Origin of the sequence: Dyadobacter sp. CY343 (assembly GCF_021390335.1) — a bacterium.
Classification (GTDB): Bacteria; Bacteroidota; Bacteroidia; order Cytophagales; family Spirosomataceae; genus Dyadobacter.
Genome location: NZ_JAJUXK010000004.1, coordinates 1 through 57,671, shown reverse-complemented (window position 1 = coordinate 57,671; position 57,671 = coordinate 1). Strand labels below are relative to the sequence as shown.

Below are 57,671 nucleotides of genomic sequence, written 5' to 3'. Positions count from 1 at the left end.
AACGCACTGATATCCAGCTCGGATATCTTGTTTTCGCCATAGTAATATAATTTCGACCCGAAATTCGCTGAGTTAACGGGCGCGTTGTATTTTGCTACCGGCTTGCTGTCAGTTCTGTTCAAAACGATTGTTTCATCGCTATTGCCCAGGAATAGGTATGCCTCATTTTCAAGATAGCTCTTGTAAAGTGTTGTGATATCCACTTTTTCTGAAGTCTGGAAATCATTGTCAAACCGGATCAGCTCATTTTTTTCGGTAAAGACGTGAAAATGGTCCTGGTCGTAGCTCAAACGCACAAATGCACTGTCCTTTTTCATGAATACCTGATCGCTGACAAAGCTCCGCATTTTAAAATCCTCATCGACACGGGAAGCAAACCGCTGGGTCAGTCCCTCATCTGAAAACCGGTAAATATCGACTTTATCCTTGTATAGCAGGTACATCTGGTCTTCCTGGATCAGGAAATCGGAGATATAGTTTTTCCGTTCAAACCACTCTTTGTGAAACAGTTGCTTTCCGTTAAATGCATCAAAGGCCGCCACGTACGGTTTACCTAATGCAGCCGGGCGACCGTATTTCATAGCGTAGCCGGTATTGATCATGTAAATGGTATTCCCTTTTCTGAAAATATGCGATTTGCTGGTAGTCTTTTCGTTCAGGTCCGTATCCCAAAGCCGCTCGCCAGCCAGCGTTTGACAGCTGATCTTATTTTTGGCAGCATAATAAAGTACCTGCTCCTCCATCAGAACGTTCGAGGATATGTTCAGGAAAACATCCGACAATGTACCGGAAGGAACCAGCATACCGCCCATTGCGCCCAGCGCGACGCCTCCGAGCACCAGCATTCTAACTTTCCCCATATCCGTTTTTTTTGAATGCGAAACCCGGTTCATATCCCAGCCCTGGCCGGTCGCCGGATTGAGGGTATGCAGGCCCGATGCGACGATCATGAGTGTGGAATCGTTGAGCCAGTTAGTATTCTCCCAGCCATACTCTGACGCAAACGTCCGCCGCCAGAGCGACTGGCCGTTTTGTAGGTTTATACCATGCAAAACATCGCTTTCGGCTGGTTCTAAATTATAGCACAACGCCAGATTGAGTTCCGGGAATGCTTTGAAAACCGTACTTTCTCTCCACCACACAGGCTTCCCGGTTTCAGAATGAAGCTTTTGTAACTTTTTTCTGCTTTGCTCAAAAATAACATCGTCAATCTGCATGAGATAGTTGGCCCCATACTTGAATTTTCGTTGCCATTTGCTCTGCCCCGTTTCCGGATCAATAACCATCACTTCTCCTGAGCCTTTCCATACATTGGTCTCGGGGTTCTTATTGCGGAGCTGAACCGTCATAGAATTGTTTCTAGCGGTGGGGTAAAACCCGAATACCGGCATGTCAAATACATATTCCTTTGCTGAAATGGGCGTATTAGTCCTCAAATCCATCCCGGCCTCGCGGGTAGAAATTTTAACTTGATTCGGGGATTGGGCAAACGATGAGGTGAATGTAAATAGAAAAATAAGCGGCAGTAAAGCTCTGTTCATTTCGAGGAAACTGGTGATATGAGAGTGATAGTTAATGGTATGCGGATGTTTCACCGCCCAATTTGCCGCTTAAAGAACGCCCAGGTCTCTTCAAACATGTCAAAATCAGTCACAAATTCGTGCTTTCCGTTGATGATTTTAAGCAGGGTTACTTCGGGCTTACCTTTTCGCTGGTAGGTGTATTTCTCGACGGTGATATTGTTGGTTTTATCGGCATCGGGAAGCATTGATTTTGTAGGCTCTCCGCTGTAACCGTCCAGCTTTGCCCAGTATTGAAATGATTGATCGGTTGCGCGTACAGTGCCCAGCGTTACGCCTGATGTTTTCACTTCGCCGCCATTGTAAGGATTCGTTTCGTCTGCGGTACCATTGGTGATCATAACCGGCAGCGGCACATTCATAGGCGTGCAATCCATATTCTCTTCGGTAGGCATATTGGCGACGATCGCCGAAATCGCCTTGATTTTACCAGGCATTGTCAGGGCGAGTTTGTACGACATATGTCCGCCACCAGAAAAGCCCGTCGCGAAAACGTGTGCTTTATTGATCTTATATTTATCAGAAAAGAAATCGATCATTGCTGAGAAAAAAGCTTCTTCATTCACATTTTCTTTGTTGGCGACGGCCGTGGAAGCTTTGCGGCATTCGTTCCAATATCTTTTATAGCCAGCAGGATATACCAAAACCAGATTTTCAGCTTCGGCTTTCGCTTGCAACTTCGCCGCCCGAGGCGCAAACCCCAGCGGCTCGCCGCCGGAACCGTGCATCAAAAAGATCAGGCTCGCGCCAGGCTTTATCTTGACAGATTTGTCGTAAACGAAAACACGGTAACGATTTTCAATTAGCAGAGAATCAGAGACTAACTGGGCTTTTGCGGCAATTGTAGAAAGGGTAAGTAATGTGGCAAGGATTGGCTTCAGCATTTTGAAATGGAATTTGATGGAGTTTCTTAGTATTTGTTTAAGCGTTTTGTCATGTGCCCCCGGCCCCTAAAGGGGAGAAAGCGTTTCTCTTGCTAGCAACCCCGCAGGAAAGTCCCCTTCCAGGGGATTTAGGGGTAAATCAGTTCCCCCGGCCCCTAAAGGGGAGAAAGCGTTTCTCTTGCTAGCAACCCCGCAGGAAAGTCCCCTCCCAGGGGATTTAGGGGTAAAACAAGCATTGGCACGTTCCCCTGGCCCCTAAAGGGGAGCACGTCTTTGTGAAAGAACCCAAGCAAGTCCCCTCCCAGGGGATTTAGGGGTAGGGGCACCTCACGCGCCTTCCAATGCCGCAATATCAAACTTCGACATTTGCATAAAAGCCTCTATTACCCGCGGCGCTTTTTCAGGGTCGGACATCAGTTTCGGGAGAACCGCCGGTACCACTTGCCACGACATACCAAACTTATCGTCGAGCCAGCCGCATTTGTTATAAACCCCGCCTGCACCCAGAGTCTCCCAGTAATAGTCGATTTCCTCCTGCGTATCGCATTCAACTACAAAAGAAGTAGCAGGCGAAAATTGATATTGCGGCCCGCCATTTAGCCCCATAAATTTGAAACCATTCAGCTCGAATGTGACTACCATTGGATTTTCAGACGTGATTTTGGAGCTTTTAAAAATCGAGCAATAATAGTCTGCGGCCTCTTTGGCATTTCCATCGAACCAAAGGCAAGGATAAAGTGGCTTGATCATTTTTTTTAAGGTTTAGCTATGTCAAAGCAATGCAGAATAATGGGTTTCAAATTAGCAAAAAGGCATTTCATTTTTTCCTTAACCTGCTTTTTTCTTTATTGATCAACCTAAATCAATCACTCATAAATTCATACAGGCATTATGAAATTACCTCAGCTCTTTTTCTTTTTTATTATTTCAAATGTTGCATTTGCCCAGCAGAAGCCGGATTCATCATTTACTAAATACTATAATCTGGTAAAGGGAAGTGAATTCTCCGGTCAAAAGCGCATTGAGCTACAATCCGACATTGATACAACCTGGAACCGCTGGAAAGAGCGTGGTTACAGCTTTGGATTCGTACCTTCCAAGACCCCGATGTACACTACTGTTAATGGCATTTTGAGCACGCCCTATATGATCCAGGTGCGGGGAAATGCGGAGGAGCGGAACAAGAAACGCTGGGGGTACCATGTTTTTGAGGGTTATGCCAAAGATGACAAATCGCGGATTACGATGCTCGTCAACAAGCATGTTGAAATGGAAAAGCCGGTTGCAGAACTATACTATTATTCAACCGTTTACAACCACGACGAAACAGTCTATAACTGGTTCAAAATCGGCTCCGATGTGCGTCAGCATTCATTCATGTTCGGCCGCGACAAAGCATTATTCTACGGTTCACTGAAACTGACTAATGCATTGACCCTGGGCTCGATCGGAAAAACAGACATTTCAACCACAAAACCCGAAGGCGACGACGAGCAAAACGCTGAAAAAGACGCTAAATACGTAAACTACAAAGAACTAAAAAACGGCGGCGACGGTACCATTTTCTACGACAAAGACCGCGATATCGTGGTGATCAGGATCAAAGGGAAATGGATGAAAGTAGCCGTGGAAGCGCTGCCGGAAGGAGTGGAGTATGGGTTTTGAAACCGTTGGCTAAAGCATTTAGCATATCTCACCGAGCGACATCATGTTTATGGATTCAAAGTGGATCGTGAAGCAAACCCTGATTTAATTGGAGCCTGGCCATTTGGTAGATCAGGAAGGTGGGAGCTGTTCCAGCCGAACACCAATTATGGGGCATTTTTGTTAAACCTGAAATGATTGGTTAAATTTCAACTAACACTTCTGAAAAATATGGCTACTTCAACAATAGTAAAAAAAGAGAATTCTTCGAGTAAGAACCTCGGAAAAAGGGAGGCATCGCAGTCAGGCGAAACCATCCCTAAACCATTATCACGGAAAGCTCAGGAAATGAAAATTTTCCTAGAACACAATCCAATCCCCAAGGAATTTCTCAAATCCTGAACCACATTAAGCAAGGGAATATCGCATTACCCGGCCTGTCTTTCCTCCAAATAAGCTTCCAGCTGATCGAACGTCCCGCCGAAACCTTGCTCCATACTATCCATAATTGAAAAATACGTCTCTTCCTGAGCAGGCGTAGCGTTAAGCGGATGCCCCTGGATTGTCAGCGTGGTGATTCCGTCATTTTCTTCCAGTGTGATTTTGTTAAATACTTCCAGCGGAAAATCCATCGGGAAAGGGGAGGTGATGATATTGCCTTCTGCGTCGGCGAAGGAATTAATGAATTCGAGCAGGTCGGCGCGCTGGATGTTTTTGTATTGAAACAAACCCCACATCACGTGCCCGTTTCCATCCATTTTGTAATGCGTACTGCCGCCCGGACGAAAATCAAAACGCTCGACCGACAATTGGCTGCCCGCCGGTCCCCACCATGCTGCAAATGCTTCCGGAGTCGCAAATGCGTCGAAAACCAGTGTTTTAGGCGCTTTAAACTCCCGCACAATTTTCAAACCCGCTTTTTTGTCTGCTTGCTTTTCCATGTTTTTGATTGTTTGATTGATTTGTATTTGACTATTCGTTTTCCGGATTTTTAGACTGAATTTTAGTTAGGTAACTATCCAGTGAATCCAGTTTTTCCTTCCAGAATTGCTTGTACTGATCCACCCAGGTTGCCACTTCACTCAAGCTTTCCAGCTTCGCTTCGCAAAACCGCTCCCGACCTTCCTGCCTCACCACCACCATTCCGCATTCTGTCAGAATTTTAATATGCTGAGAAATGGCGGGCCGGCTGATCTGAAAATTGTCAGCGATCGCATTGAGGTTCATAGGTTTCTGCACGATCAGGTTGATAATCTGTCGCCGTGTAGGATCCGCTATGGCCTGAAAAACATCCCTTCTTGCTTCAATAGACATAATATGTAAGTAAATGCTTACACAAATATATATGTAAGTATTTGCTTACGCAAGTTTTTTAAAATTTGGAGTGTTATTTAAGTTTGATCAGAGGGTGGTTCAAACCATTCACAGAGTTATTAACGATCTTGTATTTGGACAGACTCTTCAGGAGTTGGGTCAAAGTCTTGAAGCCGTAGGTTCGGGAGTCGAAGCTTGGGTCTATTTTTCGGAGGGAGGATCCTACTTTCGAAATGAGCGCTTCTTCTTCCTCGTTGGTCGATATTTCGAATGCTTTATCGATCACGCTGATGTCTATTTTGGGGAATTTCTGCTTTTCGGCGGGCTTTCTGACGCCTTTCCGAATCTGTTCCTGCGGTGTTACATCTACTTTTTTGATCTCAGGCTCTTCTGTTGCAGTATCCAGTTCAGCAATAAGGTTTTCGCTGAAAGTGAAAATCTCGCAGGAATTCACGAATGCCAGCGGAGTTGTTTTTCTGCCGATCCCCATTACAAACAAACCTTCCTCGCGGATCCTTTTAGCCAATCCGGTATAATCGCTGTCGCTGGAAACAATGCAAAACCCGTCGACGCTTTTGCTGTGCAGGATATCCATCGCGTCAATGATGAGCGAGCTGTCGGTTGAGTTTTTGCCGGTTGTGTAGGAAAATTTTTGTATCGGGCTGATTGAATGGTTGTTGACCGTATCTTTCCAGCTGTTCATGTGCGAAGTAGTCCAGTCGCCGTAAATCCGCCGGATCGTGGCTTTCCCATATTTGGAAACCTCTTCCAGCATTTCCTTCATAAACTTCGCCTGGGCATTGTCGCCATCGATCAATACCGCAATATTAAATTTAGTCTCGCTCATTTCCCAAATAATTATACCGCCCCACAAGGTAAGGTGTTTTAGTAAATATCGTGGAAACGTTCACACAAGATTCACATTTGGTGCTTGAAAAGTGATCCGAAACTTGCGTTATTGTCGAGATCATTTTCACTCTCAAATAATAAAATCATGAGCACTTTGCAGCTAAGAGATGGGGCCACCATGTTTTACAAAGACTGGGGTACCGGACAACCTATTGTATTTCACCACGGCTGGCCACTTTCCGGCGATGACTGGGACACTCAAATGATGTTTTTCCTCCAAAAAGGCTTCCGCGTTATCGCCCACGATCGTCGCGGGCACGGACGTTCTTCCCAAACTTTTGAAGGCCATGAAATGGATACTTACGCTGCCGATGTAGCCGAACTCGTTGCGCATCTGGATCTTAAAGATGCCATACACGTCGGTCACTCTACGGGTGGGGGCGAAGTGATACGCTATGTGAACAAACATGGAAAAGGCAGGGTGGCAAAAGCGGTGCTGGTGAGTGCTGTTACGCCGATTATGGTGCAGACAGATAACAATCCGGACGGTGTGCCGATAAGCGTTTTTGATGAAATCCGCGAGATGACCGCCACGCAAAGACCGCAGTATTTCAAGGACTTCTCAGAGGCATTTTACGGTTACAACCGCGAAGGCGCTGTTGAAAAGCAGGGAATTCGCGACAACTGGTGGCGCCAGGGCATGATGGGAAGCATTCTTGCCCATTATGAATGTATAAAGGCATTTTCTGCAACAGATTTTACCGAAGATCTTCAAAATGTTGATATCCCGGTATTGGTGCTGCACGGAGAAGACGACCAGATCGTGCCTTATGAGCTCACTGGAGTGAAGGCAGCTAAGCTTTTGAAAAACGGCAAATTGATCACATATCCAGGTTTCCCACACGGAATGCCGACTACTGAAGCCGAAACGATTAATAAAGATATTCTGGCTTTCATTCAGGAATAAGACGACCGGCGCTGCATAGTTGTCAGGAAATAAAATGGCCGGGCTGAAATTTTTCTGCCCGGCCATTTTGGTTTGCTAACGCGATAGTCCAGCTATACGTATGCTGATAACCGTAAGCCCGGTTTGTGGCTCCGTTACATTGCAAAGGGGCTGCTTAAATCTATTTAACCACCTCGCTCACCAAAATGACAGGCGTAACGTTAGTATAATTTGCGAAATCTGCGCGGATGGCATCCCGGTTTGGAGCAATTGCCGCTTGATACTCACTCAAGCTTTTTACATAGAATGTTCCAATCGCCATAAACGGTAATGGTTGATTGGGAATACCGCTAGAAAGCCCTTTTTCAATCGTGTATTTTACCAGATTTGACCCTAGATAACCCGCCACCATCGGCATATGCTTCGTTTCGTAATACTCCATATTGAACGTTTTACCTTCGGCAAACGGATACATTACACATATCTTGATCAGGCCTTTTTCATCCACAGTAATGTCCTGTTTTTTTGATTTTTCAAGATTTTTTTCCCGGCTAAATGCAACAAAGCAGGTTAAAAGCAAAAACGACAAAATGAGTTTAGTTCTCATGGCTGGACATCTTTGAGTTAGAAAATTTAATTGTTCCGAAATATAGATAATATATTACATGATCATGAGCATTGCTTACTCAATGCTGTATTTCGGAATTTACGGGATCAAATTCTCCGATCTCAGCCTTTTAAACAAATCAAAAAACGAATCACGCGTATCCTGATAACCTGTAAAACCCAATTTGCGGCTTTTGGACATGTCGGTCATAACCTCCAAGGGGCGGCCCAGATCAAGGTCCGTATGCCAGGCGGAAGCAAGGCGGTTGATATCGGATTCTTTCAAATTGTATTTGGCGGCAATCTCTTTCCATGCCGGAGCGTCGTTTGCCATTTCTTTTTCTAATGGACGAATTTCCCCTCCAAAACCAGCAGGCTCAATTGCAAACCAGTCTGCTATTTGCTTCCAAAGCCATTTCCAGCGGAAAAGGTCGCCATTCGCAACATTGAATGCTTCATTATGCGCAGCTTCGGTGGTGGCAGCCCAGATCATGTGTTCAGCCAGCAGTTTCGCATCGGTGACGTCTGATAATCCGTTCCATTGCTCGGCTGATCCGGGAAATTGGAATGGCCTGCCGGTTTCTTTACAAATGCTTGCGTAAACTGCCAGTGTCGTGCCAATGTTCATCAGATTACCAATCGCTTTTCCCACCACGGAATGCGGCCTGTGAATGCTCCATGTAAAACCGTCACGCTCAGCGGCAGCATACACTTCGTCTTCCTGGGCATAGTAAAAGTTTTCCAGATCGAGCCGGGGATGTTCTTCGCGGACAGGCGTTTCGGGCAAAGTGCCTGCCTTTGCATAAGCCTCAAACGGCCCCAAATAATGTTTAAGCCCCGTTACCAACGCAACATGCTGGACGGATTTCCGTGCAGAAAGGCTGTCCAATAAATTCCTGACCATTGCGCTGTTGACGCGGATATTTTCCGCTTCCGTATCATTTCGCATCCAACTTGTAAAGAAAACGTGGGTAGGCGCTACCTCCGCCAATTTCGCTGCCAGATCAGCGGGATTGAGCAGGTCTGCCGCAATGGGTTTCAGACCTTCAATTTCTGTATTTGGATTACGGGAAAGGCCATAAGTGATCCAGCCTTTTTCAATCAGTTTTTCTGCGAGGTTGCTTCCGGTGATGCCGGTTGCGCCTACTACTAATGCAATATTTGTCATGTGCTTGGGAATTTCTCAATGCTTGATTTAATGTTACAAAATTACCACACCCGGAAGCGACTGACATTGACCTGCGTCAAGTAATGCAGTTGATCTAAATCAAGCATTCCTATCTTTGCCGGCGTAAATGTGATTAGTTATGATTGAAGTACTTTTTCAGCACATCCAGGAAAAGGTCTTGCTTTCGGACCTGGATAAGGAGGCGATTAAGGCCTTTTTTATTTCCAAAAAACTGAGAAAACGCCAGTATTTATTGCAGGAAGGCGACGTGTGCAAGCATCTGACTTTTATAGCGAAAGGACTGCTGCGGACTTACAATGTGGATGACAAGGGCGACGAGCACATGAGCGTTTTCGGCTGGGAAGGCTGGTGGCTATCCGATTTCAACAGCTTTTTGTCGGGCGAGCCGGCCGTTTTCAACATTGATGCTATTGAAGATTCGGAGTTACTGCTGATCTCGCGGGAAAATTATGAAGCATTAACGCTCGCCGTCCCGATCATGGACCGTTATTTCCGCATCCTTTACCAAAATAGCATTGTCACTAAGGAACGTCGGCTAATGAGCTCCATCACACATTCGGCCGAAGAAAAATACGTGAAGCTAGCAGAATCAAACCCCAAAATGATCGAACGCGTCCCCCAAAACCTGATCGCCTCCTACCTCGGCATCGCCCCCGAAACGCTAAGCCGGATCAAGAAAAACCTGGCTTTAAGAAAGTAATCTGCCCTAAATATTGAAGAAAATGACCATTACATCACATACAAAAAACGAAATCCAAATCGCCGAAGTCACTTCCGACAAACTGATCATTGAAACCGCCGAAGATGGACTCGACCTACTGGGCAATCTCTATTACCAGGGGTTTGACAGCATCATCATACACGAAGAAAACCTCACACCAACATTCTTCGACCTGAAAACGGGCATAGCCGGGGAGATACTTCAAAAATTCTCAAACTATCGGATGCGGCTGGCCATTGTGGGTGATTTTGAAAAATATGCCGGTAAAAGCATTCAGGATTTCATTTCCGAAAGTAATAGGATCGGGAGGATTAACTTTTTGGGAAGCGTTGAGGAGGCGTTGGATAGGCTTTTGAAAGTTGGTTAGCAGACGCGGATTTACTCACAGAATATCTGCCCATATGTTTTTGAGGCCGCGGCTGGAAGTCACTCTTCCAGCCTTTACGAATTCGGTGAACGTCAAGGAATAAATGAGGAGTTAAATCTCAGCCTCGATCATCCAAATGTGTCCAAAAGGGTCCCTGATCTTACCTTGGCGGTAGCCGTAGTCATAGTCCTGAGCGGGCGATACAACTTCGCCGCCAGCGGCACTTGCCCGATCCATTACTGTGTCCACATTGGGAACAAAAAGACCGATCGTTACCGTCGTACCGTTATGACATTTCGGACTAAAAAAGCCGGAATCAGCGGTTTCTTCATGTAGATGGAAAATGGCACTATCAACCGCCAATTCAGAAACGTGTATGCTATTGTCGCCGTTGCAAACTCGCCGGAGTTCAACTGGTTTGAACATAATTCTTACTCACCTATCTGCATGCTTCTGGTAAATCCAATGTTCGGATGGATTAAAAGGGTTGATTTTATGTGCGCCAAAGAAATTACAGAATGTCTGCCAATACCATCCTACAAGGCGCCCAAAAAACCAAAGAAATCGGAGTACGCAAAACCCTCGGCGCCGGCATCGGAAGCATTATCTGGCTCTTCGGCAAACAATTCGCCCAGCTGCTACTAATCGCCTTCATCATCGCCGCTCCAATTGGCTGATGGTTGATGGACAAATACTTAGCCGATTTTCAATATCATATTGATCTTAATGCGACGATCTTCATTGCCGCGATTGGGATAACTTTTTTGATTGCGATTGCGACGGTGGGTTACAGGTCGATGAAGGCGTTGATGAATCCGGTGAAGGCGTTGAAGTCGGAGTGAGACGAACGAACTAGTGATAATGCTCCTTAATTATTGCTTGCGTTCATAATTTCTAGTATCTCATCGTCTTGAAAATTTAAAATTCCATTTTCTGAGTTCTGAAAGAAGTATTCAGAGTACTCATTTACAAGCATTCGTTCAGCGATATTTTTGGCGGTTGGATAGACTATTCGCTCTGGTTTGGTTGCAGTTGCAATGAGGAAATCATAATTGTCGAGCTCGTCAGGCCAACTAAATTTAAGTATTCCTTCTTTACTTATTATGCATTCTTCGTTACCGACCTTATAATGTTCTGGGTTGAACCCTTTGGTGTAAGACTTGCGCCAAAATGCTGCCAAATTGTTCGCTTCATCGTATTTGGGGGATATTTCATTCAGGATAACGGGGTTTACAGACATCGCCAATGCTCCCCAGGCCCAGTTAAATACATTTTCGTCTAGGTCAACTTTGTTACGTTCAGCTTTCATTAGCTCGCTTGTGTGTACCCTGAGCATTCTTAGATCTACTGGGTTGTTAGCAAATGGAACCAAAATACCAGTACCTTTTAGTTCAGGCCGATTGCATTCATCAGAGAAAACCATCGAAAATGTGCAGCATCTTCCCCTCGAAACTCTTCCGTACCGGATTGGTGCAGGCACCTTAATTTGGCCAGCTTGATTTAAAAAATCATTTCGCCAACGAATTCTATTTCCGTTCTCTCTGTCCCAAATTAGGGAACCAATTATAAGAACTCCCCCACTTAACATAATCTCATTATTTAAATTGAAATTGATTCTTTATCATTTGAGCAAAACTCTGAGGCTCTCTACGGAAGTCTTAATTGTCTTATCATTTTTTAGATTATCCAGTCTACCCTTGAAACTATCTATGCTAGTTAAAAGATCTCGGACCGCAGGAGAAGTGACGATAGGTCTAACAATGTCAATCATTTCCCTGAACTTTTTTTGACACAATTGAAATTGCAATTTACTAGATATAACAGTATCATTAAATGACAATACAGCCATGTTAGCAAGTCTTGAATCTAAATTAGATAGTAGATCCTTATAAATTGGCTGTGCAGCAACTGTCACTCCGTTGCCATTCGTGAGGAATACTTCCACTAGCGAAAGAACATATTTCTTGCCAAGTGCCTTTGGAACCTTAGGAGGCTCTCCCAAGATCCTATTAAGCTGTTTGGCGAATGATGGTTCATTGTAAAAATTATTAAATCCATGATGGGCTGACAATAGATTATTGATTGCTGTTTCAATTTCAACAACCCTAAGATCATCTGGTATGTATCCTTCGGCATTAACTAGTTGTAAAAATTCTCTGGCTAATTTCTTCTCATGCTGATAATTGTTTGCTACGAAATTTCCATATTTCAAGCCAAAAGTATTCTTTGAATCTTCATCGACTCTACCCCAGGCAAGTGGCAACAGTTTATTGATATTTTGAAGTGTTTGGCTATCAGTGTCGGGCTTTGTGTAAATCCCGAAAAATCCAGAAACAAGGTTGTTTATTTGCTCTTGTGTTAGATTGGTAAAAAAAACTGCTATCTCTTGTGCATCCTGATCCAAAATGGTGGACGATTTGATACCAGTTAGTAGTTGTTTTATCTGTATCGTTATATTTGAAATGGGTAATGAAATGACCTCCTTAACACAAGTTTCAAGCCAGGATATGAGTTGCAGACCTGTTATTTCACTCTGATTGGGGTGTGCAGCACTTGCCCAATTTCTCATGTAATTTATATATTCGAGATGTTTAAATCCTAGTTCGGAAATCAAACCAATTTCCTTCGCGCCTTTAATAAGATCATAATCGTCTACCTTATTCAGATCTTCTTCGTCCCTTAAGCGTTTTCTTCGTTCTCCTGTGACGGCATTGTCGTAAAAATACTCAAGATCATATTGAACAACTCTTTTCCTTATTTGGAGAATTGTCTCGTCCCATAAGTAGTTTAGCGCTGCATCAAACAAGCCGGATGCGACTGCCGCAATAAATTTTGACAAGTATAGAGATTGCTCCTTCTCTTTGATATTAATTTGTTCAATCACGCCGTCTAAATTTCTGAACACATTTAGGCGTTCGGGAACATTCACAAAAATGCCATCTGACGGTAGGTTATGCTGAGATAAAAAGTTCACTAATCCGTTCTCAAAGTCGCGTAACTGAATGTCGTAATTTTTAGCTTGTGATATTCTTAATTTATCATTACTTTCTTCCATGTTAATTATATAAGTAAAAAATAGAGGAACTTGGTTGACTTTCTATTTCGCGAGCGAGGCCTTCAAGATTAATGTAGATTTTAGCGATTGTTTCGCTTTATCTTTATTTTTAACAATTCATTAGCCTCATTGATTTCTTGCATCCGTCTTTTCATGAGATTTTCAGTTAGCGCATCAGAAAAGGATTGTTTATCGGGATGATATGCAAGTGCTTGCGTGGCCAATGCTTTTCGAATATCCTTTGCAGAGTATCCTTCACTTAGGGAAAGAATTTCTTCTTCTGATGCATCCATTCGATAATTATGAATTTCATCTACTCCAATTTCTTTGTTATAGTTAAGATTATTTCCATGAATTCTATTTGGAGCGGATATCTGAATTTTTATTCGCTGAGGAATTGAAAACTTGATCGCAACAGTTTCTCCGTTTTTAGCTCGCCAAATAAGTTTTCGGGAAGTTGCATCGTATCCTAGATCGACGTCTCCAACGATGCAATCCAAAAAATTCGATCCAATGTACTCATCTAAGTTAGTAGACCGGATACTGGCAGATCTTTTTCCTCGCGAGGCGATTACGGAATCCAAATCAATGGCTTCGAACTTGCTAGCGGTAAAGTTCAAAATAAATGCTGCTTCTCGCCAAGTAGTCAATTTAATGGCTTGTTTTAGTAGATTAGGGTCATCTCGCCAGTCAATTTTAGATTGGAATAGTATTGATTTTTTTTCAATTCTATTCCCTACTTTAAGGGACAATTCAAAGAGCCCATCTGCACCAAGTACATTTTCAGTAGCGCCTGGTCCGCGTCCTCTAAATTTAACGTAGTTTATACCCCAAGTCCAGGTTCCAGGAATTTCTGCGATACTTCTTTCAACAAAAACATGCTGATTTTTTATTCTTAGGGAAGCTCCTAAATCTCCTGTTAATGTATCCTCTTCCTCACTGGCCGAGATAAATCCATCTAGGGCTAAGTCACATCGTTCTGAGAGATGTTCTCGAATACTCAATTTTACTTCTTCTGGAATGTATAGGTTTCTTCGTGCCATATAATTTTACCTGTCTTCGCGTCAGGTGTTACAAAGGAATTAGAGGGTGAAGGAGAAAACAGTAAGTCCTAAGCTATTTCAACGAGTATGATAAGTCAATTCTTAGGAATATAGATATGGTAGAGCATGACACTTGGAGGGTTAAATTTTTCTCCAAAAAACCCAATTTATTTATCAAACGGAAGTAATTCTATTAATTACTTATTAAGCGGTAAATACTTCACATTCACTCAAAATTTTTGTCCCCTTGGTAAAAAATCTCCCTCTACCCCAATTTGCATTTCTCCAAATTTCTTCCGAACCTTCGAACTCCTATAAACAAGTGTCCATTATGAGAAATCTCGAAAGTTTTTCCCTGCTAAGGTGTGGGATCGGCGAAAGTCCCCCGAACGCTGACACTGGCGTTAGGACACCTAAGGCAGGGGATTTTAAATCATCCTAAAACTTAGTGTCACTATGCAAACACAACCAAATTCCGACGAATCCCTGGATTCGAGGCACCTGGCTTACGGCCGGGAAGTCGCAGAGTTGCTCAGTCAGAGTAACACAACCACCTGGGTCAATGACCTTTGGGACATTTACAGTGGCTACATGGTAGCGCAGCACGAGCTCGGCCATAACCTCCGCGCGAGCGAGATTTTTGCTTCCTTCAAAGAGCTGGTATTTTTCTTCCAGCGGATCGGGGAAATGAAAAAGTAGGAGGGGATTTAATCATTTTATCTTGAAAACGAAGCCAGGCAATCCGCAAAGATCGCCTGGCTTTTATTTTTACTAGTCAGCCACTACGTGAAGTTCCCATTCAAAAAGCCGCAGAGCGGCAAAACATCGGTAGACGCCGGTGAAGAGTAGGATGCAAAAATCCCGTAGGGATGTAACGTTCTCTTTGCTGTTACATGCCTAACGGCATTGGCGACATCTCAGTTTGCGCGCTGGGGTACTCTTACCGATGTTTTATGCCTGACGGCATTTTTTTGTCCTGTGTTTTTGCTTGACTTCATTCTGCATTACTGCCTTTCCAGTTGCTTGTCAATCTCTAAGGCTGCACTGATCAGCGCTAAATGTGTGAATGCTTGCGGAAAGTTGCCCAGGTGTTCAGCCTTATGCCCGATCTGCTCACTGAACAGGCCCAGGTGATTGGCGTAACCGATCATTTTTTCGAAACTATCAAGCGCTTTCGCCACTTCCCCGCTCTTGGCCAGGGACTCAATGTACCAAAACGAGCACATATTAAATGTACCTTCTTCCCCTTCCAGTCCGTCGAATGAGGTTTCGCCATTTTTGTAGCGGTACAAAAGTACGTCCACGCCCAGTTGTTCTTCCACGACTTTCAAAGTCGACAACCAGCGCGGTTCGTGGGGGGAGATAAAATGCATGAGCGACATCAGTAAGACGCTGGCGTCAACGGTTTTGGCGCCTTTATGCTGTACCCAGGCACCGATTTCATCGTCCCAGAAATTTTCATAAATATCCGTGTAAATATCGTCACGCACTTTTTTCCAGTCATTTTCGGGAAAAGGAAATGAACGGTGCAGGCCAATTTTGATCGCGCGGTCCATGGCCACCCAGCACATCAGCCGGCTGTGCAGAAAATGTTTTTCCGTATTCCGGATTTCCCAAATTCCGTGATCGGCGGTTTTCCATTTCTTGGTCACCACATTCACCTGTTTCACAATGGTTTCCCAAAATTCAAAAGTGATCGGCGAATGCTGCTTGTTATAAATGTAAATGGTGTCGATCAGCTCCCCGTAAATATCAAGCTGATACTGTCCCTGCGCGCCGTTCCCGATCCTGACAGGTTTCGAATTTTGAAAACCACTTAAATTTTCCAGCTCCTTTTCCTCCATATCATGCCCGCCGTCGATGGTGTACATCAGGTAAAGCTTATCTTCCTGACAGCGGTCGTGGATCCATTCCAGAAATGCCGTGGCTTCATCGGTATACCCGAGCCGGAGAAACGCGTACATCGTAAACGCCGCATCCCTGATCCACATAAACCGATAATCCCAGTTCCGCTCGCCGCCGATCTCCTCGGGTAAGCTGAACGTAGGAGCCGCGACCATAGAACCCTTCTCCCGCGAAGTGAGCAGTTTGAGCGTGATCGCGGAGCGGTTTACCGTGCTGGTCCAGCGACCTTTATAAGTTGTTTTTTTAGACCAGTTCCGCCAAAAGTCTACTGTTTCCTGGTAAGTTTTTTCCTTATAAGCCTCAATCGGATTCTCACCCTCGACCTGATTTTTACCACATTCCAAAACCAGGTAAGCCGTTTTGCCCTGTTTCAGTGTAAACTCGGCATAACCTGCATTTTTTTTGATCTGCAAAGGAACATCGGAGATCAGGCGCATTACCGTTCCGTCTTCATCATCTGCATTAAAATAAACGCATTCGTCACGCAGCTCAGTGGTATGAGAGGCACTTGCATAATCAAAAGCTGGCTCACAACTCGCCTGAAAAGTGATATTCCCCCGAACAGTTTTGACCTGCCGCACAATCGCATTGGACTTGTCCATTTGGTCGTTCACCGGCATATAGTCGGTTACTTCCGCAATGCCTTCTTCCGAAAAAAACCGGGTGAGCAAAACTGCCGTAGCCGGAAGGTAAAGCTGCTTGGTATTGTACCCATCCATTTGTGGAAAAATAGCAAAGCTGCCGCCGGTTTTATTATCCAATAATTTTGCAAAAACGCTCGGCGAATCGAAGGCAGGATAACACATAAAATCGATAGAGCCTTGTACGGAAACAAGCGCAACGGTTTTCAGATTTCCAATCAATCCATAATCCTCAATCCGCGCATGTTCAGGGTTCTTTTTGGGCATTTGGCTTATTGTAAGTGTAAAAAAGCCAAGTGTCTAAATTATCACGCCAGTGAGATTTTAACCTTTCACCATGATTACACTTGTTACAGATTTGTCTTTCAAGCCAAGCCATTTTTGTCGCTCTTCATCATTTCCATAAGCCTGTAAACCAGCCTCACTTTCGAAGCTGACCAAATGAATTTCATAAGGAGGATCAAGTTCGCCGGCAATGAAATGACTAGCATGAGGCCTGATCCGCATCAACAACTTGCCGCCATGCCGTTCCAGCAAAGGCAAAACCCGCGCCTCAAACTCATGAAACAGCTCCTCCATTCCATCAAGGACATAAACGAATTGAGTTATCTGGATCATGGTTGGTTGGTGTTAGGTGTTAGGTGTTAGCTGTTAGCTTTTGGCTGTCAGCTCTAATACAAATTCACGCAAAAATCAACAAAAACCCAAGTCACAAAAATTCCAATTAAAGCACAATCCCTCCAACCCCAGCCCAAGTCGCGTAGCGACGTAATATCATTAGTGCGAAATTTTCCGGAAGGTTAGATTGATCCTCGCATTCATCGGTTTGGTCGATTTCGCAACGCGGTGTTCCCAGAATCTTTGCAAATCGCCTTTCATCAGCAGCAAAGAACCATTTTCCAGTTCGAGCGAATATTGTTGACGGTGATCTTTCTTGTTCCGGAAATCAAAATTCCGCGCTTGTCCGAAGCTTACCGAAGCGATTTCTGTGGCCATACCAGGGATCGTATCCTTGTCGCTATGCCAGGCGACGGAGTCTTTTTCGTTTCGGTAATAATTGAGCAGTACCCCATTGAAATTCATACCCGTAAATGCTTCCACCCGTGTTTTGATCTCCCATAGTTCTTCTGTCCACGCAATAGGTGGCCGTTTGTCTCCTTTTACCATCGGCCGATCTCCAAACCATGCTGAAAGTCGCGGAGTGAGTACTTCTTTTTCATACATCACCACTTTCGTTTGCTGCCAGGGAATGGACAGTACGAAAATTTTCAAATAAAGGTCGCTGGATTTTTTATCGAAAAAGTCCGGCACGTAATCCATTAAGTGTTGCGGAAGCGAAAGGTGCTCCCTATCGTTGAATAATTTAAACTGTTCCATCTCCCCGTTCCTTTTTGTAGTAACTACTTTTTCCTGATCCGCCTGATGTCGTTGGCCTTTGAAAGTCTTTTGATACTCCCTGCATTCGGCAGGTTTTCCGGCATGGTACCACCCAGTTCCTGGATCGTCTGCCGCACTTTCGCCCCTACTTCAAAATGCGTTTGATTCGCTTTTTGCTTACCTGTAATTTTTTCTCTCCGCAACTTATCGTCCGTTTGTGTGGTGCGGAAAAGGTTTGCGGCAAGTTCGGAGCTTCCCATGTGATCGAGAATGTGCTGACTTTTTTTAAGCTCCTTCCTTTCATGTATTGCTTTTGCATCCAGTCCGCCGTACAATCCCATATAACCGTGGTTTTGGAAAATGGCATAATCAATTGGTTCAACAACACCGGCAATGCGGGCAGCGTCGGCAAGCAACAGATTATGCCTTGTTACCTCGCCTCGTAAGAACAGCCGCTTTTCATTTTCTCCTGGAAGATTGTTGAATTCCTCCATCTGTTGGATTTCCTGTAAGCGTGTTTGTACTGCAAAGTACGTTTGGCCCAGCGCGACAACCTCCTTGGAGGGATCGGCATTCTGAACGATCAGGTAGCAGGCGTAGCGAGAAAGTTTCGTATTATCACTTTTCCGTTTTGCGCCTTTGCCTAGCTCGATCATTTCGTGCAAATGAACGAAATGATCTGAAACGCTCTGTTCGCTGTTTTTACATGCTTCTTTCGCTTTTTCAATTACCGGTTTGAAGTTTCGATACTCGATATATTCTAGGATTTTTGCCAGATCCCGGGCGCTCCAATACTCGTTTCCGTTCTCGTCGGATTTCCTGATTTCTTTAAAAAGTGACGGTTTTTGGTCTGTCGTCATAGTGCTTTCTTTTTAGGTGTATAGAATAATTTTATCGAGCTCAAACTTCAAAAAAAGATTGCACTAATGCAAGCAATTTGATATTATTGTAATCAATTTATTGATATTAAAAGTATCATTAAATATATAATATATTCATCTACAATTAGTTAACTTTTTAAATGACTTAAAATATGCTCTCGCGCTTCGCTAACATATGGTTCCGGCATTTGGCGACCGATTGGGAAACAATCAGGCGGCCTGAGCTGAAAGACAGTCAGTTTGTACTGGTTGCGCCGGATCGGAACAGGATGGTGGTAAAAGCAGCGAGCCAACAGGCGCAGGAGAATGGAATTGAGCACGGAATGGTGGTGGCTGATGCGAGAGCGCTATTTCCGGACCTGGAAGTGATCAACGAAAATCCTGAGGAAATAGCGACGCTTTTAACAAGTCTTGCGGAATGGTGCATTCGCTATTCGCCGATCGTGGCAGTTGATCCGCCCGATGGTCTGATTCTTAACATTACCGGCTGCACCCATTTATGGAACGGCGAGGAGAGTTACCTGGCGGAAATAGTCGCTAAACTTGCTAAGTTGGGGTACCAGGTTCGGGCGGGTATTGCGGACACGATCGGGGCGGCTTGGGCGGTAGCACATTTCGGAGCGAATTTGTCGATAGTACCTCCTGATCATCAGGCGAATGCATTGCTCAACCTGCCGCCCGCTGCATTGCGGATTGAACCCGCGATCATTGAAAAGCTGCAAAAACTGGGTTTATATCAGATCCGCAATTTTATCAATATGCCCCGTTCTGTGCTCAGGAGGCGTTTTGGGCAGCAGCTGTTAGATAGGCTGGATCAGTCGACGGGGCATACACTGGAAATCATAGAGCCATTTCAACCGCTCGTACCCTATCAGGAAAGGCTCCCCTGCATGGAGCCGATCGTTACTGCAACGGGGATCGCAATTGCATTGAAAATTCTTCTGAAAAAGCTTTGTTTACGCTTTTTGAAGGAAGGTAAAGGTTTAAGAAAGGCAATATTTAAAGGTTATCGTGTAGATGGAAAAATTGTACAGATTGAAATAGTAACAAGCAGCCCCTCTAATCACAGAGAGCACCTTTTCAAACTTTTTGAACTCAAAATCCAGACAATAAAACCAGGACTGGGTATTGAACTGTTTGTGATGGAAGCTACTGAGGTAGAGGACGTTGATCCGGTTCAGGAGTCGATCTGGAACTTTGCCGGGGAAAATGACCGGGTTACCTTAATGGAGTTGCTGGACAGGCTTGCGGGTAGGGCAGGAATGCAGGTAATTCACCGCTTTTTACCAGCTGAACATTACTGGCCGGAAAGGTCGGTTAGTGAGGCGGCTTCTTTGAAAGATGTGCTGTTAACTGACTGGCGCACAGATCGTGTCCGCCCGGTACAGTTACTGGCATTGCCCGAAAAAGTGTTTGTATCGGCGCTGTTGCCCGATTATCCACCCATACTCTTTAACTACAAAGGCAAGGTGCACATGATCAGAAAAGCAGATGGACCTGAGCGGATAGAAAGTGAATGGTGGCTTGAAGAAGGCGAGCATCGGGACTATTATTGCGTTGAAGATCAGGAAGGTGCGCGTTACTGGATCTTCCGGCTAGGGCACTATGACGAGCAAAAGCGGATTTGGTTCATTCACGGTTTTTTTGTCTGATGTATACCGAGCTACAAGTCACGAGTAATTTCAGCTTCCTGCGGGGAGGCTCGCACCCGGAAGAACTGGTTGCGCAGGCTTTTGAATACAAGTATAAAAAAATCGCGATCACCGATCGTAATACGCTGGCTGGTGTAGTTCGGGCATTTGCTGCTGCCAAAAAATTGAAAGGGATCAAAATTATTCCCGCCTGCCGGCTCGACTTGCTCGACGGACCCAGTTTGCTGGCTTACCCGACTAACAAAAGTGCCTATTCCCGACTTTCTGCATTGCTAACGGAAGGAAATATACGTACTGAGAAAGGGCAATGTCATTTGTATAGAAAAGATGTGTATCAATATGCAAAGGGAATCAAATTCATCGTGGCACCACCTGCTACTTTGAACGAGCAGTTTGACTTTGAACCGGAGTTCAGAAGAGCATTAAAAGACTACAAAAAGAATCTTGGCAATGAATTGTATATCGCCGCCACGCGGACTTACCAGGGCGACGATACTAAGAGAATGTACCGGATTTCACAGTTAGCAGAGGAATTTTCGATTCCAATGGTGGCTACCAATGATGTATACTATCACCATCCGCAACGCAGGGAATTGCAGGACGTACTGACTTGCATCCGCGAAAAATGTACCATATATAATGCAGGTTTTAAGTTGTATCAAAATGGCGAGCGGTTTTTAAAGGACGAAGAAGAAATGCAGCGGCTCTTCGCATGGTACCCCGACGCCATTAAACGAACCCAGGAAATAGCAGATGCCTGCCGCTTTTCACTCGATTCACTCCAATATGTTTATCCCGAAGAGATCACAAATGTAGGCCGCTCGCCGCTGGAAGAACTGGCGCATTTAACGTGGCAGGGGGCAAATGAACGCTATCCCGAAGGTATTCCAGAGAAGGTCAGAACTGCGATCGAGCATGAAATGGTTTTCATTAAAGAAATGGACTATGCGCCTTATTTTCTTACTGTTTACGATATTGTCAGGTTTGCCAAAGAACAGAAAATACTGTGTCAGGGGAGGGGATCGGCGGCTAATTCTACGATTTGCTATTGTCTGGGCATTACTTCGGTGAACCCAATGGAAATCGATCTGCTTTTTGAACGCTTTATTTCTTCGGCCAGAAATGAGCCGCCGGATATTGACGTGGATTTTGAACATGAGCGGCGGGAGGAAGTGATTCAGTATATATATCAAAAATACGGCAGGGACCGCGCCGGAATTGTGGCAACGGTCACGCAGGTACACCAGCGCGGGGCGATTAGGGATGTGGCGAAAGTAATGGGCATGTCGCTCGATGCGATTAACAGACTTTCCAGTTCCATCTGGGAGTTTACAAATGAATGGTTTGAAGGAAAACGTGTGGCCGAACAGGGCTTTAATCCAAAAGATCCGCATTTGCTCAAAATCCTTGATCTCACCAAACAATATATGGGCTTCCCGCGTCAACTAGGCCAGCATACCGGCGGGTTTGTGATCACACAAGGCAAATTGTCAGATCTATGCCCGATTTTGAATGCAAGAATGGAAGACCGGACCTGCATTGAATGGAACAAGGACGATATTGATACACTTGGGTTTTTGAAAATCGATGTGCTCGCCCTGGGAATGCTCACCTGTATTCGCAAGGCATTTGATTTGGCCAAACAACATTATAATAGAGAATATACACTGGCGAATGTTCCGCAAGATGATACGCGAGTGTACGATATGATTTGTAAGGCAGATACCATCGGAGTTTTTCAGATCGAAAGCCGCGCCCAGCAATCGATGCTGCCGAGATTGAAGCCGCGCATATTTTACGACTTGGTTATTGAAGTTGCAATTGTGCGTCCAGGACCGATTCAGGGAGATATGGTGCATCCTTATTTGCGCCGCAGAAATGGGGAAGAACCAGTTGAATACCCTACTCCCGAACTGGAAGAGATATTGAAAAGAACACTGGGAGTACCTCTTTTTCAGGAGCAGGCAATGAAGATCGCAATTGTTGCGGCCGGTTTTACACCTACTGAAGCCGATGAGCTGAGGCGGAGTATGGCGACTTTCAAAGTAAAAGGAATGGTAGAACGGTTTGAGAAAAAGCTGGTCGAAGGGATGACGGCAAGAGGCTATACCGAAGAATTTGCCAGACGGATTTTCAAACAACTCGAAGGTTTCGGCAGCTATGGTTTTCCTGAAAGTCACGCAGCCAGTTTTGCATTGCTCGTTTACGTTTCCTGTTATCTCAAATGTCACTATCCCGATGTTTTCGCTACCGCACTCTTGAACAGTATGCCAATGGGATTTTACCAACCCGCCCAGATCATCATCGACGCCCGGAAACACGATGTGGAAGTGCGGCCGGTGGATATAAATCACTCTCAATGGGATAATCTTTTAGAAGAAAAAACAGGGAAGTACTGTCCGATCCGGCTGGGTTTCAGGCAGGTAAAAGGAATGCGGGAAGATGATATTCAGGCATTAATTGCGGGTAGAAAAAAACCGTACACCAGCGTACACCACCTGCGCGAAGCGGGCGTGTCGCAGGCTGCGTTGGAGCGACTTGCCGATGCGGATGCATTCAGGTCTATGGGGCTGGACAGGCGGCAGGCGCTCTGGGAGGTGACTGCATTGAGCGACCGGCCTATTGGTTTATTTGAAGGCCAACCATCGCCCAGCGCCACCGAGCCTCAGGTTCAGTTGCCATTTATGACCGCTTCTGAGCACGTGGTGCAGGATTATGCGTCTACTTCGCTGTCTTTAAAAGCGCATCCTGTCAGTTTTGTGCGGGAAAAATTAAAGGAGCGCGGCATTTATTCCACCAACGATCTGGAACTGATCGGGAACAACCGGCCGGTAAAAGTGGCGGGGCTGGTACTCGTGCGGCAGCGACCGGGCACGGCGGGGGGCGTTTGTTTTATTACCATTGAAGACGAAACGGGCTATGCAAACCTGGTGGTTTTTGAAAAGCTTTTTGAAACATACAGGAAGGAAGTGCTGCGGGCGAAGCTCTTAATGGTAGAAGGCCGGCTGCAAAGAGAAGGGGATGTTACCCACGTAATTGTTCAGAAATGTTATGATTTGTCTGTTTTACTTAAAAAACTCACTGCCATTGAAACCGAAAATCCGGATATACTTACCCTTTCCCGCGCTGATGAAAAAGATGAATACGTTTCTCAGGCGATCAATAAGCGAACGCAGGTGAGGAAGGATGTACAAACAGAAATTTTTCCTTCCGGCAGGAATTTTCGATGAAGCATATTATTTTAGCAGTTATGAGGATGACTCCAACACTCTAATAGCACTTCCATCGTCTCCCGACGAGCTTCCTTTTTAGAAAAGGTCAGCATTGTATTGCCTGTATTTTTCTTCAAATGATCCGAGAACACCGCCACTGCGCACTGTTTTCCGATCCCGTTTATCTATACAATTATGGAAGGACCATTTAATAATAAGCAAATAACTGACTTTATCAATAATGGCTTTGTAAGGCTGGACAATGCTTTTTCAGCAGATATTGCCGCTACGGCCAGGGATATTTTATGGAAAGACCTGGGTTGTGATACCCACGACCGCTCCACCTGGACCAGGCCGGTAATCAGGCTGGGTATGTATGCGCAGGAACCATTTCGCAAATCGGCCAACACGGGAATACTTATCAGCGCATTTGACCAGCTGGTTGGTGCTGATAAATGGCTTCCGCAATTGAGTATGGGCACCTTTCCGGTCAGGTTCCCTTCCAATGAACCGCCGGGTGACGACGGCTGGCACGTGGATGCAAGCTTCGCGGGCGACAATCCAGGCAATTTTTTTGACTGGCGTATAAACCTGTTTTCAAAAGGGAGAGGTTTGCTGATGTTGTTCCTGTATTCCGATGTGGCCGAAAACGATGCACCTACCCGCATCCGAATAGGGTCACATTTAGATGTCGCCCGGGTGTTAGAGCCCGAGGGCGATCGCGGACTCACTTTCATGGAAGTAGCTTCCAGGCTGGATTCCTTGCCGGCGCGGGAGGAAGTACTCGCAACGGGCGCGGCTGGTACCGTTTACCTATGCCACCCTTTTCTTGTTCACGCCGCGCAGCGGCATCAGGGTACCAATCCCAAATTCATGGCGCAGCCTCCGCTGGTATTGAAAAGTCAGCTCACGATTTCCGGAACGACAGCAAATTATTCGCCTGTTGAGCAAGCAATCCGCCTAGCACTCGGCTACTAAGCCAGACCAATTTGTAGTTTTAAAAGCCGGACTAACAATCAGTCCGGCTTTTCGCTTAATACTGGTTTGGGTAGAACCAGCGGTTGCATTAGTTTTGACTATCAGCTCTCTTTGCCTTCCTTATTATTTGCTTTCATGAAACGATATTTACTCCTGATAACCCTGCTCGCTGTTGATTTGATTGCTTGTGCGCAGACTAACCCAAAAATTTCCTTTTTAGCATTCTCAGAACAACTCAGTGATCAGCCAGACTCGGTCCGGTTTGAAAAGCTGAATGATTACAGCTATGATATGGTCGACCTGGGGCGGTTTGGACATGTGGATAGCGCAATCGTTGAAATGATCAAACTGGCGCAGGACGACCATAAGCCGATCTGGGAGGGGCGGACCTATATGTTAATGGCCTATATGGACCAAACGCAAAGCAATTCGATGTCGGCAGTTGAGAATTATCAGAAGGCGCAGGTGATATTCCAGGCGCAGGGAAATGTGAAAAGGGAGATCAGGTCACTGCAAAGAATTGGGGGTATTTATATTCACATCAAAGATCTGAAACTGGCGGAACATTATTTCCGAAGGGCCTTGAAGCTCGCACAGGATAATAACCTTGAAGACGAAGCCGCGAACCTTTATACGGATTTCGCGACGGTGGAGGATATACGAAAAAATTACAACGGGGCTCTCGCATATAATAGCAAGGCAATTCAGATATATAAAAAACTGGATCTGGACTACTCTTCAACCCTTTTTAACAGGGGTATTATTTTAAAAAATGCAGGCAGGTACCGCGAATCTTACGATACCTACATGCAGTCGCTCGATTTTGCCAAAAAGCAGTCGGATCAGTTCATGGAAAAAATGGTATACATCAATTTACCAAACACGCTACTGCTAATGGGCAAGCCGGATGAAGCCGAACAATATGTAAACAAGGCGGTCGAAATGGCGAAAACGAGCCCGCAGCGGATAAATGATTATATGTACATCTACGAGCTGCTGACCAGTATTTATGAGAAAAAAGGTAATTACCAGCAAGCTTTTGACTACCAGAAAAAGTGGATCGTGTACCGTGACAGCGTATTTAATTCAGATAAAAGCCGGCAGCTGATCGAAGCGGAAACACGTTTTCAGTCCAAAGAAAACCAGCAGCGGATAGAGCGACTGGACGAGGAAAATCTGGAAAAGAAGCGCCAGTTGTGGTGGCTTTACGGTGGTGTGTCGCTCTTAATGTTGCTTCTGGGCCTTGCATTGTGGCAATACAGTATTATTCAGCGCGGGAATAAGCAGCTGGGGAAAACCAATGCTACACTGTCGGAAGCAAATAAGCAGATCAGCACTCAATCCACACAACTTAAAGAACTGATGCAGGAATTGCACCACCGCGTGAAGAATAACCTGGCGATCGTTTCGAGCCTGTTGTCCTTGCAGGCGAGCAGGCTGGAAGACGAAAAGGCGGTTCAGGCAGTGATGGAAGGACAACAGCGCGTGGAAGCGATGTCGCTGATCCACCAGCAGTTATATCAAACTGCGAATGTTACAGGAGTTAGTATGCAGCAATATATCAGCGATCTCGCGAAGGGATTAATGCTGTCTTTTGGGTATGATGAGGAATTTGATCTGAAAAGTAATATTGAGCCCATCGTGGTTGACCTGAAAATGGCCGTGCCGCTGGGCCTGATCGTCAATGAGCTCATTACCAATGCATTTAAACATGCTTATAAAGGTATTTCTGCACCACAGCTGAGTATCAGGCTCTGGCAGGAAGATCAGATCTACCTTGAAATCAAAGACAACGGAACCGGGATTGATATGGCGAGTTGGCAAAAACCGAGCGAACCCTCTTTCGGGAAGCGCCTGATTGCTTCACTGACCAGACAAATCAACGGGAAGCTTGATATTGTTTCCACCAATGGATCCTGCTTTTTGCTGAGCTTTCCGTCTGATACCATGTTAGTTAGCTGAGGGAGCACCTAAACAGTTATTTCGAATTCCACACAAATAATAACCACACAATCGCTTCTGGCACGGATTTTATTCCATCAGTTACATATCATCAATAATAAAAACCTTAACAACATGAAATCATCAGCAAAAAACCATCAGGACCTATTCGACGACCTAAGTTCATTCGAAGAAAGTACTAACCCATTTCAGCGTAACAGTTCCTCCGCTTCTATGCAAAAGGCAGGTAAAAGGCCACGCATTATGAAGCCGCTATATTCAGTTCGTTTGTCATAATTGCATTCAATATTGTTCCCGGCCGGAGCAGAAAAACGATCTGATGATTGTAACTTATGGAACCAAAAAATGCCATTTTGTTCGGAGCCAGCGGCTTCATCGGATCTTTTCTTCTGGAAGAACTTCTGAATGATCCCACATACCAGCAAGTAACTATTGTAGTTCGTAAAGATCTTGGTGTAACTCACACCAAACTCAAAACGCTGATCGGAGATTTCAATTCGCTGCCCGCAATGCGGTCGGATTTAATTGGCGACGACGTTTTCATTGCGCTGGGTACAACCCGGAAGAATACCCCTGACGAAAAGATCTATTATCAGGTTGATCACGATTATCCCGTGCGCGCAGCAAAGCTGGCCAAACAGAACGGAGCAAAATCAGTCTTTGTAGTCACTGCAATAGGCGCCAATGCAAATTCATCTGTATTTTACGTCCGGACGAAGGGAGAGACTGAGCGGGATATTATCGCGCTTAATATGGACCATACCTATATTTTCAGGCCATCGATGATCATGGGAAACCGGAAGGAAAGCCGCCCGATGGAAAAAACTTTCATGAGCATATTCTCTGTTATTAACCCGCTTTTAGTGGGGCCGATGAAGAAATTCAAAGGAATTGAAGGTGCCGACGTAGCGCGTGCTATGCTGATCGCTGCTAAAAATCCGAAAGAGAAAGTGAAGATTTACGAATGGCAGGAAATGAATAGCTTACTAACTTCAAGCTAATATATTTCCGAATATTTACTAAAAAAGCCCCCGTGCATATTCGCAGGAGGCTTTTTCGCATTCTATCTAATTCCCAAAATTTACTCAAATACTAATAACTGAACCGTTGCGCCGCTGGTAGTTCCGAAACGTGCCCGATCTTGCCCTGACGGAAATCACGGTACAGGTCTTTGATCTCGTCTTCCCGGTCTGCAATAAACGGCCCGTATGAAACAATAGGATGATTTTGTGGCTCTGCGGCGTACAATACCACTTTTCCACCCGAACTTCCGCCTGCAAGTACCAGCTCACTTTCCCCCACTTCGGTCGACTTGCTGAGCCAGCCGATCTGGTTTTCGGTTAAAGTTTCCCGCGCGTCACCCACCTCCACACTTCCTTCTACCACATAAAGAAATGCATTGTAGGAAGCATTCAACTGCTGCCGCGTTTCTGCGCCGGGTTGCAAATGAATTTCTGCGACGATCAGCGGCGTGTGATTTTGTATCGGCGATTTCATGCCAGCCAACTCCCCACTGTATAGTCTGATTTCCAGTCCGTTATCAACGATTTTCGGAACACTTCCCAGTGCAATATCCTGCACCCTCGGTGTAGCCCAGCGATCTTTTTTAGGCAGGTTCAGCCACATTTGCAATAGTCGCATTCTCGATTCCTTTTCAATGGATTCAGTATGCACAATGCCGCTGCCGGCTGTCATGATCTGAAAATCACCGGCTCGCATCATGTGGGCCTCATCCCCAATCTCGCCTTCCAACAGCAGGGATACTGTTTCAAAACCGGCATGCGGATGTGGGCCGCCGACTGGCTCAGTATCTTTTTTATCCAAAAAGTCATCCATCAATATGATAAACGGGTCACTGTCCTTGAATTCATTCTGAATCACCGCACGGGCCGTGTGATCGGGTCCGAGAAATCCACGGTGAGCTGCGGGACTTTTGATATTAACTAGCTTTCTTTTCAAAATTGAAGTTTCCATGATCTTGCTTTCCTTGTTTAGATAACTGTCCGCAACCTGAGTTACAGACTTATCAGGAAAACAAAATAAAAGCCCCGCCTGTGCACAATCGACCACTATACAAATGGTTAGCGGCGTATAGTCTGCCAGGTTAGGTGTTATTTCTTCTCAAAAAGCCTGATTGTATAATCCAGCAGCGCCACGTCTCCAATCTTTCCATGGCCGGGAATTACAATGCGGGTATCCGGATATTTGGCTTTCAGCCTGGTGACGGTGGCGGGCCAGGCATCTACATTTGCATCCGCCAGGTTGCCTTTTGTTGCGTCCAATTCTTTGATCAGGCAGCCGCCGAACATTGCATTTTCACTCGGGAAGTAGCCCACCACGTTGTCTTTGGTGTGGCCTTCCCCAACAAATGCGGTTTCCACATTTCTTTTCCCCACTTTCAACGTCAGGTTTCCGTCAAAGCCTTTCTGAGGTACCGGAAATTTGGCAAGCCTGGCCGATGCGATGGTTTTGTTACTCGCATAAGAAGGAATGCCGCGGCGGTGAAATTCATTTAAACCTGCAACACAATCTTCATGAAAGTGCGTCGCGATCACCGCTTTAACCTTGCATTTCAGACTATCTGCCAGCCAGCCGAGCAATACCGCCGAGGTAGAATCGCTAACCGGCGTGTCGAAAATAATGGCCTCACCTTTGTCGAAAACGATCATTCCGTTGCAGGATACTTTTCCGAAAGTTTCGGAATTGAAATAAGTAATATGCTGATACACGTGGTCGGCTACCTTCACGATACTGATATCATCGGCCACAAAGCCTTTCGGCGCAGTTTGTGCTGTGGCGATGAGCGAAAACAAAAAACAGATGCTCAGAAGGAGATAGTGCCGGATCATGCGGAAATGTGGTCAGATTGCGTTGGAACGACCAAGAACGTAAGTTGCGGTCACATTATCAAGCAAAATTATTGGCGCTTGCCTCACTGCGGCCCGACTTGCTTTTCAAGATCAGGGAGCTGATGAATGCGACTACCAGCCCTATCGGCAGCACTTCCGCATAAGTAGTAAGCACGACAAAAGCCGGGTTCTGGTACATTTCCTCAAACTGTTTCATTTCAGTGGTTTTCTGAGCGAGTTCTGCCTGCGTAGCGCCGTTCCGCGACGCTTCTTTAAGTACATGCGGGATATAATGGTCGAGGAAATCGGGAACCACGAGATAGTAATAGAACAGCCACACCACCACATACATGGTAGCACTCGTAAACGCGATGATCGCGCCCATTTTGAATGCTTTTCCAAATGTGATCACACCGTCAAGCTGCTTGTTCCGGTAATTTCTGATCCCAAAGAAAATAAGTGAAAAAATCACGATCAGCGCAGTGTACCCAAGTACATCGTTGCTCTGGAAATCGGGATTGGTGTAGCATAGATTGACCTGGTAAAGCGCATTGACACATAGGATCGTGCCCATGATCAGGCCGTAAATCAGAACGTATTTTTTCATAGTCTTTCGTTGGTTAGCTTTCCGGTAAAACTAGGTCACCTGCCTTTTTCGCAGCTCATACTTTAGTGCCAATTTTGATCCTGCCAGCCAATTTCATACTAAAGTCCCAACTTTAATAGGCCATGATCCTCAGTCGCTTGGCTTTTTCCATCACCTGCGTCCGGCTTTTAACCTCCATTTTTACGAATACATTCGATACGTGCGTTTTCACTGTACTGATCGAAAGAAAAAGTTGCTCAGCGATCTCCATATTGCTTTTTCCAAGCAGAATAAGCATTAGTACATCGCGCTCCCGCGGCGTCAGGTTGAACTGCTCCATGGCGATGGCGTCGGTAGGTTCATGAATGGTCCGCTCGACTGTTTTTTCGACGATAATGGTTTTGATCTTCTGCCCGGTCAACTGCTTCGCTACCCAGACCCCAAGCATTGTAAAGAACAGGGCGATCAGTCCAATGTAAATATCGAGCGAATTTTCAATGATCAGGAACTTCCATTCCAGCCATTTGAGCAAAAACAGCAGTATCGAAAGACAAAATCCGTAGAACAGGAGTTGACTGTACCGATCGAATATATTCTTTATCATCAGCACGAATAGGATTGGTTTTGATCAAAAAATACGGATACCCACCTAAACTACTGTTGCCAATCCGTCCCGAAAATACATTATGCGCTTACTGCCCCAGTTCGTCGAGCTCGGTCAGGTGCATTTGCAGGTCTGTTAAAGTCCGGTCGGGGAACTGGCTGAAAATATATTTGGCTATCCCGAACATAACCAGTACCGTCAATGCATTGGCAGCGATTACGAGCAGGGATTTGGTCAATCCATACCCTTCAAAATTCCGGATAAGCAGCGAAATTCCGATCAGGAAACCCGCACCCAGGCTTATTTTCCACACTTTATCCATGGTAACCTGGTAACGTTGCTGGATCGATATGACCTTTTGCAGACTTTCGCGCAGATTGCTTTTCACCAGCGGCACGCCGCCGATTTCTTTATTTGCAGAAATCACAATTTGCAGCCCCGCGATAATCAACAATGCATATAAAACAGTCGGAATATATTCAAACCAGTGCGTATAGTCGAACGGATTACCGGACAATATGGCCAGAAACAGCACCAGCAGGCCAGAAAAGAATAGGGTAGTGTTCCTGAGTTTCCGGGTTGCGCGGGAAACAGTGCTATTGGATTGGTTTCGGATCATGGAAAGCACAACTTGCTCGCTCAATAGTTGCGTGGTTTGCAGTTTTGCGTCGATGGTATTCCAGCTTGTTTTCAGGTCGTCCAGGTTCATGTTTTTGGTGTTTAAAATGTAAGTGACTTGACAATTTTTTCAAGTTTGATCTTAATGCGGCTGAGCTTCACGCCCACATTCGATTTGCTGATCCCCAGGATCCCGGCCATTTCGTTGTAACTTTTTTCGTCCAGATATAGCAGTACGATCGCTTTTTCTACGGCCGAAAGCTGCTCAATAGCCTGATAGAGCAACACGGTTTCAGAGTTACTATTGTCGTTTTCATAAAAATCCGGGAAAGCAATATCCGGGAGTGCGAACCCAGCGGGCGACTGCCTCTTTTTTTCTTTTCGGAAGTTGGAAATAGCAGTATTCATACCTACCCGGTAAACCCAGGTATTCACATTGGACTCCTGGCGGAAAGTGGGAAAGGCTTTCCAGAGCTGGAAAACGATTTCCTGGAAAAGATCACGGCGATCTTCTGCGTCCGGGCAGTACATTTTGCAGATTTTGTAAAGCACCACCCGGTTTTGGTTGAGAAGTCCGACAAATTGCTTTTCCATATTATTGATTGAAATACAGTTTATGTATTAGTCGACGGAAAGGCGAAAAATTACAGGTGTTGCATTAATAATTTAAAATTCAGCCGGTATTACGTAATGAAAGCTCCTGACGCAAACGAACAGCATTGTTCAATTCTGGACAGAAAAGTGATTGTGAGTATTTATAAATTACTGAATTACATATAGTTGCAGCAAGGTATATTTTTTTAGATAATACTTTCTAAACTATTAAATCAGCAAAACACGATGTTTAGAAACTACCTGAAAATCGCGATTCGCAATTTGTGGAAACATAAAATGTTTTCGCTGATCAATATAGTGGGCCTGGGACTGGCTATGGCATTTTGCTTTTTGCAGCTGATACAGATTCAGAGCAGCTTTGAAAAGGATACATTCCACCCGTTCCCGGACCGAACATATCGGATCGTGACGAATGCTAAAGGAAACGACGGCAAGCAATATGCACTGGCTTCTACACCTATGCCGCTGGCTGAGAAGCTGTTAAGCGACCATAGTGTGATCGAGAAGTCGGCGCGCGTGGTACGCAACTTTGGGGGAAACCTTAATAACGGTATCAAAACTTTACGCGTGAGCGGGATGTTCGTGGACCCGGCGTATTTCGAGCTGTTTGGTTTCAAACTGGCAAAGGGTAAACCCTGCCTGGAACCGCGGCAGGTAGTTCTGTCTCAGGAAACGGCCGAACGCTTTTTCGGAAATGCTGATCCCGTAGGCAAGTCGCTGCGGGACCCGGAATTGGGTGATTTCACAGTGACCGGCGTTTTTGCTTCCATCAAACCATTTACCACGCATTTACAGTCGGATATATTCGTTTCCATGGCCAGTTTCACCGATTTGAATCAAAAAATAAATACAGATAACTGGCTGGATTACAATGCATATACTTTTGTATTGCTGACAAAAGGCAGCAACCGGACCCAGCTCGACCGCGCTATTGCACAGATAGCCGAGGACAATCAAAAGCACGTCGCATTTACTGATATTAAAGAACATAGGTTTCGCAGTCAGCTACTTGACGAGATTTCTCCCGACACGGAAAACTTGCTGAACAACCCGCACGTGGAGCCGCTCTGGAAAATAGCGACGGGGTTACTGATTCCGCTGATCGTCATTTTGCTGGCAGGTTTCAATTACGTTAACCTCACCTTAACCCGCTCGCTGAGCCGCGGCAGGGAAGTGGGCGTGCGGAAAGTGGCGGGCGCCAAACGCTGGCAGCTCGTGACCCAATTTTTGACTGAAACGGTTGTGATCGCGTTTCTTGCGCTTGGAATCGGTTATCTCGGGCTTGTGTTCATGCAGTCCTACATCCATGTTCGCTGGCTGCATTTTGAGGTAAGCCAAACATATCTGCTGTGGATCTCATTCGTAGTTTTTACCTTCCTGACGGGCATTCTTGCAGGGATTTTGCCTGCGCGGATTTTATCTTCCTACGAACCGGCCCGCATTATTAAAGGAGAGATCGGGCCAGCCGGGCTGGGGAAGATCAGTTTCCGGAAATCGCTGGTAGTGGTCCAGTTTGTGGTGGCGCTTGTATTCATGACTTTCACAGGTATTTCAAATAGTCAGTTTAAATATATGGCAACTGATAATGAGAATTTTAACCGAAAAGATATCCTGAATATCCCGCTGCTGACCGATGATTTTAAACTGCTCGTTAACGAAATGAGCAAGCAGTCCGACGTAGAACAGATTGGGCTGGCTTCGGCCACATTGAATGAAAGTGCAGGCAAAGCGAAGATCAGCCGGATCGGGTCCGGCGGTAAAGATATCCCGGCCCAGGATACGTACATCTACGCAGCCGACGCCAATTTTATCGACAATATGAAGCTCAGATTTGTGGCGGGAACGAACTTGCCCGGAGCTTCGGCGGATACTTCCGTTCACTTTGCGGTGGTTAACGAGCGGGCAGCCAGTGTGCTGGGTTTCAAAAATCCGAAAGATCTGATCGGGCAGACTATTATGCTGAATGAGAGTAAGGTACAAGTTTCGGGTGTTGTTAAAAATTTCTGTTTTATGCGCTACGAGCTGCCTGTGGCCCCGCTTGTACTGGCCTACGATCCTTCCGAAATCAAAATTTTGTCACTTAAAATCGCAGCCGGTGCAGCCAAAAAGCGGGTTGCAGCTACACTTTCAAAAGTATGGAAGCAGTTTCATCCGCACGAATCGTTTGTGTTTTCGTGGTATGAAGAGCAGATGTATGACAATTACGCCGACGGCGGCGACCCGCAATTTACCGGCGTTATCGTCGTGATCGTTTTTGTGATCGCTGCAATGGGGCTGCTGGGAATGGTTACTTACACCACCGAAAAGCGGACTAAGGAAGTGGGTGTGCGGAAAGTGATGGGCGCCAGTGTCGCGCAGATCATGGCACTTTTGTCCGGCGGATTTGTCCGGCTCATCGTAATCGCGTCCGTTATTGCATTGCCGCTGGGTTACCTGCTGGGCGCGCTTTTTCTTCAATTTTTTACGTACCACGTGTCACTTGGTCCGGCCGTTTTCTTTCAATGCGCAGGCGCTTTGCTGCTCATCGGATTGGGAACGATCGGCGTACAGGCTTACCGCACAGCCAACTCCAATCCCGCTGATACATTGAGGTCAGAGTAAACGAGAGACAGCCATAATAGTGAATTGTTTGATTGCGATCGCTGCATTCGTAAATTGACCGGCGCATTTACGAATGCTTTATTTCAATTTATTTCAACCAAAACACAAAACGTGAGAAAGATATTCCTGAACATACTATTTGCGATTACCTGCCTTACACCGGTTTTTGCACAGCAACCCACACAGAAATTTAAGACCGATATTCCGCTCGATTCGATCCGCCTCAGTGACCCGTTTATCCTGGCCGACCAGAAAACGAAAATGTATTATATGACCGGTACGGGAGGGATGTTGTGGAAAAGTAAAGATCTGAAAAAGTGGAGCGGCCCATATAAAGTGCTCGAAACAGACCCGAAATCGTGGATGGGGCCCAACCCGATGGTGTGGGCGGCCGAGCTGCATTACGTCAATGGGAAGTATTACAATTTTGCGACTTTTACCAATAAGGCTGTCAAAGTTGAGAAGGATCTGGAACGCCGCGCAAGCCACGTGCTGGTAAGTGACAAGCCCGACGGTCCGTATGTGCCTATGAAAGAGCCGGTGTACCTGCCTGCCAGCAAACTTACCCTCGACGCCACGCTATGGACGGAAAAAGACGGGAAATCGTACATGGTATATTGTCACGAATGGTTGCAAAACGGGAACGGAACGGTTGAAAAAATCGAGCTCCTGCCCGACCTGAGCGGCACGACCGGCGAGCCTAAGATCCTGTTTTTGGCCAGCGATTCGCCGTGGAGCCGTGAAAAGGAGAAGGACGGAAAGGATCGGCCCAATAAAGTTACCGACGGCCCGTGGCTATTTCGTACACAAACAGGTAAATTGGGAATGCTGTGGACGAGCTGGATCTATGATGTTTATACACAAGGGGTTGCCTATTCAGAAAGCGGCACACTGGACGGTCCGTGGATACAGGAAAAGGAGCCGATCAACAAAGCAAACTTTGGCCACGGAATGCTGTTCCGCACTTTTGAAGGCAAATTAGTCATGTCGCTTCACAGTCATAAGGATATTAACGGTCGCACGGTACGCATTCCGCATTTGTTTGAAGTTGACGATTCCGGAGACAAGATCGTAGTGGGAAAACCATTTATTCCATGATAATACCGTTCATGCCGCTATTGGATCGGGTGGATATTTAATAGGAAAATAATTATTGTCTCAATTAAAGACAATAACGCTATTCAGCTTATATTGCTTCCTGTTAATTCCACTTAAACATAAGTTACTATGAAGAGGACGAGCTTTATTTACGCAATTGCCTTGTTATTTTTTGTTGTCGTTACAGGCAACGCGCAGACTGTGAAGCCGGACGATTTCGCTGGAAAGTGGGATATTCTGGTGAAAGGCACACCTGATGGCGATTCCAAACTGGTTGCCGACCTGGTGCGGGAAGGCGGGATACTTTCCGGCCAGCTTGTCAATCCGACGGATTCAACAGCCGAAAAAATTCCGGTAACTGTTACCGAGAATGGCAACAAACTTTCGCTCGCATTCTCGGCGCAGGGTTACGACGTCACCATCGATCTTGACAAAGTGGACGATGATAATCTGAAAGGCAGCCTGATGAATATGTTCGAAACGACGGGCAAACGTATAAAATAAAAGGGGCGGGAAAAATCTTCCCTCCCCTTCATTATTGATTAGCCAGTACTTTATTTATCCCACCAAACCTTTGCCTGGGTTACGTCGTCGCTACCTTGTCTGGAAGCTTCCTCGTTGTTGGTCTGCCGCTCTGATTCCGGGTACATAAACCGCAGCGGAAAAGAGGCAGGCGAAGGCGCATCGAGCGAATTGGGTAGTGCAGGAATTCCGAGGCGGCGGTAATCGCTCCACGCTTCGAGGCTGCTGATACTGTTCAATGCAAGCCATTTTTGCTCGATTATCCGCTCTATCTTATTGGTCGCAATATCAAAGTTTACAAGCGGTTGCGCATTGTAAGCCGCGAATGCACCGGTATTCACTTCCAGATATTTGAAAGATTCCTGAATAGCGGATTCGTACAGAATTTTGGCAGAACCCGTGATCCAGCCGCGCTGTGCGGCTTCCGCCTGCAAGAAAAGACTTTCAAACGAACCCATTAATACCGAAGCCTGGGTGGCACTTTTGAACAGACCCGCAGGCGCATTCCCGTTTTCATTCGGCCCTTTGAAAGCCGAAGTATTAGCGCGTTCGTACTCAGGTTTTGCATTCGGGTTACCGAAAAGTACGCCTTTGTAATCCGTACCCACTGCCACATAGAGCGTAGCTAATCTCGGGTCGTTTCTTTGCTTGTAAGTATTGATCAGGAATGCGGTAGGGCGGATATCCTGGTGATTGGCAGTGCTCACATTTTGCACCGTGCGGTAGTAATTTTCCCAAAAAGGGTTCAGTTTGCCTGCTGTTGTCAGGTAACCCGGCTGCACCAGCGCACTTTCTCCCGCTCCTAGGTAACCGCTGCCTTCCGCCTGTATCTTACCGATCTCGGCGGTAATATAGCCCTGGTCGCCCACTTCGCTCTGGCGCAGCAGTGCACGCAATTTGACTGTGTTCCCAAATTTCACCCAGCGCGTTTTGTTTCCGGTAAACATCACATCGTCTGCACCAGCCTCGGTTCCGGCGGGCGCATTTTTAATATCTTCAATACCTTCGGTGATCAGGTTGATTGACTTTTCGTACACTACCCGGCCGTCTTCGTACCGCGGCGTTGGGTGAACGGTGCCCTGCAATGCATCGTCGAAAGGCAGATTATTATATACATCCACCAAATGCATGAAATGCCAGCCCTGCATGATCTTGGCCACACCTGAATAAAACAAAGCGCCTTCTGCGGTCGCTTCTTCCCTGATAAGCTGGTAGTAAAGCAAGTTGGCATAGCCCGTTTCCCAAACCGGAATACCGTCGCGCTGGTGGCGGATCGCGGGTCCGTTATAAGTTTTCAGGTCGATAAAATTGTTGATCCCCTCGCTGGTGGTTCCCCAGTAGCCTCCCCAAAAAGCGCCGATCTGGTTCAGCTGGCCTGTTTCCTGTACCACGCTGCTTACCAGTGCAGCGGAAAGTTTGGCACCCAGACTCAGGTTTTCGGACACCGGTGCATTGGGGTTATTGTTCACATCGAGAAAATCGCTGCAAGAGGTGATATTCAGAGCCGCAAACAGGCAGAATGTTATTTTAAGTATATACTTCATTTTCATTAAAAAGTTACATTCACGTTAAATCCGTAAGTTCTGTATGGAGGTACCTGGCGGAAGCTGAGGTAGCCGTCTGTGCTGTTGTAGAGATATTCCGGATCTCCGTATTTGTTGTCTTTGTGGCGGATAATGAACAGGTTAGTAGCTACGAAACCAATTGTCGCGTCACGTACAAACCGTTGTTTGGCCAGTAATGCAGTAGGAAGGGAATAGGAAACGTTCAGCTCGCGCAACTTGAAAAAGTCCGATTTCGCCGCTGTATTGATCTGTACCTCGCCCTGTTTGGTCCAGAAAGCCTTTCCGCCGCTGGAAGTTTTCAATTCAGTATTTTCTGTAAATACCCCGGGAGAAGTTTCGATCACAGAATTGGGGTAAACGAATGCTTCACGGCCGAATTCGGCGGTGCGCGGCTCAGTTCCGGCGGTGTACATCCGGGGAACGATCTCCGAATACAACCAGCCGCCCATGCGCCAGTCAAATTGCGCGCCCAGGTTGAAGCCTTTATACTTTACATTGGTATTCAAACCCATCTGATAGGGCGGTACCATCGTGCCGAGATGCCGGGGATCGGCCGCCACGAGCGGGTCGCCGGTTGCTGCGTCCACGACTACTCTGCCCTGGGGATCACGCTGATAATCACTTACCTGCAAGCTCGGATAAGCCTGGCCGATATTGGCATAAGACTGTCTGAAAATGTTAAAAGACCTCAGTCCTTCATAAAGCTCTTTTACCTGGTTATTAATGTGGGTAAAATTGAAACCTACATTCCATTTCAGATCATTTGTCCGCACTACATCCCCGCTCACGCTCAGTTCCACAATACTGTTTGTCAAACGTCCCGCATTCACAACTGCGCTGCTGTAACCTGTTGCGCGGGAAGTAGTAGCATTGAATATCTGCCCTTTCGAATCAGAGAAAACATAGCTTCCCTCGAAATGCAGGCGGTTATTGAAAAAGCTCAGCTGCGTACCCACTTCAAACGAAGTCACAAATTCAGGCTGAATGTTGGGGTTTGGATACCTTAACCCAGGCGTAAAACCGACCAGGTTACCAAACGGGAAACCGTTACTCTGCGTATAAGGATTATTGAGCGAATATGGGTCGAGCGTTACGTTACCCGTTTTATTCCATGAACCGAACAGTTTTCCGAAAGACAGCAAATTATTGTCTTTCAATGCCGGAATAGCCTCATTAAATACAAAAGACGCACTTACGCCCGGATAAAAATAAGAGCGGTTTTCCTGACTTAACACCGAAACCCATTCGTTTCGGCCCGTAAAAGTCAGGAAGAGATAGTTATTATAACCCGCCGTAAATTCCCCATAACCGGCCAGCGAGCGGTATTCTGTAATGGAAGAGCTTCCGGCCAGTTCACCAATGCGCGTTCCCGGGTTAAATACATCCGGCAAAAGCAGGTTACTCGTACTGATCGACGATGCTTTGGTATTATCGGCGCGGAAATTCTGCCCCAGCAAAAGGCGGGTTGTGAATTTTCCGAAATCCTTGTGGAAGTTCAGGATCAGGTCGCCGTTCAATCTGCGAAAATTGTTGGTACCGTCATTTACACTACCATTAACATTCCGGCGACCAGCGGCTTCAAACTTGCCGGTTGTGCTACGCGTCTGTACATTATTATTGTAAAGTCCCAGCCTGTACATCGCATTGAACCAGGGAGTTACCTCGTAGTCCAGTTCGATTTTCCCGTTCAGGTTCTGCTGCTCGCTCTCGTCACGGATGTTATTGATCTGGTGGTAAGGGTTTTTTTGAAGATCTGTAAAAAAGTTGTTCGGGTTACCGATAGCAAGCGGGTTTTGCCAGTCTTTCATCGAATTAAAATTGAAATTGGCAGGCAGCGAATAGGCTGTGATCCACGGGCCGTCGGGCGTTGTATTTTTGGTAAAATACACATAGTTGATATTGTAGGCAGTTTTCAGCTTGCCGAAATTCCTGGAACCGTTGAAACGTGCGCCGGTCCTGCGGCTCTTATCTTCCGGAATGATCCCTTTGATCGCAGCATCCTGAACGGAGAAAAAGTAAGTCGTTTTTTCGTCACCGCCGGAGAAAGAAATGTCGTTCTGCATATTCACGCCTGTCTGGAACAGGTCGAGCCGGTTGTCGCTGCCAGGCGCTGCATATAATGCCTGAGGCTGCGTCCCGTCAGGCAGTTTCGGACCGAAATCTTTCATGGAACCATCAAATGCAGGGCCCCACGATTCAGCCTGCGTGGCATTGTACACGCCATTTACCCCCTGACCATACTGCGTCTGAGCGGGCGGAAGCATATATACGTTTGAAAACGTGGTCGTGTGACCGAATGTAACCCGGCCTTTGTCACGGTTTCCGGTTTTAGTCGTCACCATCAGCGCCCCGTTCACACCTTCTGATCCATATAATGCGGCTGCATTGGCGCCTTTCAGAACAGTCACACTTTCAATATCATTTGGGTTAATGCGGCTGATATCCGGCACCGGCACCCCGTCGACCACGTAGATCGGCGCGTTTTTGGAGCGGTTCAATGAGCGCGTACCGCGCATGGTGATCTGGATTTGCGGGTCAACCTTGCTATCATACATATTGATACGCAAACCGGCCACTTTACTGGTCAGTCCGTTGAGCGGGTTGATGGTCTTGGCCTGGTTGAGGTTTTCGGAACCTACTACTTGCGAGCCGCCGCCCAGCTCCCGCGCCGCGCGTTTGATGCCCAATGCACCGGTTACCATGATTTCGGAAAGCTGGTTCACATCTTCTTTCATCGCAATCGTCAGCGCCGATGCATTCCTGTCAACGATGATCTCCCGCGTTTCAAAACCGATAAAGGAAACTACCAGTATATCTCCGGCTTCGGTTTGCATACGAAATTCCCCTTTTTCATTTGCGATCGTCGCGTCGGAACTGCCTTTAAGGATGATATTCGCCCCCGGAAGCGGATCGCCCGAGGTTTGTTCGATCACCCGGCCCGTAATCTCGCTTTTCTGCGCGAAGGCAAGGAGCCCCGGTAGCCAGAGAAGGAGGAGTAAAAAGCACTTTTTGTAAAATATCATTTCAAATGATGTTAGGGATTTGTGAAATTTTTAATTGATTTATTAGTAGATTTTTGAGTATTGTTTAAAAACAGTCTAAATACAGACTACTTTTGCGCAAAGGTATCTTTTGGAAAGTGACCGCGATGACGGTAAAAGGAGAAAAAATGACGAATCAGGGAGAAATGACGCGCATGGAGCCGGTGGAGGAAGAGGTAGGAATGCAATTCTGGCAGTTTCCGGATTTTGCTTCGCCGGGAGGGGACGAGGTGACCGAACGTAACCTTGTTTACGACGATGCGCGGATAGTTGGAGTGGGAAAAGAGCTGATCATGGAAGGTGTGTACGTATGGTACGGGAAATTCCACGTGCGTTCCTCCGACCCGCTGCCTGTGCGAATGCTGGGCTCACACATTCAGATGAATTTCAGCTTGCAAAGCGTTACTACCTATTTCTCCGAGGCTTCTACAAAACCTTTTGTAAAATTCCGCTCGCAGCAGCATAACCTGTTCTTATTGCCGCAAAAAGACATGCAAATTCAATGGCGGCCGCAGGAGGATGTGGAGGTATTTGCGATCAACCTCAGTACCGACTTCTTTTTCAACAACTTACCTAAAACGCACCCGCTTTACGCGCATTTTCAAAAGGGTATCCGCTCGCTGCTGCCTGCGTTTATGAGCTGGCGCAATATGCCCGTCACTTCCAGGATGATCTCCTCACTGTTCGAGATCCTGAATTGTACATATAGTAATTATCAGAAAGGGCTGTTTATCAAGGCCAAAGTTATCGAATTGCTCGCGCTGCAATTTGAGCAATATGAACAGCTTCCGGCACCTGATATTACCATTGCACTGAAAGAATCGGATGTAGAGAAAATGCACCTGGCACGGCGTATTTTGACCGAGAACCTGGATAAAAGCTGGTCGCTGAAAGACCTCGCGCATCAGATCGGCACGAACGAATTCAGCCTTAAAAAGCATTTCAAGGAAGTTTTCGGAAAGCCCGTTTTCAGTTACCTGCACGATCTGCGGATGGAAGCTTCCATGCAGCTACTGCAACAGCCCGGCACGAGGATCTCCGAAATTTCACAAAAGACCGGCTACAAAAACCCAACGCATTTTACTGCTGCATTTAAAAAATACTACCAGGTACTACCCAACAAAATCCGCCTCGGAATGGTTAATCTGGTTCATTTCGTGGGATATGTGAGCCAGCTTTGTGCGGAATTTGCCGAGGGAATATCGCTGGCAGAAGTCGCGCCGCTTTAAAAAGGAAGTCCAAACTTGTTTCAGAAAATTCAATATTACATCACCGGAATGCAGTAGTGCTGCGCCAGGCGGATGTTTTATGGCTATATGCATTGAGGAAATTAACCGATTACCAAAATGATCCGCAAAAATATCCTGCCGAGTACGCTTGCCGTTTTACTATTTATCGTCTGCCTAACCCCGCAAAATGCGAGGTCTCAAAATCCGTTGCGCCTCTGGTACGACAAACCTGCCCGGCAATGGGAGGAAACGATCCCGCTTGGTAACGGGCGGCTGGGGATGATGAGCGACGGGGGAGTGCTGCGCGAAAATATCGTACTTAATGATATTACACTCTGGTCGGGTGGGGTGCAGGATGCCAATAATTACGAGGCGCACAGAAGTCTGCCCGAAATTCGCAGGCTGCTCCTGGAAGGAAAAAACGACGAAGCGCAGGAGCTGGTCAACCAGAATTTTGTGGCGAAAGGCGCGGGCTCGGGACACGGCGACGGCGCGAATGTACCATTCGGCTGCTACCAGGTTTTGGGGAATCTGCGTATGCATTTTGCCTACAAAAATGTCGATTCTTCAGACATTCAATTTCAAAATTACAGAAGAGAATTGTCGCTGAATGACGCGGTGGCGAGTGTGGTTTATACCGTCAACGGCGTGACTTACCGACGGGAATATTTTACGAGTTTTGGTGATGATATCGGTGTTATAAAATTATCCGCTGACAAGCCCGGCAACCTGAACCTACGCCTCAGCCTCGACCGTCCCGAGCGATTTCAAACCTTTATTAAAGGCAATACCCTGGAAATGTCGGGTCAATTAAATAACGGAACCGACGGAAAAGGAATGCGATACCTGGCCAAGGTCCGACCGCAGATAACGGGAGGAAAAGTGACTATTTCAGGTAAGGAATTAGTGATTACCAATGCAAATGAAGTCATTTTCTACTTTTCCGCAGGAACAGACTTCAAGGACAAAAACTTTGAATCTGAAACGCAGAGGCTCATTAATGTCGCGGTGAAGAAATCTTACAGTGTTCAGAAACAAGTACATCTGTTAAATTATCAGAAACTTTTCAATCGTGCTAACTTTCGCCTGGGAGAGGCTAAAATTGATGATACCCCTACTGATCAGCGCCTTTTTGCCTATCAAAAAGAGCATGCATCGGATCTTGCGCTGCCCGTTTTGTTCTTTCAGTTTGGCAGGTATCTTAGCATCAGCAGCACGCGCGTGGGACTGCTTCCGCCGAACTTGCAGGGACTCTGGGCAAACCAGATCCGCACACCGTGGAATGGCGATTACCACCTGGATGTAAATGTGCAGATGAACCACTGGCCGGTGGAAGTCACTAACCTGTCGGAGCTGAATTTGCCGCTGGCCGATCTGGTAAAAGGAATGGTAAAGCCGGGAGAAAAAACGGCAAAAGCATACTACAATGCAAACGGCTGGGTGGCCCACGTGATCACGAATGTATGGGGATTTACAGAGCCGGGAGAGGAAGCTTCCTGGGGCGCGAGCAACGCAGGGTCGGGCTGGATTTGTAATAACCTGTGGGAGCATTATGCATTTACAAATGATAAAAATTACCTCAGAGAAATATACCCGATCCTGAAAGGCTCCGCGGAATTTTACAGCAGCGCATTGGTGAAAGACCCAAAAACCGGCTGGCTGGTGACCGCGCCTTCCATCTCGCCGGAGAATACATTTTATCTTGCCAATGAAAAAAAGGCGGCGATATGCATGGGCCCGACGATCGATAACCAGATCACCCGGGAGCTTTTTACAAATGTGATCACAGCCTGCGATGTGCTGGGATTGGATGCGGATTTTAAGATTACTCTCCAAAATAAACTGAAAGAACTGCCCCCGCCGGGCGTGGTTGCGAGCGACGGCAGACTAATGGAGTGGCTTGAAGAATACAAGGAAACGGATCCCAAACACAGGCACATTTCGCATTTGTACGGGCTGTATCCGGCTCCGCTGATCACACCCGAAAAGACACCGGAGCTGGCAGCGGCTTCTGCAAAGACCCTTGAAGTGCGCGGCGACGATAGTCCGGGCTGGTCGAAAGCATATAAGTTGCTGTTCTGGGCGAGGTTACATGATGGTAACCGTGCTGACAAATTGCTGAAAGAGCTGCTTACGCCCACTTTGCAAACCAATATGAACTATGGCGGTGGCGGCGGCGTGTACCCAAATCTGCTGTCGGCAGGTCCACCATTCCAGATCGACGGTAATTTCGGCGGCACCGCGGGCATTGCCGAAATGCTGATACAAAGTCACGACGGGTATATTGATATCCTCCCGGCCATTCCCGATGCATGGAAAGCCTCGGGCGAAGTGAGAGGCTTGAAAGCGAGAGGCAACTTTACTGTCGATTTTGAATGGAAAGATAGCAAAGTGACCAACTACCGGGTTTCTTCCGAAATTCCCCGAAAAGTAATGGTGAAGGTGAATGGGGAGAAAAAGGAGATCACGTCGTCGGCCTCGATACATTAGCCGCATTGCTTCCGTTCTATCAAGCATGATTATTTAAGAACCCGACACGAAATAGCTGCCGGGTGGGTGGCTGGATGCAAACAGAAACCGGGAAATGAGTTTAACCAATATTGCCATTATAGGTGGCGGAGCGTGTGGAATATCAGCATTTATAGAGCTTTTTCTGGAATTCAGGATTGCGAAAAGTCACAAGCAAGTCAGCATAACGATCATCGAGGAGAATGAGGAAGTTGGGAAAGGACTTGCTTTCGGGACCAAACAACCGGGTCATATTCTCAACACTCAGGCGGATCTGATGGGGATACATTTTGCCGAACCGCAGCATTTCAGTGATTGGCTTATTGAACACGATGCGAGGATAGGGGATGAAGTGGTGGATAACCAGGGAGAAAATCGCGCATTCACAACCAGAAGGTTATATGGCGATTATTTGAAAGAGCAATTTGAACACTACTTCCAGCTCGCGCAATCCGAGGGTATGGAAGTGAATGTGATCCGCGCCAGCGCAAAAAGGGTTAGTAAACTCGAAGACGGATTTGAGATCCATTTGTCTGATAACCAATCACATAAATGTAACATTCTGCTGCTGTCTCCAGGTACACCGGTTGCCAATAACTACCCAGAACTGGAAGATAGGGAGCATTATTTCGGTTCGCCGTGGCCTTCTTCGCCGCTTTTGGAAAAAATCCCGAAAGACGCAAATGTTGGAATTTTAGGGTCAAGTCTGAGCGCTATTGACGCGCTGATGACGCTGACCGATAATGAATATACGGGTAACATTACCTGCTACTCGCCCGACGGGCTGATGCCGAGGGTGCAGCCGGAATTCCCGCAAAAAGTCGAGTGCAGGTTTTTGACGCTCAGAAACCTGCATGAAATCCAGCGAAAGGAACTGCGGAATCCGACGGTAAAGGAAATTTTCAGACTTTTTATGCAGGAAGCGGAAGAATACGCGGGTGGGAAAATAGACTGGAAAGCGACTGAACGGGTCGGAAAGCCAGCGGGTGAACTCCTGAAAGAAGATATTCGCATTGCCAGGGACGGTGGCGACGCGCTGATCAATATTCCCTATTCGCTCCGGTACGAAAGTTCGGAGATGTGGAAGTGGCTGGACGAATCGGAAAAGCTGAAATTCAAAAAATGGCTCGGTGCCTATTGGGGCGTGAGCCGGCATTGTATGCCGCTGGTCAATGCGGAGCGCGTGAACCAATTGTTTGAGAGCGGGCAACTCTCAGTGATCTCAGGTTTGAAGGAGGTGGTTTTCAATGATGAGAAAAATGAATTTGTGCTGGCCTGCGAGCATGGAGAGAAATCTTCTGAAAAATACCTGATCAATGCAACGGGTCCGGCTTCGGCGGTGAAAATGATGAAATCGGAACTGATGCAAAACCTGGCCGAGGACGGTCTGGTAGAACCTGAGAAGGCGGGCGGGATCAGGATTAATACTGAAACCATGCAGGTGATCACAGGAAATGACACTTACCCGAATTTCTATGCAGTCGGACATATTACGAACGGCCTGCTGCTGGATGTGAATGCGGTTTGGTTCAATGTCAAAATGATCGGTAATTTATCTCGTCACCTTACTACCCAGCTCATTGGAAACCCTTCTTAAACTCTATAAGGAGCTTTTACCGGTGATGGCATTTATCCCGGCGGGCTATCTGATCAGCAAGAAATTCGATTTCAACTCGGATTATGTCAGCAAACCGCTGATCAATGTGCTGCTGCCACTGGTGGTTTTCACCAATATGCTCGACGCCGAACCTTCGAAGCTGATCGTACTTCCGATCCTGACTTTTCTGCTTGCATTGGGAATGAATTATGTCGCAAAAGGAATTCATAAAAAGTTGGGTAATGAGACAGATCCGCTGCTTTTGCGAAGCTCATTTTCATTTTTCAATATCGCATTCTTCGGTATTCCGACGGTCACTGCCCTTTTCGGGGAAGATAAAGTAAGTGTCCTGATCTGCATTTACCTCGGCTCGGCACTTTACGGCGACACGATCGGCTATTACCAGGTAGCGAAAACGAAGTACGATTCGGGCAAGGCTTTGAAAGAAATGCTGAGTATCCCATTCCTGTACGTTTTTGTTGCGGGCGTAATCTGCAAGATCGTTGGTTTGGAAACCCCCGAAGTTGTGAAGCCGGCGTTGAAAGTTATCAGTTTTATGGTTTCGGCGGCAGGTATGATGATTGTTGGGTTTCAGCTGGCCAATGTGAAATTTAAAGACATAAAAGTGCCTTATTTTGCAAAGTTGCTCGGTTTTCGAACTATTGCCGCTGCTTTGATATTGGCCGTAATTGTGCTGGGGGCGTCGCTGGTAGCAAAGGATCTGGAAAAAGAGGATTTTAAAATGTTAATGCTCGTGCCGCTGTTTCCTGTCGCTGCGAATGTGACCGTATTTGCAGCTTTTCTCAAAGCCGATGAAGAACAGTCTTCCCTGCTCGTTTTCCTCTCGATGATGCTCTCCGTAGTTTTAGTGTCGATTGCTACTGTGTTTATGATGTAGTATGAGATTTAAATCTAAACTTTTGCCTGGTTCTGAAACCGGCGAAATGATGTTACTCACTGCGATTTGACAGTTCCACAAATGCAGGCTTTACACCCGTCCGCTGCCTTTTTGATGTTAGATAACCGATTACCGGCAGTTCGATGCAGTTAGTAATAATCCAGGCCGAAAATGTGCAAACGGAAACGGTGAGCACTAATGCGAAGTAGATATTAAAATTGCCGGCTCCCACAATCGCTTTCATGATTTTCAGACCAATGTATTGGTGGATCAGGTAGAGGCAGTAGGATATTTCTCCCCAAAAAATCAGAACGCGCTGTTTCAGGAAATGCAGCTGACCGTGGATGAAAAGAATGAAAAGTATGTGAAACGAAATGATCAGCACACTATGCTCTCGCAGGCTGACGAAATGATGTGCCGGGCCGCCTTTGTCGTGCAGATAAATGGAAGCTGCCATCGAAATGATCAGGTAGCCGAACCTGCGTAATTTCCAGCCCAAGCCTTTGATCCGGTAACACACAATGCCTGAGAAGAATAATGGAAAGTGATTGAGTATCTGTATTTTATTGGTGATAAAATGGTAGAAGTCAGGATAATAACCCGCGTTGCTGTGCAGAAGCACGATAGCCGCAATGCAAGACAGTCCCACCTCTTCTATCTGGCTGATCCTGCCAGAGAACAATAATGCAGCCACGCCAAAGTAGAAGGTCAGCTCGATTACAAGTGTCCAGTAAGAGCCGTCGAGGTATTCGTATCCAAAGAATATCGGGACCATCGTTATATTAGCCAGCAGTTCGTTTGCAGAGGTACTCAGGGGTTCAATGGTTTGTTTCACCAGAAAAGTCAGCAAGGCACATAGCCAGAAGGCAGGGTACAATCTGACAAACCGTGATCTTACAAACCGGCCAGCAGTACTCGTTTTGGATGCGCTCAACAGGATCACGAACCCACTGATCATGAAGAAAAGGTCCACTCCGGTGACGCCAAACCGGAATTCCCATCCGAGCAGAGTTTTATTGGTATTGATTGTAAAATGAAATAGCATCACGCTGACGGCCGCAATACCTCTCAATGCATCCAGCTCGTAATATCGTGTTTTTTGGTTTTTTGTAGTGTGTCTGAGATTCATAGGACAAGCCGCCTACGCGTTTTTATCTGAAAAAATGTGCTAACAACTGCGAAAAGGAAAACTAAGCAACAGCATTGTTTTACAACACAATCTTCAAATGTCCTATCGGCTTGGCGCTAGTTATCAAACGTAAGGACGGTGATCCCGCGGTAAGCAGTTATTACAAAAAGCCCGGAATGTCACATTCCGGGCTTTTGATCTATTATTCAAAGTAACTCTTTACGTCAATGCTAATTCCAACCCCCGCCAAGAGCGCGGTAAATATTCACCGTCGCATTCATCTGCTGCATCTTGGTTTCAATCAGGTCAAATCTCGATTCCAAAGCCTCGCGTTGCGTTAATAATACCTCCACATAATCCGCTCTTGCCGAGGTGAAAAGACGGTTAGCAATGTTGGTCGATTCGGTTAATGCAGCCACTTCGCGTGTTTTGGTTTCATAGCTTAGTTGCAAGTTGTTAATGTTCGATAACTGGTTTGCGACCTCGATATAAGCATTCAAAACAGTGCGTTCGTAATTGTAAATCGCCTGAACCTGACGTGCGTTGGCGCTTTTATATGTTGCCTGAATCGCGTTTTTATTGATCAGCGGTCCAGCCAGATCAGCCACTAATGTCGACATCAGCGATTTTGGCACATTACCCAGATAAATCGGATTGAATGCTTGCAAACCAACCGCTGCATTCAATCCCAATGAAGGGCAGAAATTGGCTCTCGCAACCAGCACATCCAGTTTCGAGGCTTCCAAATCCTGCTCTGCTTGTCTCACATCCGGACGGTTCTCCATCAATTGTGAAGGAATCCCAGCCTGGATTACTGCCGGCACCATGGTCTCGAAATTTGTGCTTGATCTTAAAACAGGCTGCGGATATCGTCCTAAAAGAAAATTAATCCGGTTTTCGGTTTCAACAATGCGCTGACGAATCGCATACTGGCGATTCTGCGTGTTTAAAACCTGTGCCTCAAACCTGCGCACTGCCAGCTCGGTAACCCGCGTTGCTTCTTTCTGCATTTTCACGATACGCAATGCATTGGTTTGAATCTCAATGTTTTGTGTAACAATGTTCAGCTGCGTGTCCAGTGCCAGAAGCTCGTAATAGGAGTTAGCGATCTCTGAGACAATGTTGGTCATCATGAAATTTTTACCTTCCACCGAAGACAAATAACGGTTCACAGCAGCCTTTTTCGCATTCCGCAGTTTGTGCCAGATATCCACTTCCCAGCGCGCATAGGCGGCCACGACGAAATCAGGCAGCGGCTCCGGCGTCTCTCTGCCCGGCTTGATTTCCGTAGTTGCTTCGCTGGAACCCACTTGCGTGTAACGGCCTGCTTTTTCAATGCCGGCTCCGCCTCTCAAACCCACGAAAGGCAGATATTCCCCTTTCCGGGCGCGGATTTCGTTGCGGGAGATCTCGATTTCCTGCAACGTAATGTTCAGTTCCTGGTTGTTGTTTAACGCTGTGTCAATCAGGGCAGCCAGTTGTGGATCTGTGAAATAATCCTTCCATTTCATTTTGCCCACATTGTTTGTGGAATCAGCTGCCTGACCATTGTAGGCAGCTGATAATGTTTTGTTAGGAGATCGCTGGACCTGAGAAGGGGCGTTGCAGGCGGTGTAAGTGAGGGCACTTAAAGTGATCCCCACCCACGTCAATATTCTTTTATTGCTCATCATTTTGAGTTTCTTGAGTGTGAGGGAAAATGTCGACTGCGTGAACGAATTGTTCGGTAAGCGAGCCGTCTTCCTCGTCTTTAATCATTTTTCTGCCGTCGGCCAGCGTGCCAAAGATGTAGTACAATCCCGGGATAATAATGACCCCGAAAATGGTCCCGAAAAGCATCCCGCCCATCGCTGACGCACCGATTGTGCGGTTACCGATCGCACCGGCACCTGTGGCAATGATCAATGGGATCAAACCGGCAACGAACGCGAACGACGTCATCAAAATAGGACGGAAACGAACCCGGGCGCCTTCGATAGCAGCATTCAGGATGGTTTCCCCCTGCGACCGCTTCTGGACGGCGAACTCGACGATCAGTACGGCGTTTTTACCCAGCAACCCGACGAGCATGATCAAACCGATCTGCGCGTAAATGTTGTTTTCCAAGCCCATTAATTTGAGCAAAAGGAATGAACCAAACACCCCAACCGGCAATGACAAAACCACCGCAAACGGAATAATAAAGCTCTCATACTGCGCTGCCAACACGAAATACACGAAGGCCAACACGATTGCAAACACAACGAGCGACTCATTTCCACGGATCGATTCGTCATAGGAAAGACCTTCAAATGCGATGTCATATCCCTGCGGTAATGTTTTGGCAGCCACTTCGCGGATCGCCTGAATGGCATCGGCTGTGGTGTAACCTTTGGCCGGAAGACCCTGGATCGCAGCTGAATTATAGAGGTTGAAACGCGTGATCTCGTTCGGGCCCTGACCTTTTTTCAATGTCATGAAGGATGAGTAAGGCACCATTTCGCCTGCGTCATTTTTCACAAACAATTTCAAAAGATCGGAAGGAAGCCTTCTGAAACTCGGGTCAGACTGCACGTACACTTTAAAGAACTGGTTGAACCTGGTGAAACCCTGTTCGTATGTACTACCGATCATAATGTTCAGGTTGTCCATCGCTTTTCCAATCGACACACCTTTTTGCATAGCCAGCTGATTGTCAATCTGCAATTCATACTGCGGATAGTTCGCTGCGAAGAATGTGAACAAGCCCGTAAGCTCGGGACGTTTCGCAAGGTCATCCATGAATTTTTTGTTGATCTTGTCAAACTCTGCGTAATCCGTGTCAGAAGTTTTATCCAAAAGACGCATCGAGAAACCGCCCGACGTACCAAAACCCGGGATCGCTGGTGGTTCGAAGAATTCGACTACGGCACCAAGGCCGCGCGTTTCTTTTTCCAGTTCTTCCATGATCTCTTTCACATTCTGCTTGCGGTCGTGCCAAGGTTTCAAGTTGATCAGACAAGTTCCAGCATTGGAACCGCGACCTTCCGTCATGATCTCGTAACCTGCTAATGACGAAACCGATTCGATTCCTTCCACTTCTTCGCATATCTTTTGAAGACGACGTGAAACTTCATTCGTTTTTTCCAACGTGGATCCCGGAGGCGTCTGAATGATCGCGTAGATTGTGCTTTGGTCTTCATTTGGAATAAAACCTGCTGGCAGAATTTTGTTTACAAACACAATCCCTGCGCAGAAGCCCAGTAACACAACCCAGGTTACAACCCTGCGGCTCACAATGCGTTTCAGCAGGCTCACATATCTTCCTGTCAGCTTATCAAATGTTCTGTTAAAAGCATCAAGCCCTTTGGTAAGGAAGTTTTTCTTTTTCTGATGACCGTGGTGATTTTGAAGCAACATTGCACACAAAACTGGCGTCAACGTCAAGGCGATAAGTGCCGAAATAACGATAGAGCTGGCCATGGTGATGGAGAACTGCCGGTAGAATGTTCCGACCGGACCGGACATGAACGAGATCGGAAGGAATACCGAAACCATAACAGCCGTGATCGCGATAATGGCACCGCTGATCTCGCCAAGCACTTTTTTCACAGCGTTAAAAGGGGAAATCCCGGGCTCTTCCTCAAACTTCGCGTGGACGGCCTCGACGACGACAATCGCATCATCGACCACAATACCAATCGCAAGTACAAGCGCAAAAAGCGTGATAAGGTTAATCGAAAGCCCGAAAGCCTGTATGACAAAGAATGCTCCGATCAGCGAAACCGGCACAGCCAGGATTGGGATCAATGTGGAACGCCAGTCGCCAAGAAATATGAATACAACGAGCGCAACAAGGATAAATGCATCCCTTAATGTGTCAATAACCTGCTCAATAGACGCGTCCAGGAATTGCGAAACGTCATAACTGATCTTGTAATCCACGCCCGGAGGGAAGGATTCTTTCATCACATCCAGCTTCTTTTTCACCTCTTCAATTACGTCGCTCGCGTTACTTCCGTAGTTTTGGCGCAACACGATCGCTGCGGAAGGATGGCCGTCGAGGTTGGAGTAAATGTCAAAGAATTCAGATCCAAGTTCCACTTTCGCAATGTCACGCAAATGAACGCTTTCACCCTGAGCATTGGCGCGGACAATGATGTTTTCGTATTCTTCGGGCTTGTCGTAACGACCTTTATAAGTAAGCACATATTCCAGCGACTGGGCCGCGATACCGGAGCTTTGCCCGATACGACCCGGGCGACCAACAATACTTTGTTCGCCCACCGCCTTCATGACTTCTTCGGTAGAAATATTGTAGGCACGCATACGCTCCGGATTCAGCCAGAGACGCATTGCATATCTTCTTGATCCTAAAATCTGCGCTCTTGCAATTCCTTTTGTCCGCTGGATTTCGGGGATCATTTTTACTGTTGCGTAGTTGAACAGGAATTTCTCGTCAATGCTTTTATCTTTTGAATAAAGATTGACATACATCAACATACTAGGCTGAACGGGCGAGATAATAACCCCTTCACGCTGAACCAGTTCCGGCAAAAGTGGCATAACCTGGTCAACCCTGGTTTTTACCCGGATAACGGCCACGTTCGGGTCGGTGCCGGGCTCGAAGATGATCCTGAGCGTCGCCTCCCCCGCACTCGTTGCATCGGTAGCAATGTACCGCATATCCTGAACCCCGTTAATGGCCTGTTCAAGCGTGATTAATGTTGATTTTACCAACACATCGGCACTCGCGCCAGGGTAGGCGATGAAGATGTTGACGGTTGTAGGGGCAATGTCCGGGAACTGGGAAATGGGTAATTTCTCAATCGCCAGGATGCCTATAAATACGATCATGATCGAGATCACGATTGCAAATACAGGTCTTCTTATGAATTGATTAAACATGTCGTTTTGTGCTTGTTAAGATAGCTGACTATTCGGCGTACAGACTCAGATTGGAAATCACGGAATCAGGTTTTACGAAAGTAGAATGGATCTTTTCGTTCTCTTTCACCTGACGCAGACCTTCCAGCAGGATCTTGTCATCCGCTTTGAGACCTGATTTCACGACGAAAATGTGTGGAAGCTCAGCTTCAATCCCAATTTCCCTCGAACGGATCTTGTTGTCTTTGTCCACCACATATACGTATTTCTTTTCCAAAACCTCGAAAGTAGCTTTTTGCGGAATCAGCAAGGCGTTTTTCATCGGAACGGTTACCAATACATTTCCTGTTTCACCGTGTCTCAGCAGTCGTTTCGGATTAGGGAATGTAGCCCTGAAAGCGATGTTACCCGTCTCGTTGTTGAAATCAGCTTCAATCGTTTTCACTGTTCCGGAATGCGGGAACATTTGGTTATTGGCCATGCGAAGATTCACATTCAGCATGCCGGCAGTGGCTTCGTTCGCTTTGTAATCCAGATATTCGGCTTCGGGAACATTGAAATAAACCCACATTTCGCTGTTATCAGATAAGGTTGTCAGCAAATCGCCTTCATCCAAAAGACTTCCCAGCCTCACCTGGAAATGGTCCATGATGCCATTAAATGGTGCACGAATTTCAGTAAAGCCCAGGTGCGTTGTAGCTAATCCGAGTTCCGCTTTTGCCTTATCCAGTTTCGCCTTGGATAGTGCCAACTCATTTTTAGAAACCACATTGCTGTCCGCCAGCGACTTGGTGTTTTTAAATTCGATTTCTGCAAAATTGGCCTCTGCTTGTGCTTTTTGTTGTTCAGCCTGATAAAGCATCGGCATGATCTTGAACATCAGCTGACCTTTTTTGACTGTCTGCCCTTCGTCCACATAGATGTTTTGTAAATAACCTCTTTCCAACGCACGCAGCTCAATGTGGCTGATCGCCCGGATCTGGCTTACATATTCTTTTGTGATCAGCGTATCCTTTTGCAAGGGGCTGGTAACCAGGAATTTAACTTCTTCTTCCTTTTCTTCTTTTTTGGATTCACAAGCTGTGTTGAGCAATGTTGCACACAGACCAATGACCATGAGAATTCTCTTCATGATGTTATGCTATTAGTATAATTGATAGGTAAGTAGTTCTTGTGGAAAAGCCTGATAGGCTATTATTTCAAATCCTGAATACCCTGAGGATCAGGTATCTGCGGGTTGAGGAGCGAAGCCAGTGTGTACAGGGGGTAATGCACTTTGCAATGAATACCGGACGGAATTCGATTGCACTTTTGTAGAAATCTGTGAAGTAGCCACGATAGCAGCTATACGTTTTCGGGAGAAAAAGGTCTGGGTTCTCCTCTTCTTTTTCTTCGAAAAAAACCTTATCCCGCGATTTGCGGTCGCCGATCCCGAAGCCGGGAAGCAGGTTATGGTGATGGAAATTGCTTTCAAGAGCAGCGCCAGCCTGGTGAACTTTCTGCTGTGCATATTGGACTATCCCTTCATGCGCGCTGGCGGTCACGAAGAAATGCCCGCTCAGCAGGAGCAGTAACAGGGGAATCGCGTTTTTCCTGAATGCCTTTATCATCAGATCAGAAAGACTAATTTGACGATATTCAGGTACTGTGCCTCTGCGACGGCGAGCTTGTATTGCGAAGCGATTTTGTTCATGTTGGAGTGACCTTCTAAACTTTAATACAAAAACCGCTACTCGCCCTTAATAGGGCGTTAAAAGCAAGTTAAAATGGTATTAAAATTTCACGAAGGTCACAGCAACAGCCGGCTATTTGCTCAGTACCGGCATGTTACTCAGGATTAATATGAATTTTCCGGGAAGGTAATTTTGTGAAGCGGTAGATCCGTTACAAATATGCCCGTGTTAAGACTACTTTTTCACAAACTTATACCTTGTATTACCGCCATCTTTACGCGTTACATTGATAATGTAAATTCCGGCTGAAAGGTGGTTTACTGCAACTCCGGTATTTGAATAGGGGGATGTGATCACTTCCTTTCCGGCAGCATTATAGATCGACACTTCTTCCACAAGTTGCTCATCCAAATTCTGGAAGTACAACTTATCTTCTACGGGATTAGGGAAAATCGTTTCGGTAATATTTTTGATGTAAACCTCTTGAATTGCAGAGTAAGCGAATGTACCGTCAAGGTCAACCATTTTTAACCTATAATAATTATTTCCCGGCTGCGGAGCTTTGTCGCTGAAATTGTAAATAAATGAGGCTTTACTTTCACCTTGCGCAAGTTCTTTTCCGATAACAGACCAGTTTTTACCATTCTGGCTCCTTTGGATTTCAAAATAACTACTGTTTGTTTCAGATGAAGTCGACCACGTAAGATGTGAAGTTGCGCCTTCCATATTTGCTTTAAAACTCACCAATGTCACTGGGAGCGTGCCACAATTAGCGGTAATCTCGCCAACACTATTGCAGCCGGGTCCATTCATAGTAACAATTGCACTTAACCGTCCAGGCGGAGTCCTGACGCCATTACAAATGAATTCGAAATTACAATCACTAAGCAGCGGGTTATACTCCAAGTCGACTCTGCCGCGCGGCGGAGGTAAGTGATGGAGCGCACTTAGATCTGAGAGCAGTGGATTAGACCTCAAAGTCATGCCTCCCAGGCTTTCCAGATTTTCTAGTCCTGCCAAACTCGTAAGTCGGGATTCATCGATTGACAGGCCACCCAGGGATTTGAGGTTGCCTAAGTCGGCTAAATTTTTAATATTGGGGGTATCTGCCAGCCACAAAGCTCCTAATGAAACCAAATTAGACAGTCCTGCCAGGTTCATTATCGGGCTTCTTATCAGAAATATGTAACCGCCAATCGACGTGAGATGGCTCAGACCATCAAGATTGTTAATGTCCTCATATAGTTCAAACACCAGATCCTTTCCAGGCGCAGAACAATTAGGGTAGTTGGTTTTGAAATTATCAATCTGAGCCTGTGTGGTGAATGTTCCTGTCGGGCATTGCGCATTACTCCAAATGGGAATGCACATTAAAATAAGCAGAGCGTATAGTTTCAGCATGCTTGAATGTGTTTTGTCCTAAATGATCCTTTTTAACCAGAGAAGGTAAGCAAACTTAAATCTACTTGCCGCAATTGTACCTAACTGAAATCCATCAATTGCATCTATTAAATACTGCAGTGCTTCCCTGCGTTATTTTTCCGTATCTACTTTTTAATGAACTTATATCTTACAGTGCTGCCGTCTTTCAGCTTAATACTAGCAATGTAAATTCCTGTTGAAAGGTGACGAACATCGGGAGCGCTGCTTGTATACAGCGATGCACCTATCATACGGCCAGCTGAGTTAAAGATTGATATTTCTTCAATAAGCTCCTCATTTAGATTCTGGAAGGTCAATCTGTCTTCCACCGGATTGGCAAATGTCACTTCGGGGATAACGTTAATGCTGGTCCAGTCAATTGCAGAGTAAGCGAATGTGCCGTCAAGGTCAACCATTTTTAACCTATAATAATTATTTCCCGGCTGCGGAGCTTTGTCGCTGAAATTGTAAATAAACGAGGCTTTACTTTCACCTTGCGCAAGTTCTTTTCCGATTGGCGACCAGTTCTTACCATTCAGGCTCCTTTGTATCTCAAAATAACTACTGTTTGTTTCGGAAGAAGTTGACCAGGTAAGATGGGATGTTGCGCCTTCTATATTTGCTTTAAAACTCACCAGCGTTACTGGGAGCGTGCCACAGCCAGCAACAATCTCGGACAAATCGGAACAACCTGGCCCGTTATATTCGATTTGCGCCGCTATTCCCCCTGGCTGAGTCCTTACCCCAACACACATAAACTCAAAAGCGCAATCACTTAATAAGGGATTATGGTGCATTGTAACCCTTTTGTCACGAGGAGGCGGAGGTAAATGATGCAACGCACTCAAATCCGAAAGGAGCGGATTCCAACTCAAATGAAGATAATCCAGCTTCTGCAAATTTTCAAGACCATCTAAACTGGCGATTTTGGTATGATAAAGAGATAAGCTTCCTAGAGATTTAAGATTACTAAACACAGACAAGCTTGTAATTTCATCATTCCACCAAATACTCAAACTGCCGAGAGAAGTAAGGTTAGACAGCCCCGAAATGCTTGAAACCGTAATATAATTTAAGCTTAAGCCTCCACCAATCGACGTAAGATGGCTCAAACCATCAAGATTAAGATTAGTTATAAAGTCTTGAAATTCGAAATGCAGATTGCTTCCAGGGGCGGTGCAAGCGGGATAATTAGTTTTAAAATTATCAACCTGCGCCTGTGTCGTGATCTTTCCAGTCGGGCACTGTGCGTAGCTCAAAATGGACATGCACATGAAACCTAGAATTGTGTATAGTTTCAGCATACTCGAATGTGTTCAGTGTTGATTTTGATGTATTTGGACCTGCTACCTTTAAGCGGACATTGAGTTAAGTGAAACTTTTATAACTTAATACATATGTCAGGAGAAAGAAGAGTATTTGATAAGGAGTTCAAACTGATGAGCATTGAGCTGAGTAATAACCG

General features: G+C 46.1%; 50 protein-coding genes (1 of these 50 running past the window's edge). 19 read left to right on the top strand and 31 right to left on the bottom strand.

Annotated elements, in window-relative coordinates:
- The 3 genes from LZG94_RS12070 to LZG94_RS12060 all read right to left on the bottom strand — a co-directional run.
- Nucleotides 1-1,541: the 5' portion of a PQQ-binding-like beta-propeller repeat protein gene (locus tag LZG94_RS12070; RefSeq protein WP_233792146.1), read on the bottom strand. The gene continues 16 nt to the left of window position 1, outside the view; only the first 1,541 of its 1,557 coding nucleotides appear in the window; it begins with the start codon at nt 1,539-1,541; its stop codon lies off the left edge, out of view.
- 50 nt (nt 1,542-1,591) lie between these two features.
- Nucleotides 1,592-2,464 carry a PHB depolymerase family esterase gene (locus LZG94_RS12065; RefSeq protein WP_233792145.1) on the bottom strand — a complete coding sequence of 291 codons (873 nt, stop codon included), beginning with the start codon at nt 2,462-2,464 and terminating at the stop codon, nt 1,592-1,594.
- 327 nt (nt 2,465-2,791) lie between these two features.
- Nucleotides 2,792-3,214, bottom strand: coding sequence for a VOC family protein (locus tag LZG94_RS12060; RefSeq protein ID WP_233792144.1), 423 nt, complete (start codon nt 3,212-3,214; stop codon nt 2,792-2,794).
- 141 nt (nt 3,215-3,355) lie between these two features.
- Here LZG94_RS12060 and LZG94_RS12055 point away from each other — a divergent pair, with 141 nt between their 5' ends.
- Nucleotides 3,356-4,129: a hypothetical protein gene (locus LZG94_RS12055; protein WP_233792143.1), complete on the top strand. Its 774-nt coding sequence runs from the start codon at nt 3,356-3,358 to the stop codon at nt 4,127-4,129.
- A 407-nt stretch (nt 4,130-4,536) separates the two neighbouring features.
- On the opposite strand, the gene LZG94_RS12050 is transcribed toward LZG94_RS12055, so the two are convergent.
- From LZG94_RS12050 to LZG94_RS12040, 3 genes are all read right to left on the bottom strand, one after another.
- Nucleotides 4,537-5,049 carry an SRPBCC domain-containing protein gene (locus tag LZG94_RS12050; protein WP_233792142.1) on the bottom strand — a complete coding sequence of 171 codons (513 nt, stop codon included), beginning with the start codon at nt 5,047-5,049 and terminating at the stop codon, nt 4,537-4,539.
- A gap of 31 nt (nt 5,050-5,080) precedes the next feature.
- On the bottom strand, nt 5,081-5,422 hold the full coding sequence (locus LZG94_RS12045; protein ID WP_233792141.1) for a helix-turn-helix transcriptional regulator: 342 nt from the start codon (nt 5,420-5,422) through the stop codon (nt 5,081-5,083).
- 73 nt (nt 5,423-5,495) lie between these two features.
- The gene (locus LZG94_RS12040; protein ID WP_233792140.1) at nt 5,496-6,269 is read right to left on the bottom strand and encodes an NYN domain-containing protein; all 774 of its coding nucleotides are present in this window, start codon (nt 6,267-6,269) and stop codon (nt 5,496-5,498) included.
- A gap of 147 nt (nt 6,270-6,416) precedes the next feature.
- Between LZG94_RS12040 and LZG94_RS12035 the strand changes: the two genes are divergently transcribed.
- Nucleotides 6,417-7,238: an alpha/beta fold hydrolase gene (locus LZG94_RS12035; RefSeq protein ID WP_233792139.1), complete on the top strand. Its 822-nt coding sequence runs from the start codon at nt 6,417-6,419 to the stop codon at nt 7,236-7,238.
- Nucleotides 7,239-7,398: 160 nt separating this feature from the next.
- Here LZG94_RS12035 and LZG94_RS12030 read toward each other — a convergent pair whose 3' ends face one another.
- Together LZG94_RS12030 and LZG94_RS12025 are read right to left on the bottom strand one after the other, a co-directional pair.
- Nucleotides 7,399-7,824 (bottom strand): EthD family reductase, encoded by a 426-nt coding sequence (locus LZG94_RS12030; RefSeq protein ID WP_233792138.1) that lies wholly within the window; start codon nt 7,822-7,824, stop codon nt 7,399-7,401.
- A 99-nt stretch (nt 7,825-7,923) separates the two neighbouring features.
- Nucleotides 7,924-8,991 (bottom strand): SDR family oxidoreductase, encoded by a 1,068-nt coding sequence (locus LZG94_RS12025; RefSeq protein WP_233792137.1) that lies wholly within the window; start codon nt 8,989-8,991, stop codon nt 7,924-7,926.
- A gap of 139 nt (nt 8,992-9,130) precedes the next feature.
- On the opposite strand from LZG94_RS12025, the gene LZG94_RS12020 reads away from it, so the two are divergent.
- Entirely contained in the window at nt 9,131-9,712 is a 582-nt protein-coding gene (locus LZG94_RS12020; protein WP_233792136.1) for a Crp/Fnr family transcriptional regulator, read from the top strand.
- A 22-nt stretch (nt 9,713-9,734) separates the two neighbouring features.
- A complete protein-coding gene (locus LZG94_RS12015) occupies nt 9,735-10,100 on the top strand; it encodes a DUF4180 domain-containing protein (RefSeq protein ID WP_233792135.1) in 366 nt (121 codons plus the stop codon).
- A gap of 111 nt (nt 10,101-10,211) precedes the next feature.
- Here the strand turns inward: LZG94_RS12015 and LZG94_RS12010 are convergent, their stop codons facing one another.
- Nucleotides 10,212-10,463 (bottom strand): VOC family protein, encoded by a 252-nt coding sequence (locus LZG94_RS12010; protein WP_233792134.1) that lies wholly within the window; start codon nt 10,461-10,463, stop codon nt 10,212-10,214.
- Nucleotides 10,464-10,597: 134 nt separating this feature from the next.
- On the opposite strand from LZG94_RS12010, the gene LZG94_RS12005 reads away from it, so the two are divergent.
- Complete coding sequence (locus LZG94_RS12005; protein ID WP_233792133.1) at nt 10,598-10,777, top strand: FtsX-like permease family protein; 180 nt, start codon at nt 10,598-10,600, stop codon at nt 10,775-10,777.
- Nucleotides 10,778-10,783: 6 nt separating this feature from the next.
- Nucleotides 10,784-10,942, top strand: coding sequence for a hypothetical protein (locus tag LZG94_RS12000; protein WP_233792132.1), 159 nt, complete (start codon nt 10,784-10,786; stop codon nt 10,940-10,942).
- Nucleotides 10,943-10,968: 26 nt separating this feature from the next.
- On the opposite strand, the gene LZG94_RS11995 is transcribed toward LZG94_RS12000, so the two are convergent.
- The 3 genes from LZG94_RS11995 to LZG94_RS11985 all read right to left on the bottom strand — a co-directional run bounded on the left by LZG94_RS11995 (nt 10,969) and on the right by LZG94_RS11985 (nt 14,198).
- Complete coding sequence (locus tag LZG94_RS11995) at nt 10,969-11,688, bottom strand: hypothetical protein (protein ID WP_233792131.1); 720 nt, start codon at nt 11,686-11,688, stop codon at nt 10,969-10,971.
- Nucleotides 11,689-11,721: 33 nt separating this feature from the next.
- The gene (locus LZG94_RS11990; RefSeq protein WP_233792130.1) at nt 11,722-13,155 is read right to left on the bottom strand and encodes a hypothetical protein; all 1,434 of its coding nucleotides are present in this window, start codon (nt 13,153-13,155) and stop codon (nt 11,722-11,724) included.
- Between the two features lie 80 nt (nt 13,156-13,235).
- Complete coding sequence (locus LZG94_RS11985) at nt 13,236-14,198, bottom strand: J domain-containing protein (protein WP_233792129.1); 963 nt, start codon at nt 14,196-14,198, stop codon at nt 13,236-13,238.
- A gap of 456 nt (nt 14,199-14,654) precedes the next feature.
- Between LZG94_RS11985 and LZG94_RS11980 the strand changes: the two genes are divergently transcribed.
- Complete coding sequence (locus LZG94_RS11980; RefSeq protein ID WP_233792128.1) at nt 14,655-14,897, top strand: hypothetical protein; 243 nt, start codon at nt 14,655-14,657, stop codon at nt 14,895-14,897.
- Nucleotides 14,898-15,202: 305 nt separating this feature from the next.
- Here LZG94_RS11980 and LZG94_RS11975 read toward each other — a convergent pair whose 3' ends face one another.
- The 4 genes from LZG94_RS11975 to dinD form a co-directional block, all read right to left on the bottom strand.
- Nucleotides 15,203-17,011 carry a glycoside hydrolase family 15 protein gene (locus LZG94_RS11975; RefSeq protein ID WP_233792127.1) on the bottom strand — a complete coding sequence of 603 codons (1,809 nt, stop codon included), beginning with the start codon at nt 17,009-17,011 and terminating at the stop codon, nt 15,203-15,205.
- Between the two features lie 57 nt (nt 17,012-17,068).
- Entirely contained in the window at nt 17,069-17,362 is a 294-nt protein-coding gene (locus tag LZG94_RS11970; RefSeq protein ID WP_233792126.1) for a DUF1330 domain-containing protein, read from the bottom strand.
- Nucleotides 17,363-17,521: 159 nt separating this feature from the next.
- The gene (locus LZG94_RS11965; RefSeq protein ID WP_233792125.1) at nt 17,522-18,121 is read right to left on the bottom strand and encodes an alpha-ketoglutarate-dependent dioxygenase AlkB; all 600 of its coding nucleotides are present in this window, start codon (nt 18,119-18,121) and stop codon (nt 17,522-17,524) included.
- 23 nt (nt 18,122-18,144) lie between these two features.
- Nucleotides 18,145-18,981 carry a DNA damage-inducible protein D gene (dinD, locus tag LZG94_RS11960; RefSeq protein WP_233792124.1) on the bottom strand — a complete coding sequence of 279 codons (837 nt, stop codon included), beginning with the start codon at nt 18,979-18,981 and terminating at the stop codon, nt 18,145-18,147.
- A gap of 173 nt (nt 18,982-19,154) precedes the next feature.
- On the opposite strand from dinD, the gene LZG94_RS11955 reads away from it, so the two are divergent.
- The 5 genes from LZG94_RS11955 (at nt 19,155) to LZG94_RS11935 (ending at nt 27,807) form a co-directional block, all read left to right on the top strand.
- Complete coding sequence (locus LZG94_RS11955) at nt 19,155-20,654, top strand: DNA polymerase Y family protein (RefSeq protein WP_233792123.1); 1,500 nt, start codon at nt 19,155-19,157, stop codon at nt 20,652-20,654.
- Nucleotides 20,654-23,884, top strand: a complete 3,231-nt coding sequence (locus tag LZG94_RS11950) for an error-prone DNA polymerase (RefSeq protein WP_233792122.1) — start codon at nt 20,654-20,656, stop codon at nt 23,882-23,884. Before LZG94_RS11955 ends, LZG94_RS11950 begins: the two co-directional genes overlap by 1 nt.
- 177 nt (nt 23,885-24,061) lie before the next feature.
- Complete coding sequence (locus LZG94_RS11945; RefSeq protein WP_233792121.1) at nt 24,062-24,844, top strand: phytanoyl-CoA dioxygenase; 783 nt, start codon at nt 24,062-24,064, stop codon at nt 24,842-24,844.
- 135 nt (nt 24,845-24,979) lie between these two features.
- Nucleotides 24,980-26,806, top strand: coding sequence for a sensor histidine kinase (locus LZG94_RS11940; RefSeq protein ID WP_233792120.1), 1,827 nt, complete (start codon nt 24,980-24,982; stop codon nt 26,804-26,806).
- 332 nt (nt 26,807-27,138) lie between these two features.
- Nucleotides 27,139-27,807 carry an oxidoreductase gene (locus tag LZG94_RS11935; RefSeq protein WP_233792119.1) on the top strand — a complete coding sequence of 223 codons (669 nt, stop codon included), beginning with the start codon at nt 27,139-27,141 and terminating at the stop codon, nt 27,805-27,807.
- 91 nt (nt 27,808-27,898) lie between these two features.
- On the opposite strand, the gene LZG94_RS11930 is transcribed toward LZG94_RS11935, so the two are convergent.
- The 6 genes from LZG94_RS11930 to LZG94_RS11905 all read right to left on the bottom strand — a co-directional run bounded on the left by LZG94_RS11930 (nt 27,899) and on the right by LZG94_RS11905 (nt 32,057).
- Complete coding sequence (locus tag LZG94_RS11930; protein ID WP_233792118.1) at nt 27,899-28,780, bottom strand: pirin family protein; 882 nt, start codon at nt 28,778-28,780, stop codon at nt 27,899-27,901.
- A gap of 137 nt (nt 28,781-28,917) precedes the next feature.
- On the bottom strand, nt 28,918-29,655 hold the full coding sequence (bla, locus tag LZG94_RS11925) for a subclass B1 metallo-beta-lactamase (RefSeq protein ID WP_233792117.1): 738 nt from the start codon (nt 29,653-29,655) through the stop codon (nt 28,918-28,920).
- A 58-nt stretch (nt 29,656-29,713) separates the two neighbouring features.
- Nucleotides 29,714-30,262 (bottom strand): DUF4199 domain-containing protein, encoded by a 549-nt coding sequence (locus LZG94_RS11920; protein WP_233792116.1) that lies wholly within the window; start codon nt 30,260-30,262, stop codon nt 29,714-29,716.
- Nucleotides 30,263-30,374: 112 nt separating this feature from the next.
- The gene (locus LZG94_RS11915; RefSeq protein WP_233792115.1) at nt 30,375-30,845 is read right to left on the bottom strand and encodes a response regulator transcription factor; all 471 of its coding nucleotides are present in this window, start codon (nt 30,843-30,845) and stop codon (nt 30,375-30,377) included.
- Between the two features lie 88 nt (nt 30,846-30,933).
- Nucleotides 30,934-31,554: a hypothetical protein gene (locus tag LZG94_RS11910; protein WP_233792114.1), complete on the bottom strand. Its 621-nt coding sequence runs from the start codon at nt 31,552-31,554 to the stop codon at nt 30,934-30,936.
- An 11-nt stretch (nt 31,555-31,565) separates the two neighbouring features.
- Nucleotides 31,566-32,057 (bottom strand): RNA polymerase sigma factor, encoded by a 492-nt coding sequence (locus LZG94_RS11905; protein ID WP_233792113.1) that lies wholly within the window; start codon nt 32,055-32,057, stop codon nt 31,566-31,568.
- Between the two features lie 246 nt (nt 32,058-32,303).
- Between LZG94_RS11905 and LZG94_RS11900 the strand changes: the two genes are divergently transcribed.
- The 3 genes from LZG94_RS11900 (at nt 32,304) to LZG94_RS11890 (ending at nt 36,281) form a co-directional block, all read left to right on the top strand.
- Nucleotides 32,304-34,679 carry an ABC transporter permease gene (locus tag LZG94_RS11900; RefSeq protein WP_233792112.1) on the top strand — a complete coding sequence of 792 codons (2,376 nt, stop codon included), beginning with the start codon at nt 32,304-32,306 and terminating at the stop codon, nt 34,677-34,679.
- 111 nt (nt 34,680-34,790) lie between these two features.
- Nucleotides 34,791-35,777 (top strand): glycoside hydrolase family 43 protein, encoded by a 987-nt coding sequence (locus LZG94_RS11895; protein WP_310589864.1) that lies wholly within the window; start codon nt 34,791-34,793, stop codon nt 35,775-35,777.
- 129 nt (nt 35,778-35,906) lie between these two features.
- On the top strand, nt 35,907-36,281 hold the full coding sequence (locus tag LZG94_RS11890) for a hypothetical protein (RefSeq protein WP_233792111.1): 375 nt from the start codon (nt 35,907-35,909) through the stop codon (nt 36,279-36,281).
- A gap of 50 nt (nt 36,282-36,331) precedes the next feature.
- Here the strand turns inward: LZG94_RS11890 and LZG94_RS11885 are convergent, their stop codons facing one another.
- Complete coding sequence (locus LZG94_RS11885; protein ID WP_233792110.1) at nt 36,332-37,843, bottom strand: SusD/RagB family nutrient-binding outer membrane lipoprotein; 1,512 nt, start codon at nt 37,841-37,843, stop codon at nt 36,332-36,334.
- 5 nt (nt 37,844-37,848) lie between these two features.
- Nucleotides 37,849-40,887: a SusC/RagA family TonB-linked outer membrane protein gene (locus LZG94_RS11880; RefSeq protein ID WP_233792109.1), complete on the bottom strand. Its 3,039-nt coding sequence runs from the start codon at nt 40,885-40,887 to the stop codon at nt 37,849-37,851.
- Nucleotides 40,888-40,979: 92 nt separating this feature from the next.
- Here LZG94_RS11880 and LZG94_RS11875 point away from each other — a divergent pair, with 92 nt between their 5' ends.
- The 4 genes from LZG94_RS11875 to LZG94_RS11860 all read left to right on the top strand — a co-directional run bounded on the left by LZG94_RS11875 (nt 40,980) and on the right by LZG94_RS11860 (nt 47,137).
- Complete coding sequence (locus LZG94_RS11875; RefSeq protein ID WP_233792108.1) at nt 40,980-42,134, top strand: AraC family transcriptional regulator; 1,155 nt, start codon at nt 40,980-40,982, stop codon at nt 42,132-42,134.
- A gap of 117 nt (nt 42,135-42,251) precedes the next feature.
- Complete coding sequence (locus LZG94_RS11870) at nt 42,252-44,624, top strand: glycosyl hydrolase family 95 catalytic domain-containing protein (RefSeq protein ID WP_233792107.1); 2,373 nt, start codon at nt 42,252-42,254, stop codon at nt 44,622-44,624.
- Between the two features lie 94 nt (nt 44,625-44,718).
- A complete protein-coding gene (locus LZG94_RS11865; RefSeq protein ID WP_233792106.1) occupies nt 44,719-46,239 on the top strand; it encodes an FAD/NAD(P)-binding protein in 1,521 nt (506 codons plus the stop codon).
- Nucleotides 46,223-47,137 carry an AEC family transporter gene (locus LZG94_RS11860; RefSeq protein WP_233792105.1) on the top strand — a complete coding sequence of 305 codons (915 nt, stop codon included), beginning with the start codon at nt 46,223-46,225 and terminating at the stop codon, nt 47,135-47,137. Before LZG94_RS11865 ends, LZG94_RS11860 begins: the two co-directional genes overlap by 17 nt.
- Before the next feature lie 52 nt (nt 47,138-47,189).
- On the opposite strand, the gene LZG94_RS11855 is transcribed toward LZG94_RS11860, so the two are convergent.
- The 7 genes from LZG94_RS11855 to LZG94_RS11825 form a co-directional block, all read right to left on the bottom strand.
- On the bottom strand, nt 47,190-48,266 hold the full coding sequence (locus LZG94_RS11855; RefSeq protein WP_233792104.1) for an acyltransferase: 1,077 nt from the start codon (nt 48,264-48,266) through the stop codon (nt 47,190-47,192).
- A 230-nt stretch (nt 48,267-48,496) separates the two neighbouring features.
- Nucleotides 48,497-49,936, bottom strand: a complete 1,440-nt coding sequence (locus LZG94_RS11850; RefSeq protein WP_233793108.1) for a TolC family protein — start codon at nt 49,934-49,936, stop codon at nt 48,497-48,499.
- A complete protein-coding gene (locus tag LZG94_RS11845) occupies nt 49,926-53,132 on the bottom strand; it encodes an efflux RND transporter permease subunit (RefSeq protein WP_233792103.1) in 3,207 nt (1,068 codons plus the stop codon). The genes LZG94_RS11850 and LZG94_RS11845 overlap by 11 nt, the downstream gene beginning before the upstream one ends.
- A 28-nt stretch (nt 53,133-53,160) precedes the next feature.
- Nucleotides 53,161-54,243, bottom strand: a complete 1,083-nt coding sequence (locus LZG94_RS11840) for an efflux RND transporter periplasmic adaptor subunit (protein ID WP_233792102.1) — start codon at nt 54,241-54,243, stop codon at nt 53,161-53,163.
- Nucleotides 54,244-54,310: 67 nt separating this feature from the next.
- The gene (locus tag LZG94_RS11835) at nt 54,311-54,721 is read right to left on the bottom strand and encodes a hypothetical protein (protein WP_233792101.1); all 411 of its coding nucleotides are present in this window, start codon (nt 54,719-54,721) and stop codon (nt 54,311-54,313) included.
- 297 nt (nt 54,722-55,018) lie between these two features.
- Nucleotides 55,019-56,185, bottom strand: coding sequence for a T9SS type A sorting domain-containing protein (locus LZG94_RS11830; RefSeq protein WP_233792100.1), 1,167 nt, complete (start codon nt 56,183-56,185; stop codon nt 55,019-55,021).
- Between the two features lie 146 nt (nt 56,186-56,331).
- Nucleotides 56,332-57,510, bottom strand: a complete 1,179-nt coding sequence (locus LZG94_RS11825; RefSeq protein ID WP_233792099.1) for a T9SS type A sorting domain-containing protein — start codon at nt 57,508-57,510, stop codon at nt 56,332-56,334.
- Nucleotides 57,511-57,671: the final 161 nt, after the last annotated feature.

What these genes read in the sequence shown, in the direction of transcription:
- LZG94_RS12065 (WP_233792145.1), bottom strand. Translation starts at nt 2,464, where the DNA reads ATGCTGAAGCCAATCCTTGCCACATTACTTACCCTTTCTACAATTGCC.
- LZG94_RS12060 (WP_233792144.1), bottom strand. Translation starts at nt 3,214, where the DNA reads ATGATCAAGCCACTTTATCCTTGCCTTTGGTTCGATGGAAATGCCAAA.
- LZG94_RS12055 (WP_233792143.1), top strand. Translation starts at nt 3,356, where the DNA reads ATGAAATTACCTCAGCTCTTTTTCTTTTTTATTATTTCAAATGTTGCA.
- LZG94_RS12050 (WP_233792142.1), bottom strand. Translation starts at nt 5,049, where the DNA reads ATGGAAAAGCAAGCAGACAAAAAAGCGGGTTTGAAAATTGTGCGGGAG.
- LZG94_RS12045 (WP_233792141.1), bottom strand. Translation starts at nt 5,422, where the DNA reads ATGTCTATTGAAGCAAGAAGGGATGTTTTTCAGGCCATAGCGGATCCT.
- LZG94_RS12040 (WP_233792140.1), bottom strand. Translation starts at nt 6,269, where the DNA reads ATGAGCGAGACTAAATTTAATATTGCGGTATTGATCGATGGCGACAAT.
- LZG94_RS12035 (WP_233792139.1), top strand. Translation starts at nt 6,417, where the DNA reads ATGAGCACTTTGCAGCTAAGAGATGGGGCCACCATGTTTTACAAAGAC.
- LZG94_RS12030 (WP_233792138.1), bottom strand. Translation starts at nt 7,824, where the DNA reads ATGAGAACTAAACTCATTTTGTCGTTTTTGCTTTTAACCTGCTTTGTT.
- LZG94_RS12025 (WP_233792137.1), bottom strand. Translation starts at nt 8,991, where the DNA reads ATGACAAATATTGCATTAGTAGTAGGCGCAACCGGCATCACCGGAAGC.
- LZG94_RS12020 (WP_233792136.1), top strand. Translation starts at nt 9,131, where the DNA reads ATGATTGAAGTACTTTTTCAGCACATCCAGGAAAAGGTCTTGCTTTCG.
- LZG94_RS12015 (WP_233792135.1), top strand. Translation starts at nt 9,735, where the DNA reads ATGACCATTACATCACATACAAAAAACGAAATCCAAATCGCCGAAGTC.
- LZG94_RS12000 (WP_233792132.1), top strand. Translation starts at nt 10,784, where the DNA reads ATGGACAAATACTTAGCCGATTTTCAATATCATATTGATCTTAATGCG.
- LZG94_RS11995 (WP_233792131.1), bottom strand. Translation starts at nt 11,688, where the DNA reads ATGTTAAGTGGGGGAGTTCTTATAATTGGTTCCCTAATTTGGGACAGA.
- LZG94_RS11990 (WP_233792130.1), bottom strand. Translation starts at nt 13,155, where the DNA reads ATGGAAGAAAGTAATGATAAATTAAGAATATCACAAGCTAAAAATTAC.
- LZG94_RS11985 (WP_233792129.1), bottom strand. Translation starts at nt 14,198, where the DNA reads ATGGCACGAAGAAACCTATACATTCCAGAAGAAGTAAAATTGAGTATT.
- LZG94_RS11980 (WP_233792128.1), top strand. Translation starts at nt 14,655, where the DNA reads ATGCAAACACAACCAAATTCCGACGAATCCCTGGATTCGAGGCACCTG.
- LZG94_RS11975 (WP_233792127.1), bottom strand. Translation starts at nt 17,011, where the DNA reads ATGCCCAAAAAGAACCCTGAACATGCGCGGATTGAGGATTATGGATTG.
- LZG94_RS11970 (WP_233792126.1), bottom strand. Translation starts at nt 17,362, where the DNA reads ATGATCCAGATAACTCAATTCGTTTATGTCCTTGATGGAATGGAGGAG.
- LZG94_RS11965 (WP_233792125.1), bottom strand. Translation starts at nt 18,121, where the DNA reads ATGGAACAGTTTAAATTATTCAACGATAGGGAGCACCTTTCGCTTCCG.
- dinD (WP_233792124.1), bottom strand. Translation starts at nt 18,981, where the DNA reads ATGACGACAGACCAAAAACCGTCACTTTTTAAAGAAATCAGGAAATCC.
- LZG94_RS11955 (WP_233792123.1), top strand. Translation starts at nt 19,155, where the DNA reads ATGCTCTCGCGCTTCGCTAACATATGGTTCCGGCATTTGGCGACCGAT.
- LZG94_RS11950 (WP_233792122.1), top strand. Translation starts at nt 20,654, where the DNA reads ATGTATACCGAGCTACAAGTCACGAGTAATTTCAGCTTCCTGCGGGGA.
- LZG94_RS11945 (WP_233792121.1), top strand. Translation starts at nt 24,062, where the DNA reads ATGGAAGGACCATTTAATAATAAGCAAATAACTGACTTTATCAATAAT.
- LZG94_RS11940 (WP_233792120.1), top strand. Translation starts at nt 24,980, where the DNA reads ATGAAACGATATTTACTCCTGATAACCCTGCTCGCTGTTGATTTGATT.
- LZG94_RS11935 (WP_233792119.1), top strand. Translation starts at nt 27,139, where the DNA reads ATGGAACCAAAAAATGCCATTTTGTTCGGAGCCAGCGGCTTCATCGGA.
- LZG94_RS11930 (WP_233792118.1), bottom strand. Translation starts at nt 28,780, where the DNA reads ATGGAAACTTCAATTTTGAAAAGAAAGCTAGTTAATATCAAAAGTCCC.
- bla (WP_233792117.1), bottom strand. Translation starts at nt 29,655, where the DNA reads ATGATCCGGCACTATCTCCTTCTGAGCATCTGTTTTTTGTTTTCGCTC.
- LZG94_RS11920 (WP_233792116.1), bottom strand. Translation starts at nt 30,262, where the DNA reads ATGAAAAAATACGTTCTGATTTACGGCCTGATCATGGGCACGATCCTA.
- LZG94_RS11915 (WP_233792115.1), bottom strand. Translation starts at nt 30,845, where the DNA reads ATGATAAAGAATATATTCGATCGGTACAGTCAACTCCTGTTCTACGGA.
- LZG94_RS11910 (WP_233792114.1), bottom strand. Translation starts at nt 31,554, where the DNA reads ATGAACCTGGACGACCTGAAAACAAGCTGGAATACCATCGACGCAAAA.
- LZG94_RS11905 (WP_233792113.1), bottom strand. Translation starts at nt 32,057, where the DNA reads ATGGAAAAGCAATTTGTCGGACTTCTCAACCAAAACCGGGTGGTGCTT.
- LZG94_RS11900 (WP_233792112.1), top strand. Translation starts at nt 32,304, where the DNA reads ATGTTTAGAAACTACCTGAAAATCGCGATTCGCAATTTGTGGAAACAT.
- LZG94_RS11890 (WP_233792111.1), top strand. Translation starts at nt 35,907, where the DNA reads ATGAAGAGGACGAGCTTTATTTACGCAATTGCCTTGTTATTTTTTGTT.
- LZG94_RS11885 (WP_233792110.1), bottom strand. Translation starts at nt 37,843, where the DNA reads ATGAAGTATATACTTAAAATAACATTCTGCCTGTTTGCGGCTCTGAAT.
- LZG94_RS11880 (WP_233792109.1), bottom strand. Translation starts at nt 40,887, where the DNA reads ATGATATTTTACAAAAAGTGCTTTTTACTCCTCCTTCTCTGGCTACCG.
- LZG94_RS11870 (WP_233792107.1), top strand. Translation starts at nt 42,252, where the DNA reads ATGATCCGCAAAAATATCCTGCCGAGTACGCTTGCCGTTTTACTATTT.
- LZG94_RS11865 (WP_233792106.1), top strand. Translation starts at nt 44,719, where the DNA reads ATGAGTTTAACCAATATTGCCATTATAGGTGGCGGAGCGTGTGGAATA.
- LZG94_RS11855 (WP_233792104.1), bottom strand. Translation starts at nt 48,266, where the DNA reads ATGAATCTCAGACACACTACAAAAAACCAAAAAACACGATATTACGAG.
- LZG94_RS11850 (WP_233793108.1), bottom strand. Translation starts at nt 49,936, where the DNA reads ATGAGCAATAAAAGAATATTGACGTGGGTGGGGATCACTTTAAGTGCC.
- LZG94_RS11845 (WP_233792103.1), bottom strand. Translation starts at nt 53,132, where the DNA reads ATGTTTAATCAATTCATAAGAAGACCTGTATTTGCAATCGTGATCTCG.
- LZG94_RS11840 (WP_233792102.1), bottom strand. Translation starts at nt 54,243, where the DNA reads ATGAAGAGAATTCTCATGGTCATTGGTCTGTGTGCAACATTGCTCAAC.
- LZG94_RS11835 (WP_233792101.1), bottom strand. Translation starts at nt 54,721, where the DNA reads ATGATAAAGGCATTCAGGAAAAACGCGATTCCCCTGTTACTGCTCCTG.
- LZG94_RS11830 (WP_233792100.1), bottom strand. Translation starts at nt 56,185, where the DNA reads ATGCTGAAACTATACGCTCTGCTTATTTTAATGTGCATTCCCATTTGG.
- LZG94_RS11825 (WP_233792099.1), bottom strand. Translation starts at nt 57,510, where the DNA reads ATGCTGAAACTATACACAATTCTAGGTTTCATGTGCATGTCCATTTTG.